Source organism: Hallerella sp. (assembly GCF_022776125.1).
Lineage (GTDB): Bacteria > Fibrobacterota > Fibrobacteria > Fibrobacterales > Fibrobacteraceae > Hallerella > Hallerella succinigenes.
Window position 1 is genome coordinate 1 of sequence record NZ_JALFIA010000052.1, and the last position, 43072, is coordinate 43072.

At 50.5% G+C, this 43072-nt stretch carries 34 protein-coding genes and 1 pseudogene; 7 read left to right on the plus strand and 28 right to left on the minus strand.

All coding sequences use genetic code 11. From position 1 onward, the window contains the following. The 11 genes and pseudogenes from tnpA to mnmG form a co-directional block, all read right to left on the minus strand. The coding region (tnpA, locus tag MR847_RS06150; protein ID WP_287723237.1) for an IS200/IS605 family transposase at positions 1-375 on the minus strand (375 nt) is incomplete at its 3' end. A gap of 250 nt (positions 376-625) precedes the next feature. Beyond that, positions 626-3988: a transcription-repair coupling factor gene (mfd, locus tag MR847_RS06155; protein ID WP_287723238.1), complete on the minus strand. Its 3363-nt coding sequence runs from the start codon at positions 3986-3988 to the stop codon at positions 626-628. Further along, the gene (locus MR847_RS06160) at positions 3985-4614 is read right to left on the minus strand and encodes an endonuclease (RefSeq protein WP_287723239.1); all 630 of its coding nucleotides are present in this window, start codon (positions 4612-4614) and stop codon (positions 3985-3987) included. Before MR847_RS06160 ends, mfd begins: the two co-directional genes overlap by 4 nt. Before the next feature lie 148 nt (positions 4615-4762). Next, positions 4763-6904 carry a polysaccharide biosynthesis tyrosine autokinase gene (locus MR847_RS06165; RefSeq protein ID WP_287723240.1) on the minus strand — a complete coding sequence of 714 codons (2142 nt, stop codon included), beginning with the start codon at positions 6902-6904 and terminating at the stop codon, positions 4763-4765. Positions 6905-7034: 130 nt separating this feature from the next. Further along, positions 7035-8318, minus strand: coding sequence for a serine hydroxymethyltransferase (glyA, locus tag MR847_RS06170; RefSeq protein ID WP_106519924.1), 1284 nt, complete (start codon positions 8316-8318; stop codon positions 7035-7037). Positions 8319-8401: 83 nt separating this feature from the next. After that, complete coding sequence (locus MR847_RS06175) at positions 8402-10297, minus strand: GDSL-type esterase/lipase family protein (RefSeq protein ID WP_287723241.1); 1896 nt, start codon at positions 10295-10297, stop codon at positions 8402-8404. 17 nt (positions 10298-10314) lie between these two features. Beyond that, complete coding sequence (locus MR847_RS06180) at positions 10315-12207, minus strand: InlB B-repeat-containing protein (RefSeq protein ID WP_287723242.1); 1893 nt, start codon at positions 12205-12207, stop codon at positions 10315-10317. Between the two features lie 72 nt (positions 12208-12279). Next, positions 12280-12975, minus strand: coding sequence for a T9SS type A sorting domain-containing protein (locus MR847_RS11085; protein ID WP_502798508.1), 696 nt, complete (start codon positions 12973-12975; stop codon positions 12280-12282). A 75-nt stretch (positions 12976-13050) separates the two neighbouring features. Further along, positions 13051-14899: pseudogene (locus MR847_RS11090) on the minus strand (rhamnogalacturonan lyase); the annotation flags it as partial. 138 nt (positions 14900-15037) lie between these two features. Next, on the minus strand, positions 15038-16693 hold the full coding sequence (locus MR847_RS06195) for a LamG domain-containing protein (protein ID WP_287723245.1): 1656 nt from the start codon (positions 16691-16693) through the stop codon (positions 15038-15040). Between the two features lie 147 nt (positions 16694-16840). Further along, on the minus strand, positions 16841-18703 hold the full coding sequence (mnmG, locus tag MR847_RS06200) for a tRNA uridine-5-carboxymethylaminomethyl(34) synthesis enzyme MnmG (protein ID WP_287723246.1): 1863 nt from the start codon (positions 18701-18703) through the stop codon (positions 16841-16843). Between the two features lie 217 nt (positions 18704-18920). Between mnmG and trpB the strand changes: the two genes are divergently transcribed. Beyond that, positions 18921-20192, plus strand: a complete 1272-nt coding sequence (gene trpB / locus MR847_RS06205; RefSeq protein WP_287723247.1) for a tryptophan synthase subunit beta — start codon at positions 18921-18923, stop codon at positions 20190-20192. Continuing rightward, positions 20192-20944 carry a tryptophan synthase subunit alpha gene (trpA, locus tag MR847_RS06210; protein ID WP_287723248.1) on the plus strand — a complete coding sequence of 251 codons (753 nt, stop codon included), beginning with the start codon at positions 20192-20194 and terminating at the stop codon, positions 20942-20944. The genes trpB and trpA overlap by 1 nt, the downstream gene beginning before the upstream one ends. Positions 20945-21057: 113 nt before the next feature. Here trpA and MR847_RS06215 read toward each other — a convergent pair whose 3' ends face one another. The 5 genes from MR847_RS06215 to MR847_RS06235 all read right to left on the minus strand — a co-directional run bounded on the left by MR847_RS06215 (position 21058) and on the right by MR847_RS06235 (position 24861). Then, entirely contained in the window at positions 21058-21933 is an 876-nt protein-coding gene (locus MR847_RS06215) for a Fic family protein (RefSeq protein WP_287723249.1), read from the minus strand. A gap of 176 nt (positions 21934-22109) precedes the next feature. Further along, positions 22110-22349 carry a hypothetical protein gene (locus MR847_RS06220; protein WP_277000419.1) on the minus strand — a complete coding sequence of 80 codons (240 nt, stop codon included), beginning with the start codon at positions 22347-22349 and terminating at the stop codon, positions 22110-22112. Between the two features lie 25 nt (positions 22350-22374). Further along, positions 22375-23139, minus strand: coding sequence for a redoxin domain-containing protein (locus MR847_RS06225; protein WP_287723250.1), 765 nt, complete (start codon positions 23137-23139; stop codon positions 22375-22377). A 6-nt stretch (positions 23140-23145) separates the two neighbouring features. Beyond that, positions 23146-23685: a hypothetical protein gene (locus MR847_RS06230; RefSeq protein ID WP_100424324.1), complete on the minus strand. Its 540-nt coding sequence runs from the start codon at positions 23683-23685 to the stop codon at positions 23146-23148. Positions 23686-23697: 12 nt separating this feature from the next. After that, complete coding sequence (locus MR847_RS06235) at positions 23698-24861, minus strand: dihydroorotate dehydrogenase (protein ID WP_106519931.1); 1164 nt, start codon at positions 24859-24861, stop codon at positions 23698-23700. Positions 24862-24909: 48 nt separating this feature from the next. Here MR847_RS06235 and MR847_RS06240 point away from each other — a divergent pair, with 48 nt between their 5' ends. Genes MR847_RS06240 through ybaK form a run of 3 tightly spaced genes read left to right on the plus strand, consistent with a single transcriptional unit; the run spans position 24910 to position 27479 of the window. After that, complete coding sequence (locus MR847_RS06240) at positions 24910-26286, plus strand: M20/M25/M40 family metallo-hydrolase (protein ID WP_100424326.1); 1377 nt, start codon at positions 24910-24912, stop codon at positions 26284-26286. After that, positions 26283-26981: an NAD-dependent deacylase gene (locus MR847_RS06245; RefSeq protein WP_100424327.1), complete on the plus strand. Its 699-nt coding sequence runs from the start codon at positions 26283-26285 to the stop codon at positions 26979-26981. The genes MR847_RS06240 and MR847_RS06245 overlap by 4 nt, the downstream gene beginning before the upstream one ends. Before the next feature lie 3 nt (positions 26982-26984). After that, on the plus strand, positions 26985-27479 hold the full coding sequence (gene ybaK / locus MR847_RS06250; protein ID WP_106519932.1) for a Cys-tRNA(Pro) deacylase: 495 nt from the start codon (positions 26985-26987) through the stop codon (positions 27477-27479). Here ybaK and bioB read toward each other — a convergent pair. The 7 genes from bioB to MR847_RS06285 form a co-directional block, all read right to left on the minus strand. Then, the gene (gene bioB / locus MR847_RS06255) at positions 27463-28425 is read right to left on the minus strand and encodes a biotin synthase BioB (protein WP_100426691.1); all 963 of its coding nucleotides are present in this window, start codon (positions 28423-28425) and stop codon (positions 27463-27465) included. The genes ybaK and bioB overlap by 17 nt on opposite strands. A 23-nt stretch (positions 28426-28448) precedes the next feature. After that, a complete protein-coding gene (locus MR847_RS06260) occupies positions 28449-30938 on the minus strand; it encodes an ATP-dependent Clp protease ATP-binding subunit (RefSeq protein ID WP_287723251.1) in 2490 nt (829 codons plus the stop codon). Between the two features lie 3 nt (positions 30939-30941). Beyond that, the gene (locus tag MR847_RS06265) at positions 30942-31652 is read right to left on the minus strand and encodes an ABC transporter ATP-binding protein (RefSeq protein WP_287723252.1); all 711 of its coding nucleotides are present in this window, start codon (positions 31650-31652) and stop codon (positions 30942-30944) included. After that, positions 31645-32895 carry an FtsX-like permease family protein gene (locus tag MR847_RS06270; protein ID WP_100424331.1) on the minus strand — a complete coding sequence of 417 codons (1251 nt, stop codon included), beginning with the start codon at positions 32893-32895 and terminating at the stop codon, positions 31645-31647. The genes MR847_RS06265 and MR847_RS06270 overlap by 8 nt, the downstream gene beginning before the upstream one ends. Positions 32896-32923: 28 nt before the next feature. Next, on the minus strand, positions 32924-34414 hold the full coding sequence (gene lysS, locus MR847_RS06275) for a lysine--tRNA ligase (RefSeq protein WP_277000443.1): 1491 nt from the start codon (positions 34412-34414) through the stop codon (positions 32924-32926). A gap of 133 nt (positions 34415-34547) precedes the next feature. Continuing rightward, the gene (locus MR847_RS06280) at positions 34548-35465 is read right to left on the minus strand and encodes a hypothetical protein (RefSeq protein WP_287723253.1); all 918 of its coding nucleotides are present in this window, start codon (positions 35463-35465) and stop codon (positions 34548-34550) included. A 22-nt stretch (positions 35466-35487) separates the two neighbouring features. After that, positions 35488-37104 (minus strand): phosphohexomutase domain-containing protein, encoded by a 1617-nt coding sequence (locus MR847_RS06285; RefSeq protein WP_106519936.1) that lies wholly within the window; start codon positions 37102-37104, stop codon positions 35488-35490. Between the two features lie 60 nt (positions 37105-37164). Here MR847_RS06285 and MR847_RS06290 point away from each other — a divergent pair, with 60 nt between their 5' ends. Beyond that, positions 37165-38625, plus strand: coding sequence for a leucyl aminopeptidase family protein (locus MR847_RS06290; RefSeq protein WP_287723254.1), 1461 nt, complete (start codon positions 37165-37167; stop codon positions 38623-38625). Beyond that, positions 38622-40457: a glutamine-hydrolyzing GMP synthase gene (gene guaA, locus MR847_RS06295; RefSeq protein ID WP_287723255.1), complete on the plus strand. Its 1836-nt coding sequence runs from the start codon at positions 38622-38624 to the stop codon at positions 40455-40457. The genes MR847_RS06290 and guaA overlap by 4 nt, the downstream gene beginning before the upstream one ends. Positions 40458-40652: 195 nt before the next feature. On the opposite strand, the gene MR847_RS06300 is transcribed toward guaA, so the two are convergent. The 5 genes from MR847_RS06300 to MR847_RS06320 form a co-directional block, all read right to left on the minus strand. After that, positions 40653-41405 (minus strand): HNH endonuclease, encoded by a 753-nt coding sequence (locus MR847_RS06300; RefSeq protein WP_287723256.1) that lies wholly within the window; start codon positions 41403-41405, stop codon positions 40653-40655. 34 nt (positions 41406-41439) lie between these two features. After that, on the minus strand, positions 41440-42054 hold the full coding sequence (locus MR847_RS06305) for a hypothetical protein (RefSeq protein WP_106519939.1): 615 nt from the start codon (positions 42052-42054) through the stop codon (positions 41440-41442). After that, entirely contained in the window at positions 42054-42479 is a 426-nt protein-coding gene (locus MR847_RS06310) for a hypothetical protein (RefSeq protein WP_106519940.1), read from the minus strand. The genes MR847_RS06305 and MR847_RS06310 overlap by 1 nt, the downstream gene beginning before the upstream one ends. Next, positions 42479-42805, minus strand: a complete 327-nt coding sequence (locus tag MR847_RS06315; protein ID WP_146139510.1) for a hypothetical protein — start codon at positions 42803-42805, stop codon at positions 42479-42481. Before MR847_RS06315 ends, MR847_RS06310 begins: the two co-directional genes overlap by 1 nt. 57 nt (positions 42806-42862) lie before the next feature. Continuing rightward, positions 42863-43072 (minus strand): hypothetical protein (locus MR847_RS06320; protein WP_287723257.1); only part of this gene is annotated, 210 nt, incomplete at its 5' end.

The window sequence follows — 43072 nt, forward strand, 5'->3', positions numbered from 1 at the left end:
GGCAATCTTGCTCGCACTCTTGCCGGCCGTGTCTACGTAATACCCTCGGCACCAAAATTCCCTATTCCTGTATTTGAACTGAAGCGACGGATACCGTTCGTAGATCATCAAGCTACTCTTCCCCTTCAGGAATCCCATGAATCCCGAAACCGAATATTTCGGCGGTATCTCGAGAAGCATGTGTACATGATCTGGACAAACTTCCGCCTCGACGATATTCACCTGTTTCCAGTTGCAAAGCGTACGTAGGATTTCACCTATCTCGCGGCGCTTTTCTCCATAGAACACCTTCCTGCGAAATTTGGGGGCAAACACGATATGATACTTGCAATTCCACGTCGTGTGGGCCAAGGTATGATTATTGCTATTTTTCATTTGAATCCTTTGGTTCTTTTGTTCGCAGCTGACAGACCGCATTTCAAAAGCTACCAAAGGATTTCTTGTTTGTCGAGGAAGGAACGCCAGAAGGCTAAACGGGACCGCCGGCCTAGCCGGCGGTTTTGAATACATACAAAAAACGCTCGGTTTTACCGAGCGTTTTTTTTGCTCTAACCATTCCGAGCGAAACTTTTGTTCAAAGCGAGACGGGTCTTCCTTGGGAGCGATGTTTAATGCTGGGCACCGCTTAGCCTTTTTTTTTCGGAATGACCGTGGCAAAGGCGCGGAAAAGCCTGAGAGCCTCTTCGGCAGCTGCTTCATTTGAAAGGGCGGGCCCGAGTTCCACGGCTCCCTGCAGCGGAGAGCTTCCCACGTAGCGCATGCCAAAAGGAGAAACCGCGATCAGTTCGGCAAGCAGTTTCGGATCGGGCGGAGGGAATTCCACGAAGGTGAAGACGAGCATTCCACGACGTGCTTCGATACCCTGAATGCGGAGCTTCGCCGCGATCATCGAGACTTCCGTCACAAGGAAGAGCTTCTTTACCGCATCCGGCACTGGGCCAAAGCGGTCCTCAAGTTCCGACAGGAGTGGTGGCAAATCTTCGGGCTTTGTCGTTCTTGCCAAACGTTGGTAAATCGAAATGCGGGAAAGTCCATCGGTGATGTACGTTTCGGGCAAGAAGGCGTCAATCGAAAGTTCCACACGAGGCTGCACCTTGGAAGATTCTTCCCCACCGCCTCGGAGCTCTTCGACAGCTTCGCGGACAAGGCGCACATACGTTTCAAAACCGACTTCGGCAATAAAGCCGTGCTGTTCCGAACCGAGCAGGTTTCCAGCGCCACGGATTTCCAAATCGCGCATGGCGAGCTGATAACCGCTGCCGAGATCCGTGAACTGTTCCAAGGCCTGCAAACGCTTTGTCGATTCCGCAGAAATCGCTTCGTTCTTCGGAATGACTAGGTATGCATAAGCAAGCACGTCCGAACGCCCCACGCGTCCGCGCATCTGGTACAATTGACTGATGCCAAAATGGTGCGCATTCATAATGAGAATCGTATTTGCATTCGGAACGTCCAGACCGCTTTCAATGATGCTCGTACTCACAAGCACATCGAAGTCTCCCTTGATAAAGGCGTCCATGACGCGTTCCAAATCGCGATCTTCCATTTGGCCGTGAGCGACTGCCACACGGGCATTCGGAGCCATCGCTTCGATATCTTCCGCCAACTGTTCAATCGACTGCACACGATCGTTCACCACAAAAACCTGACCGCCACGGGAAAGTTCATCGTGGATCGCTTCAGCAAGAACCGTATCGTCCCGCTGGATGATTTTTGTTTCAACCGGCAAGCGGTTCATCGGAGGCGTATTGATGAGCGAAATATCGCGAACGCCGGTGAGCGAAAGATGCAGGGAGCGCGGAATCGGCGTCGCACTCATGCTGAGCGTATCGACTGTCAAACGCAACTCGCGCAGATGTTCCTTCTGCTTCACCCCGAACTTTTGTTCCTCATCAATAATCAATAGACCCAGATCCTTAAAATCGCTTTGATTCGAAAGGAGCGCATGCGTTCCCACGACTATGTCGATTTTTCCTTCGGAAACGTCCTTAAAAATCTTCTTCTTTTCTGCGGATGTCTTATAACGGTTCACCAGGGCGATGTTGAACGGGGAAGCGGCGAAACGTTCCTTGAAGGTTTCGTAATGCTGGGCGGCAAGAATCGTCGTCGGCACGAGCACCGCAACCTGCTTTTGAGAAGAAGCGCATTTGAAAGCGGCACGCATCGCCACTTCCGTTTTACCGAACCCGACGTCGCCACAAACCAGGCGATCCATCGGACGGGTATTTTCCATATCTTCCTTGATTTCTTTCGTCGCGCGCACCTGGTCCGGAGTCGGCTCGTATTCGAACGCGTCTTCGAATTCCTTTTGCATGCGGCTATCGGGCGGGAACGGAAAACCTTCGATGAGCTCGCGCTTGGCGTAAAGCTGCACGAGTTCGCGAGCGATTTTAATCACTCGCTTTTTGACGCGTTCCTTGAGCTTTTCCCAGCTTTTGCTGCCGAGATGTGCAAGTTCCGGAACGGTTTCTTCTTCTGTACTCGGAAGCTTTTCGATTTTTCGCAAATCCGAAACCGGGAACTTTAAGCGGTCGCCATCTGCATAGTCGAGCTGAATACAGTCCACGAGACCACCGTTGATCTTTTCACGGACAAGCCCCATGTAGCGGCCAATACCGTGATCTTCATGGACCACAAAATCGCCACGCGTCAAACTTTCAACGAGGAGAGCATCCGAAATCGATCCGGAAACAGAACATTTACGGCGCACCTTACCCGTGCGGTTAAAGATTCCCGCTTCCGTGAGAAAGGCGATATTTTCTGATTCAATCCAGAAGCCGTCCGAAAGATCGCCGATTAAAATGCCCGAGATTGGAGCGTCGTCAAACAGATGTTTAGCGCGCTGGGCGCTACCTTCGGAATGCGCGACGAGGTAAACCAAACCGCCCTGCGCGTGAAAGCCTTCGATTTCCTTGACAAGGCCGTTTGTTCCTGCAACGCCCTTGGTCTGCTGCCGCGCCTCGATCGATATCCAGTCCGGAGATTCCATGCGGGCGCGGGTTAAATCCAAAGCGACCCGTTTTGCGATTTCGTCCTGGAAAGTTTCCATGCGCCACCACAGATCGATCGGCGGAAAAACCTTCTGGTTAAAGGAAATCGTCTTTTCATAGGCCTTCACATGAGCGGCACCGAGCTTCGCGGCAGACTCTTCCAAAACGGAAAGCTTGTCAAAGACAATCGATGCGTCGGGCATATAATCGAAGACGCTCGATTTTAAGCTCTCGTATTCCGGGCGACGCCACCAGACAAGCTCTTCTTCTTCGAGCGGGATCTTGGACCTTTCTTGCACAGAAAGGGTGAATTCCCCGTGCGGATAGACTTCAACCTTTCCCAGTTCTTCTATCGAACGCTGGGAAAAAATATCGAACGAACGGATACTTTCGATTTCGTCGCCAAAGAATTCAAAGCGCACCGGGTGATCTTGCATGAACAGGTTCATGTCCACAATGCAGCCGCGAATCGAAAATTCACCGACCGTGCTCACCACAGGCTGTTCCGTATAGCCCATATCGCCAAGCGTTTTACGGAGCGACAGCGGATCAACCACATCGCCCTTGCGGAACACAAGCTTTTTCTTTTCCAAGGCATTCGGTTCCGGCAAACGGAGAAGCAAAGAATCCAACGGGCAAACGGCAATAAAGGGAAGCCTTCCCCGGGAAGCCCTAAAGAACTTTAAACGTTCTTCCAAAATGCCTGCAAACGGCAACTTGAGCTCATAAGGCTTTACCCCGAGCGATGGAAAAAAGAACACGTTCTTTTCGCCACAAAGACTCTGCAAATTCTGCATCCAGACTTCGCCCGAACGGTAATCGTCCACCACCACCAAAATGCTCTGCGGATACTTGTGAAAACGATCCGCGACCATCAACGCAGAAGCCGCAGGAGTTAAACCTTCGACGTGCAGCATCCCGGAACGAAGTTCCGCGAAGGACGAAAGCCGTCCAAAATTTTGGGAAGCTAAAAACTCGGGAAATTCAAGAGTCGTCATATCAGACCTGCTTCTCGGCACTTGGCGTATACAAACGGATTGTGATCCCCTTGCACCTTGTAAATACGTGCGTCGCGTTCGCATTCGTATGCGTTTACCGGAGATTCCTTATCCCAAATTTCAAACAGGCGACGTCTTTCCTTGGAAAGTTGAATGCCATAAGTCTTTTCCATATAAAAGGAAATGCGGGCGAGCATGCCACGTACTTCTTTTCGCGGCTGAAACTTGCGATTCTTAAAATCGACAATCGATTCGCAGGAACCATACATCGGTTCCGGGGAATTTGTCCACTGCGAAAACATGAAATTGCTGCGGTCCCCGTTCACTTCGCCGATACTTGGCAATAGATTGTGCAAGTCCCCTTCCATGATCGCAAATTCCGGGTCAGTCGCTTCACAGTTTTTACGGGCGCTGCGGCCTTCTTCCTGATGCCAACACTGACGGAAAAGTCCTATGTTGTGAGCGGTCACGACATGTTCCCATTCGATCCGGGAAGCGCGATTCGCATTCTTGCGCGGAGCAAAGCCACAACCTGCAAAATCGATTTTGTTCGGTTTGGAATTGCTTTCGTAGGCGCAACCGCAATAAACCGTTACCCGCAAATCGCCGTAGTAGATGCGATCCATCTGCTTTTTTGCATGAAAAAAATCATAATGTCGTGCAGGTGTTTCTGCCGGATTACGGGCAAATAAAAAAGTCACCACCAGCAGTAAAAACAAAACCGCAAGGAGGTGACGTTTATGCATGTAAGACGTTTTTTTCACGTCTTACAATTTAGGATTTTTTCTTCTTCTTATTTTTCCCGTAGCCGTAACCATAACCGTAACCGTAGCCATAGCTGCTACGACCGCCTTCGTAAACGCAGCGGTTAAAGACCATCGCCTTATGTTCGACATTGGCCTTTTCGAACTGACCCAGGCCTTCACGCAAAGCTTCCATCGAATCGTGACCGTAATGAATCACGAGTAACACGAAGTCCGCATAACGGCTAGCGACCAGCGCATCCGCCACCGCCAAGACCGGAGCCGAGTCCACAATGATCAAATCGTACTTCGGTTTCATTTCGTTCAAGAGATTTTCAAAAGCCTTGCTCGAAATCATTTCAGTTGAAGATGAAGAATAAGAACCTGCACCAAGAAGATCCACTTGTGCGCCATCCAAATGTTCGACGGCTTCATCCAAGGCGATCTGACCGAGCAAATAATCCGAAAGACCGCGCTTACGTCCACGGGACGACATGTAACTAGCGCGGAAGTCCGTATCGATCAACAATACCTTCTTCCCGTTCATTGCAATCAAAGCAGCGAGGTTCTTAGAAATAAAAGATTTACCGCTGCCCGGAGAAAGACCCGTTACAAGCAAAACCTTGGAATCCATCATCGAAAATTCAAGCGAAGTTCTCAATGTACGCAGCGCTTCACAGGCAACGTCTTCGCTGTCTACTTCCACCAAGGAGAACGTTTTCATCTTTTTCATTTTTTTCATCTGATCCGTTTCCGGAACCTTAGCGTAAACGCTTACGCCAGTTTCGCGTTCCACATCGCTAGACGAACGGATACCACGGCTCGAAAGCAAACGCAGCACAAAGATCAAACAGGCACCGAAAATAAATCCACCCGCGATGAATCCGAGAAGAATCACCAGCTTACGCGGCTTCACCGGCTTGATTTCAATACGGGCATAGTCCACAACACGCACATTACCGACTTCGCCGGCCTGCACCACGCGGAGCTGCTGAATGTTGTTCAACATATTCGTGTAAATGGCGTTGTTTACATTCACATCACCCTGCAAACGGAGGATTTCCTGCTGCTTTGTCGGAAGGTCCTTCGTCTCTTCGCTAAGCTTTGCCATTTCACGGCGGAGCTGGTTCTGCTGTTTCTTCAAAGAGAGAACCGTCGGGTGATCTTCCTTAAACAGCCGGGTGGTTTCTTCATACTTCTGCTGCAATTCGAGAAGGCTCTTTTCGAGCTGCATTCGCTTTTCAAGAACTCCACGAGCTTCTCCGCTCAAATCAATTGAGCCTTCTTCCTGACGGTAAGAAGAGAGGATCTGTTCCGCAGAATCGAGTTTCGCTTTCACACCCGGAAGTTGCTTTTCAAGGAATTCGAGAGTCTTAGTCGCTTCTTCACTGCGAGATTCTACGTTCTGACGCACATAAGTATCTGCAATAGAATTCAAAATATGGGCGGCACGATCCGCATAGCGGTGATGGATCTGCATCTGGATGATACCCGTCTTTTTTCCCTGTTCCGTAACACTCAACTGATTGCGCAAAGCATCCAAAGCCTGACGGGGATCGCTTTCAAAAAGCCTGAACTTTTCCGACGGCGAAGCCATCATGTTCAAGATTTGAATGGCAAACGTATCTCCAGCAACAGGAACACGGTAAGTGTCTCCCACAATGCCTTCTAAAATCACCTTCTGCATCGGATCCACAATCTGATAATGGGAATTCGACAAAGACGAATCCGACGAAGCGACAAGGAACCAATTGGCATCCGGTTCATATACTTCCGGAAAATGCAAAAGCCCCACATCGACACGGCCTTCCTTGTGCAACAGACGCGGAAGCAGCGCCACCGGAGTCGCCCCATAAGAAAGATGCTCCTTATCGACAACCACGCTCAGAACACGGCGGCTTCGAATCAACTGAATTTCAGCATCCGCCGGGGATGCCGCATCCAAGAGAGCGCCCATTTCACCCATAGCAAGGCTTGCCGAATTTCCATTCAGATCGACCTGCAAAAGCGCATCGCTAGAAAACACCGGTCGAATATAGTTCGAAACAATAAAACCGGAAACAGTCCCTAGCACCAAAAAAACAGCCAAAATAGGCCATTTGGCGAGAAGAACCCCTACGAGTTCAAGAATATCAATTTCATCGTCCGCATTTTTCTGCTGAGCGTAATCCATATTCACATTGTTTTGTTGCATAAGAGAAATATAAAAAAAAGCTCATTCTCCAAGATTTGTAAATAAAAACTCCCCAAGAAAATCTTGGAGAGTTTCAAATCCAAAAATAGACTCGTGTAAGGAGTAGCGCTTACTTATACAGCGGATGCTTCTTACAGAGTGCCACGATTTCTTCGCGAATCTTAGCGAGAGCCGCTCCGTCGTCCTTGGCCTTGATGCAGCGGTCGATGATGCGGGTCACTTCGCGGGTATCTTCTTCGTCGAAGCCACGGGTCGTGATAGCGGCAGTGCCGAGACGCACGCCCGACGGATCCATCGGCTTGCGCGGATCAAACGGAATCGTGGAACGGCTGCAGGAGATGCCGACCTTTTCCATGGCCACTTCGGCTTCCTTACCGGAAACGCCTTGAGAAGTCATGTCGACCACAATCAGGTGGTTGTCGGTACCGTCGCTGATAACCTTGTAGCCCAGCTTCATCATTTCGTCGGCCATGGCCTGAGCGTTCTTGATGACGTTCTTCGCGTAGACCTGGAATTCCGGCTGGAGAGCTTCGAGGAATGCGACAGCCTTACCTGCGTTGATGTGGTCATGCGGACCACCCTGCATGCCCGGGAAAACGCCCTTGTCGATTTCCTTGGCCAAAGAAACTTCCTTCATTTCGCCCTTGACCATCTTCTGGATGGTGCGGTCCTTGCACATGATGATAGCAGAACGCGGGCCACGGAGAGTCTTGTGGGTGGTGGTCGTCACGATGTCGAAGTACGGCACCGGAGATTCGATTGCCTTACCGGCGATAAGACCTGCAACGTGAGAAATATCGGCCATGGTGAGAGCGCCGACTTCGTCAGCGATTTCCTTGAAGCGCTTCCAGTCAAGGTTACGGCTGTAAGCAGAGAAACCGGCGAGAATCAGCTTCGGTTTTTCGCGCAGAGCGATTTCGCGGACCTTTTCCATGTCGATGCGGCCCGTTTCCTTATCGACTTCGTACTGCACGAAGTTGTAAAGCATACCGGAGAAGTTCACCGGATGGCCGTGAGAAAGGTGTCCACCGTGGTCGAGCTTCAGGCCAAGAACCTTGTCGCCCGGTTTGAGGACGGCGAAGTACACAGCGGCGTTGGCCGGAGAACCGGAAAGCGGCTGAATATTCACATGCTCGCAACCAAAGAGCTTCTTGCAACGATCGATAGCGAGGGTTTCCATTTCGTCGATGACTTCGTTACCACCGTAGTAACGCTTGCCCACATAACCTTCACTGTACTTGTTCGTAAGGACCGAACCCATGGCTTCCATGACGGCCTTCGAGGTATAGTTTTCGGAAGCGATGAGTTCAATGCCATATTCCTGGCGTTCAGCTTCCTTCTGAATGATATTATAGATTTCCGGATCAGTCTGTTGCAGTGTTGATTTGAGCATTTAGTGACTCCTTGGATTGGTATGCGCAAATATAGAAAACTCGGGAAAAATTTTCCCGAGTTTTCTTGAAGAGCTTGCGTTTTTTAGCGGGATTTCACATAGAACGGTACCATCGCGACCGTTTTTCCGTGAAGGGACACCTTAGCAAAGTAACGGCCCTTTGAAAGCGTCTTTTCGGCAGGAATCAGGTCCACTTCCCCGGCAGCAACCGCATTTTCCGATGAAAATACGCTGTGACCGAGGGCATCCACGACGGAAACCTTCAGAATTCCGCCCGGAGTCGAAATTTTCAGGTTCTGCATGTCGAGGGAAACTCCCATCGTCTTCGAAACCGTCAAAATGCCATCCGTTTCGCTCGAAGAGGAGAACTCTGCCGATTCGGACGCCGAAGAAGAAGGCGTCAAATATTCACACGGGGTACAGCCTTCACGGTACACACCGCTGATGTCGAAAGCGATCATGTCGATATTCGGGCCACCATCCGAAGTCAAGGATTCCATCTTGAAGTTGAACGGAACCGCATCGAGCCAAAGGCTGTCCACGTAAACGGTATCCCAAGTATCCCAGTCGGCGGTCGGCGGGAAGTCCAGTTCGAAGACGCCGTAGTCCACAGTCACCTTCATCGGTCTCGATGTGGATCCTCCGTTGGAATAGCGGATCATGAGCTTTGCATCCGATGCGGACTGGTCGGATTGCAGTTTGAACGTGGCGACGCTCGAAAGTTCATTGCTGATGTTGTAGAATCCAAGACCCTTGTAGTCGAGATGGTTCGTATCGGTCGTGCCCACGCCTTCTTCCGGATAGACCATGTCAATCGGAGATTTCCAAGCCTCTGTCGCGATTAGCTTGGAACAGACGGCGGAACTCGAAGATTCTGCGCTGCTGCTTGAGCTTTCTGCAAAAGAGGAGCTAGAAGTTGTTTCTTCGCTGTGAGGTGTCGTGGAACAGGCGCTGCCCCCTTCAAAGATTGCGGTATAGGTCGCTGCGCGGTAGAGGGTCGTTTGGCCGTAATAGTTCGAATCTGTCGAAAGCAGATTGCAGTCGTCATCGTACCAGCCTTGGAAGGTTTTACCGAAGCTTCCCGGGCTCACGTGCAAAGTCAGCGGAGCGCCTCCCGGAAGTTCCTGGTTGTGCGTAATCAGACCGTTGCTATTCGAAACATTCGCCTTGACCGTGAAGCTGTAACGCGGTTTAATCGCCGAGACAAGCTTTGCGAGCTGAGTCTTGGAATCGGTCGAAAGATAAGCTTCACTCAAAGCATTTTCAAGTTCTTCCACAATCCATTGGCAATGAGCGATCGAACCCGATTCCTGAAAGTGCGTCGTTCCATCGTTCGTGACGCCGTTTGGATAGTTTGGATATTCCCCGACGAGGAAGTACTTGAACTGGTAACGGGAAACGTATGAGGCGTTCCAGGTTTTGCTGTAAGCGTTATAGGATTTTGTGTTCAAGTCCACATAGGGAACACCATTGGACTTGGCAAGTTCAAGCATTTTGGCAACGACATTGTACTCGGTAAAAATATTACGGCCGTTCGTTCCCATATTCATGTTCATCGGCGTTACAAAGATCGGCGTTACGCCGACTTCTTTAGCCGCATCCACATACTGTTGCAGCCAATAACCGAGGGAATCAAACGGAACCTGTCGCGCATTCGTTCCAAAGTAGCGGTCGTTATGTCCGAACTGGATCAACATAAAGTCGCCTGCCTGCATACTCGACTTAAGACTATTCAATCGACCTTCCTGGACGAAAGTCTTAGAACTGCGACCACCGATTGCCACATTATTGATCTTCACCCGGGAGCCGTCAAAGAAACTGCCAATGACCTGGCCCCAACCGGTCTGCGGGTAAGCCGAAGCCTTGTAATTACAGACCGTGGAATCGCCCACAATGTGAATGGTAAAAGACGTCGTGTCACTCACCGAGATCGCAGACATGGCTGCGACAAATAAAAGAGAAGCCGCTAATTTTTTCATTTTGAAAGTCCTCAATGTTAGCGAACAAGCGCCCAGTTTCCGCTCTGCATTTGAGCTCCTTTTTTTACGACGATGCGGTACACGCCCAAACGAGATATCCATGCTTCGATTGGCAGTTCCGAAGTTCCTTTCGAAAGGGAAAGCGTCTTGTTCGCCATCATGCGGCCGCTCATGTCAAAAATTTTGACGTTCACATTTGCTGCCGAAGCGAGAGTCAGCTTATTGCCGTTCAACTGGAAAACCTTCGCAATTTGCGGTATGGAAATTCCCGTCGAATCGTTGACACCTGTCGAATCCGTCGAATCGGTCGAAGAAGTATCAACTTCACCTTCCCCGTAAACGGTATCGCCCGGAGCGAGAATTCGCTGGACTCCGGCAATGCTAAAGCCGAACGCATCGATATTCGGGCCGCCGTCATACGTCGTCGAAATCAACTTTAACGTTTCTTCCCCATTTGCCAGGTCCACATTCACCCAAGCGGTATCCCAAACATCCCAGCTACCCGTTGACTTGAAAGTCACATAGTAATCGTGATCGAGGTAAACGTTCACTTCACGGTCCGCAGAACCGGAGAAGGAATAGCGAATGCCCATGGTCACATAACCCGCAGCCGGAAAGAGCATCTGGTAATTGGCAGTAGAGCCCAAAGAATTGTCAAAGTTGAAGAAGCCTTCTCCGCTGAAATCCAGATGATTGTTTTCCGAGAAGCCGTTTCCGGAATCCGGAGCGTAGGCGTCGAACCAGCTCTTGATATCCTTGTTATAGGTCACCGAGGTATCTACGCTCACCACGTCTGACGGCTTTGCTTCTTCCAAGGTTTTCGGAGTGCCTGTGGGGAACGTAGCAAGAGCGGCACCGTCGCCCGTGTAATGTTCTGCAGAGCCTCCGCTGTAAACCGCCGTGTATTGCGTCGAAGCATTTCCCATGGTAATCGTGCAGATGTACTTGGACTGGACTGCGCTGGAAGTATTGCCGCACTTGTTTCCATTTCCATCGAACCAGCCTTCAAAGGTCTTGCCCGCCTTCGGAATCGTCTTGAGCGTGACGGGCATTCCAGCCGGATAGTAGCTGCTGATGGTCGTCGTAGAGTCGGAGCCTTTCGGGCTCACCTTCACTGTCAACTGGTACATCGGGGCGAGATACTTGGAAAGAGCCCTCACTTTGGCGTCGGAATGGACGCGCATCTGCTCCGTCACAATACGGCCAAAAACCGTCGCCCCGTTCTGCTGCAAGTGCAAATTATCGCTGTTGCCATTCGCATACGTTGAATATTCACCAGCATCCAAATACATGTTCACATAATGCAAAGCATAATACTGCCCCACCGAAAGCAGATAGTTACGGGAAAGCGTATCCATATCGATCAGCGGAACGCCAAGGGAAGCTGCAATTTCGCGAGCACGGATCGGATAACCGTGATAAGATTCATAAATAGAATCTGGCACCATACTTCCATCGCAGACCGAATACCTTTCGCTTGTTACAGAGCAGCGATAATCGCTACGGCGCACCGGATTGATGATGATCGGAGTGGCTCCCGCATCGAGAGCTTCTTGCGCCATCGCCGTCGTCGCTGTCACAAAATCCGCTTCGTTGCTGTAAGTGCGGTCATTGATACCGAACTGGATAACCACAAAATCGCCGGACTTGAGGTTCGACTTGATCGAAGGCCAAAAGTTCTGATAGTAACCCATTGCGTATGTTCCGCCCTTGCCCATGTTCACTACGTTTACAAAGTCCGCATTCCAGAAAGCGCTGAAATCCTGACCGATACCGCGCTTCGGGTAATAACCATCATTCCAGTCCTGCATGGTGGAATCGCCACACATGTAAATGGTGATCTTCGCCCATACAGCAACAGAGAACAACATGGTCGCTATCACGACTGCTTGCCAGATTCTGCTAAACATACTCAAAACCAACTCCAACCTAATTTTTGATGAAAAGGCCTCGCAAAGCCTTGCAAACAAGGCCTGACACTTCTACGGATTGACTGTAAACTTCTTCACGGTTACCGGTTTTGAATTCACGGAAACCTTTACCATGTAGATGCCTGCAGGCAGCAGTTCCTTATGCAAGGAAACCTTATTTTCGCCGACATGCACATTCGCCGAAATCGAACGAATCGACTTACCCTGCATATTGAAGATTTCAAGCTTCGCCATGCCGGAGGCGTTCGTATTCAAAATTTCAAAAGTCGGATTGTAAGCGCTCGAATGCAACACAACCGTTTTCTGAATGGCAGTCGTATCATCCTCTCCCGAGAGATCTTCGCCCTGCTTTCCGACCGTAGAAATATCAAAAGCAAAGACGCAAATGTTCGGGCCGCCGTCCGTTGTAGCAGAAGAAAGCGTCAGGGTAAAATCGCCCTGCGGAACCGCGACCGTGACCAGTGACGTGTCCCAAGTATCCCAGCCCGTCGGCGGGAAACTGACCGTGTAACTGTTTTCGCCCATGGTCACTACCATTTTACGGTCAGAAGTTCCCCCGTTCGCATAAACAAAGGCCAAAGTCGCTGTCATATCGGATTTAGACGTAAGATAATACGAAGTAAACGAGCCTGCGACGTTTTCAAAGTTCCAATAAGCTTCGCCCAAGTATCCGGCGTGATCCGTTTCCACGAAACCAACGCTTGCGGTATCCGGCGTAGAAGCTTCGAAAACTTTCGCAAATTCCATCGATGCCGGAGCTTCTTCGAGATTCGCCGCATAAGAAATGTCCGGTTTCTTCAAATTTTTACCGACATGATCCGGCAGGTAATAACTCAGATGCGGCGGTTGGTTATAGGCCACATTCTGCCAGACAATGCTTTCGCGGTACTGAAGATCGTGCATCAACGTATACACGCGATACGGAGTCGTGTAGTTAGAAACAATAATATTCACCACGCTCGGATCCGTGCTGCTACGGGTGATGATTTCTTCGCGCCAGTCGCCAAAGATATCCGCAGAAAGGCAAGGATTCGCCTTGGTGTAATTATTCAAAGTACTATTGTTGATGCCGTAAAGGTTCAAGAAACGATCCACACTTTTAGTCGTCGAATTCCACTTTTCGATCTTACCGCCACTTCCGCCACTTCCCGTAGCGTCCAAAAGTTCATCCTGCAAGTCTCCGCTAAAATACACGCGGAAGTTTACCGAAGGCTTGTTTGTCGAAAGAAGTTCTCCCTTCACCGTGCGAACGCCACCACTCGTTCCGGACCACATTTCAAAACCACGGTTCGTAGAATCGATGTCTGCGGCAAGACCACGACCATTATCAACACCCTTGCCGTCGCCATAAGTCGCCTGCAACGTTCCCCAAATGACTTTTCCATCCTTATCGCGGAGTTCTTCCGTATAAATTGCAGCAAGGAATTCTTCGTGAACGTCATAAGTTTCAAGCCCTTCACGATCCGGATCCATATCCGAAACGTGCATAGCGTCACCATGACCGAACCCCGTTCGATAAAGGAGCGTTCCGTCATGCTTCAGGGCGGCAGAACCGTAAATAATTTCGTCAAAGCCATCGCCATTGATATCAGCAACGGTCAAGTTGTGGTTCCCCTGGCCATAAAGGCCCTGCCCCGCTGTCGGATTTTCACTGTACCAGCGACGGGTCAGATTCTTGCCGTCGAAATCGAATGCGGCAATAAAGGCTTCCGTGTAATAGCCACGGCAAAAGATCATGCTCGGATGAACGCCGTCGAGATAGGCGACCGCAGCGAGCATACGGTTGTCACGGTTCCCATAGGTATCGCCCGAAATCAGACCTCGTCCCGGCAGATAATCGATTGTCGTAATCGCCGCTCCCGTCTTGCCGTTAAATACAGTCAAGAATTCATTCCCGCTCATGATGGTACCGCTTGTGGTACGGTAATCCGCATTCGCGTCCCCCAATTACTTTTCCCGTTCCGTCTACGGTTCCATCACTTGTCTTCATTGCGATTTCCGCAATGCCGTCACCGTCAAAATCGTACACGAGGAACTGCGTATAATGCGCACCGGCACGGATATTTCTTCCCAGGTCGATTCTCCAAATTTTTGTTCCATCCAATTTATATGCGTCGATATACACATTGCCCGTATATCCGGACTGCGCGTTATCCTTCGAATTGGACGGATCCCATTTCACAATCAGCTCGTATTCGCCGTCGCCGTCCAAATCGCCCACGCTCATATCGTTCGGCGTATAGGAATAGCTTTCATTCGCCGGAGTCACCCCATCCGCAGGCGGATCGAGCTGCACCTGTTTCCAGGCCGCATGTCCATAATTATCCTTATAATATTCAGGTAGGGTGATAAAGGTCGAAGAGACATTTCCCTTTTCATCTTTTAACGTATAGACGTCTGTAATGGAGCCGGATGCGTCCACATAGGACGTTGGATCGCTGCCCGAAATTTTGGCGATTTCATTTCCATTGCGTAAAAGCGTAAACGTCGCCGTCGGTTCATCGGTTCCTAGCAAACGCCAGGAAACAAAAGTTCCCGTTCCGTTATTCGCAACGGACAGACCGCGACCGAGTTTTTCCATCTGCGCTGTTGCCGCAAAAGAATCCACAGCTAAACCACCCAGCAGTACGCTTCCGCATACACCAAGGGTTACTTTTTTCATCCAATCCATCCGCATAAAAAATCTCCTATATATGTAAAATTATTCCTCTTTTTAATTTATGCAAAAAATGGAAAAATTAACCGAAGTCTATGGACAACGGTTAGGGACAATCTTCAATGGTGTTGACAAAAGTTTACAACAAGCTTTTTAGCGAATCGCTTGGGGAATCGGCCAACGCACCGCCGGGTTTTGGTTTGCATAAGAAGCCTTGATCCATGTTTCCGAACGCGAAACACGGCTCACATGCAATTCATCGATGACGCCGTTAAAGAAATGCGTCACGCTATTCGTTTCCGAATCTCGCGGATAAATCAACTTTCCAATGATGAATAAGCTATCCGTTTCACGCACATCCGAACTCGTCCCTATGGCAGGAGTCGAAGAAACTAGAGAATCGTTCACGTACATCTTCGCACCCGAAGAATCCTGGACAACGGTCAAGAACGTCCAAACATCTGACAACGCCGAAGAATCCCTATACCAATAACGCGCCGATTGCGTCGTAGAATCCGTACCGAAGATTTCATCCGTATAAGCTTCGTAGAGCCAACTTTTTTGGTCCGAACCGGCAAGATACATCAGATGATACTGTGTTGCACCCTTGCCAAAAATCACACGGGAAAGTTCATTCCCTTCCATCTTAACCCAGACGGAGAACGTCATCGAATCCTTCACAGAAACGTCAAATTCACCACTAGCAGTCCCCGGAATAGTGACCGAACCGAAAGTTCCGCCGTAATGCAAAGCGCTGCCCGCTATCGCTTCGTCCGCGACCGTCAAAGATTCCGGAATGCCGTTGTACAAATTTCCCGACGCATCGTTTACCGTTTCTGCGCCTTCATCAAAATGCCAGACTGCAATAAATTCATTTTTAAAAACAGCCTTTGCCGAATCCGCAAAAGAACTTTCCGCGCCTTCCGCAAACGAAAGGTACAAAGTATCTTTGGAATTCACCCGGAGCTTGGGAATGCGAGCCCAAAACGTAAACTTCCCCGCCGCAGGATCTGCAAACGAAACGTCAAGCGGAATCGTATCACCGCAAAGCATAGCGGACCAAGTTCCCTCTAAACGATCCATCCCGTTAAAATCATAATCCGCAGAATCCAGGTAGAATGTGAGCGGAAAGTGCAAAAGATCTTCCGAAAGGCCGATTTGCGCCGTATTCAGCGGCACCTTGAAGCCAAACGAAACCTTTTTCGCATCCACTTGGACAGTCGAATCGGAAACCACTTCAACGCCTTTTTCCAAGGAAAGCGCATAGCCATCATCCGAAATAAACACAAATGGGTAAAGGGAATCCGCCGGGAGAGAATCCACAAAGATATTCCCCATTTTGACCGTCACCGGGCGTAAAATCGTCGTTCCCGGAACATAGACGTAACCCGTCGTTCCATCTTCAAAGCCATGCGCACCTAGGCGAACACCGCCAAGATCTTCCAAGACAGCGTCCACATCGAGAGTCGTCGTATCCGGAGTCGCAAAAAGGCCGAGCTTCAAGAACTGGCGACCCGTAGATTCATCCATTGCTTCTAAAGAAAATCCCCCCTCCGGAACTGAATCAAAGGAATAATGGCCCAGGGAATCGGAAACGCCGACAAAAACGGAATCGAGTTCATCGCCTCCCACAGCCGAAAAAGAGGCCGGGACCACTGCCACACGGGCATAGGCCGCAAGCGAGCCGTCTTCAAACCGAATCGTACCGGCGATTTCCGGATTTCCTGATTCTGCGCTATTTCCAAGGGATGTTCTGCCGTCTGAACACGCCAAAACGAATAAAGAAGCGAGAGCAATCCACGCGATCACTCCATATTTTGTTAAATTTTTGGCGTTTTTACACATATATCCCATACAACCTTGTAGACAATATATATTCTACCGGCAAAAGTACGGACAAAAAAGAATTTGCAGTGTTGTCCACAGACAATCCCACCCCCGCTTTTTTTCAAAAAATTAATGATTTTCAACCCAATGGGTGAGCACCATAATGTCTGAAGGGCGAATTCCCGGAATGCGGGAGGCGCTGCCCACGGTCAAGGGGCGAGCTTCAGCCAAACGCTCCCGACTTTCGATTGAAAGTGCCGAAATTTGGCTAAAATCGGTATCCGGGGCAAGCTTGATGCGGTCCATCTTCTTTTCGTGTTCGATTTCCTTCGCTTGGCGGGCAAAGAATCCGGCATAAGCCTCTTCGGCAAAAAGATTCCACATGTCACGACGGATAAGCTTTGAATTCGGGACGAACTTATGGAAGAACGCTTCGGGGTCGATGCCCGGGCGGCGGAGAACCGTATTCAAACGGATCGATTCACGGGTCGGAGCTTGTCCTGCCGCTTCGAGGAACGGGTTAATTTCTGCAGCGGTCACCGGAGTTTCGGCGAGGTACTTCTGTACGCGAGCCATTTCTGCCTTGCGAGCTTCCCAAGCCGCATACTGGGCGTCGTCGATCATGCCGATTTTGTGGGCGCGGTCCTTTAAGCGGGAATCCGCATTGTCCGAGCGCAAAAAGAGACGGTACTCGGCGCGGCTCGTGAACATGCGGTATGGTTCGTCGAGCAAAAAGTGCGAAAGATCGTCTGCCATGACGCCGATGTAACTTTCGGAGCGTCCGAGCATAAAAGGCTCCGCATTCTGGGTCTTGAGAGCCGCGTTGATTCCCGCGATCATTCCCTGACCCGCGGCTTCTTCGTAACCGCTCGTGCCGCAGACCTGGCCTGCAAAGTAAAGTCCCGGGATCGTCTTGCATTCAAAAGTCGGGTAAAGCTGCGTCGCATCGATGCTGTCGTATTCGACCGCGTAACCGATTTGCATCACGCGCACCTTTTCAAGCCCCTGAATCGTGTGCAAAGCGTCGAGTTGGATTTCTGCCGGAAGGCTCGAACTGAAGCCGTTCAAGTAAACGCGTTCCACATCCTTCGTTTCCGGTTCCAAAAAGAGCTGATGACCGTCCTTGTCGCCAAAGCGGTTGATTTTGTCTTCAATGCTCGGGCAGTAGCGCGGGCCTTTGCCCTTAATGCGGCCAGAGAACATCGGGCTGTCTTTAAAGCCCGAACGCAGAATGTCATGCGTTTTAATGTTCGTGCGGGTAATCCAGCAGCAGTTGCCGTTGTCGATAGGTCCTGCGGAGCGGTCGCTCATCGGCCAAGGATTTTCGTCGCCCGGCTGTTCCTGTAAAATGTTAAAGTTAATCGTCGATGGATCGAGACGGCTCGGGGTGCCGGTTTTTAAGCGGCGAAGGCGCAGCCCGTTCGAAAGAATGGACTTCGAGAGCGCATCTGCGCTCGGTTCGCCGACACGCCCACCGATGCTCGTTTCGAGACCGGTAAACATTTTGGACGCGAGAAACGTTCCGCTCGTGATGACAAGCGTTTTGGTTTCAAAACGTTCGCCCGAAAGCAGCGTGAGTTCCATTTTGCCGTTCGGCATGCGGTCAAAAGCGGCGAGTTCACCCTGGATCAGGTGCAAGCCTTTGCAATTTTCAAGCGTTTCACGGGCGATTCGGCTGTAAGCTTTCAAATCGCACTGCGCACGCGGTCCCCAAACGGCGGGTCCCTTGCTCAAATTCAGCATGCGGAACTGAATTCCCGCTTTGTCCGTCAAAAGTCCCATAAGGCCGCCCATCGCATCGATATCGCGAACGATCTGGCCCTTGCTCACTCCACCCACCGCCGGGTTACAAGACATTCTGCCGATTGCATCCAATTCCATCGTAATCATCGCCGTTTTCACGCCGATTTTCCACGCCGCATGGGCCGCTTCAATACCCGCATGACCGCCGCCGATCACCACTACGTCAAAAGAATTTTGGATTGCACTCATAGACAGCCTTCTTTTTTGCAACGCAAATTTAGAAAATCCCTTGCCAATGAAAAGAGCATTGTCTATTTTTACGGCGATGAAAAACGTAAAGAACAACAATCGCTGGTGGCGTCGGGCTTAACATAAAGTCCGGGTTTTTGCGTTATTATTAGGAGTTTTAGATAACCTTCCGGACAATTCCGGAAGGTTTTTTGTTTTTAATCAGAAGGAAAACACCATGTACAGTGACAACGGTTTCTTTGACAACTTCGGCGGCAAATATGTTGCAGAAGTTCTCCGTCGCCCGCTCGATGAACTCGAAACGGCTTTTCACCATTATATGAAGGATCCGCAGTTCCTCGCGGAACTCGCCGAAATCCAGCGCGATTACATCGGTCGTGAAACGCCTCTGCTTTTCGCCCCGCGTGCAACGGAACTTCTCGGCGGTGCCAAGATCTACATCAAGCTCGAAGGCCTTGCCAATACAGGCGCCCACAAGATCAACAACGCCATCGGTCAGGTTCTCCTTGCCAAGCACATGGGTAAAAAGCGCATTATCGCCGAAACGGGCGCGGGCCAGCACGGCGTCGCTACGGCAGCCGCCTGTGCAAAGCTCGGCTTGGATTGCACGGTTTACATGGGAGAAGTCGATGTGCGCCGTCAGCAGCCGAACGTCGCCTCCATGGAACTTTACGGAGCAAAAGTCGTCGCAGTCACGAGCGGCGCTCGCACCTTGAAAGACGCCGTGAACGAAGCGATGCGCGACTGGGCGGCACACCCGGATACAACGCACTATGTGCTCGGTTCCGCTTTAGGTCCTGCCCCGTTCCCGGACATTGTACACCGTTTCCAATCCGTCATCGGTGACGAAGTCAAGCGGCAGTGCGCAGAACGCGGCATCGATATCGGTGCGATGGTCGCCTGTGTCGGCGGGGGTTCGAATTCGATCGGTTTCTTTAGTCCGTTCATCGATGAAGATTCTCCGCGTTTGATCGGCGCAGAAGCGGGTGGCGTTGGCCCGAACATCGGCGAAAACGCAAGCCGCATGACCGGCAACGCAAGCCGCGAAGGCATTGTGCAGGGTTACAAGAGCCGTTTTCTTTTGGATGACGACGGGCAGTCCCTGCCGACGCGTTCGATTTCCGCAGGTCTTGACTACATGGGAATCGGCCCGCAGCTCGCCGCCCTCGGCATGAAGGGACGTATTGAATTCACGAGCATCCTTGACAAGGAAGTTCTCGAAGCTCTGAACTTCTTTGCAAAGAACGAAGGCGTTCTCTTTGCCCTCGAAAGTGCTCACGCCGGTGCAGCCGCCATGAAGATTGCGAAAGAAATCCCGAAGGACAAGGCGATCATCATCAATATGAGCGGCCGTGGCGACAAGGACGTCTTTATTTCGAGCCCGGTATTCCGCCCGAACGAATGGAAAAAATTCCTCGAATGCGAACTCGAACGCTTGAACGAAAACAAGGATATTCACAACGCGAAGATTATGGGAGAAAGCAAGTAATGTCTAAGATCAAATTGATGAGCCATCTCGTCGCAGGCTACCCGACAGAAGAGCTTTCCTTTGCGGCAGCCTCTGCCATGGTCCGCGGCGGTGCAAGCATTCTCGAAATCCAGCTCGCCTTTAGCGATCCTTCTGCAGACGGCCCCGCCATTCAGGGCGCTTGCACCGAAGTGCTATCCCACAATTACAAGGTCAAGGACGGACTCGCCTTTATCGAACGCGTTCACAAGGCTTTCCCGGAAGTTTCGATCTACATCATGAGTTACGGCTCCCTGATTTACACTCCGGGCGTCGATAACTTCTGCAAGCGCGCAAGCGAAGCGGGCGTTACCGGCATGATCATTCCGGATCTACCTTTTGACCACGACGAAGGCCTGACCGCCGCTTGTAAAAAGTACGGCATGGACAACATCCCGGTCGCAAGCCCGAGCATGAGCGAAGAACGCCTTTCGAAACTCGCCCACGCCGGCTTCAAGTACATCTACGCGGCCCTCCGCGTCGGCATTACCGGTACGCAGACCGTAATTGACCAGGCGACTCTCGATTTTCTTTCGAAGGTCGGTGCTGGAGGCTCCAAGGTGTACGGCGGTTTCGGCATTTCGAACGGCGAACAGTCCAAGGCGATTTCAAGCTCCGTAGATGCGGTCATCGCAGGTTCTGTCTTTGTGCGCATTATCAAGGAAAACGCAAGCGACAAGGAAGCCCTTTCGAAAGCTGTCGAAGCAAAGGCCCGCGAACTCTGCGGACTGTAAGCTTTTACTTCTAGCTAGAAAACATTGAAAAAACGCTCGGGTAAAATGATGTGAACCCCGAAAGTTGGACACAACTTTCGGGGTTCACATCACTACGCAGGTGAGTTCCTTTTTTATATCTTAAAATATTCAATCAAAGCTTTGTAGTTGTCTTGTGCTGTTAAGCATGTGTCTCTTAAAAATTCGTTGACATGTCCCCAGTTCTGTAATCCCCTGTAATAGAAAAATCTCAGTTCTTCGCTGATGATAAAAGGAGTGATTCCCTTTTGTAGGCATTGCCAAAATAGCAGTAATCGACCGACACAGCCATTCCCGTCTTGAAATGGATGAATCCTTTCGAATTGTACATGAAAATCCAAAATATCGTAGAAGGATACTTTTTTGATGGAATTGAAAGATGAAAGAAGTTTTGCTATTAGTTTGTGGACATCTTTTGGGCTTGCAGTTTTTTCGTCACCAATTTCATTAGGCAATTTTTTGTAATCGCCTACAGCAAACCAACTTTTCTGACTGTCCGAGGTATTGGTTTTTAAAATTTGGTGAAGTTGCTTGATGTGCGGTTCCGTGATTTTATCTGTGACATGGTCAATGACGTAATCTATACAACGGAAATGATTGATCGTCTCCATGATGTCGTCTATGCGAGTGTTTTCAGATGTGATTCCAAGTGTATTTGTTTCGAAAATGAATCGGGTCTGCTCTTTGGTGAGACGGTTGCCTTCAATATGGTTGGAATGATAGGTTAGGTCGATTTGCGTGCGATGGTAGATGCCGCCTTTAAGCTTGCTTTCTTTTTCTTCTCTTAAGCGTAAAAGAAGTGGCGAAAGCTTTGCTTTGCCTTTGGTTGGCTTTTTGGCGTCTACAGGAATGTTCCATGTCTTTCCTGTTAAAAAAACACCTTCGATTTTGCCTGTTTCACAGTAATTTCGGACTGTGCGTTCGCTAATCCCATGTTTTTCTGCGAATTGGGTGACTGAAATAAAATCCATAGTTGTCGGCAAGTTTAACGGTTTATCCGTTGGATAAAATATCATTTTTTGCCGATATCGGCAAGTTTTGAAAATGTCTGAATCTTCAACCATCTGAATCCGAAGACACAAACAAAATAAGCTCCACATTCAAGATTTCTATTGTTTGCATCGTTGTTCTAATTTTCCAGACGATTTTAAATTCTTTTATCGTTACCGCTTTTGATGATAATCAGAATGACACCGGGGAACATGCCATCGGTATGGCATTTGTAGCCTTGATTCTTATCGTCGGAAAATTCATTCTTTCTTTTCCAACGATACTTCTGTCTACAATCGGAATCGTAAAAGGATCCCAAAAAAAGAACAAGGGAAAGAGGCTCAATCAAAACGGTTTCATTATAAACATCGCCTGCCTCGTCATTAGCGAATTGCAAGTGTTTTTCTGGTGGTGAAACGCCTCTACTCCTTCATCGCTTCAAGAATCGCCTTTTCCAAAGCCTTTTCGCTCGGGACTCCGGGCCAAACTTTTTGAATGTAGCCGTTTTCGTCCAACAGCATGAGCGTCGGAATTGCAGAAATTCCATAGCGGCGGTTCATCTCCTGGGTCGCATCGCGGTAAAGCGGATACGGCGAAGGATGCTCCTTGTAAAACTGTTCGAGTACGGAAAGCTGTTCCGTTGAAACGCCTATCACTTCAAAGCCTCGACTGGAAAGCTTTTCGTACAAACGTCCCACGATTGGAAGCGTTTGTCGGCACGGTCCGCACCAGGTTGCCCAAAAGTCTAAAAGGGTCACCTTCGGCTTGGATTTTCTCTTTTCGCCGTTGCGGTAAAAGTTCTGCTGGAACGCAAGAGCCTTGCTTCCAATCGATGAACCTGTCAGGCTCGAAATGTCGTCGGGGCGTTCGGTGAGCTTTACATTCACCTTTTTCGTTTTTCCTTCCCGCACGATTTCAAGCGCGACCTTTTGACCGGTCTTTGCCGCCGCAAGTTCAGACTTTACCACATTCAAGCCCGTAATTTTCTTTCCGTTGATTCCCACGATCAAATCGCCGTTCTGGATATTCGCCTGCACCGCACCGGAACTCGGATGCACCCCTGCAACCTTCAACGCAATCTGCTTTTTGTAAGGCTCTTGCTTAAACACAAGACCGAGCCAAGGAGAAGCAAACGAATAACCGCCAAGGCTCACGAGTAAAAGACAAAAGAAGAAAAAACGCATCATGGATTCCTAAAAGAAGACCAAGGCGACCTGCCCCGAAATTGTGGTATAAACGGTCTTTGTCGTGTAAACCGCTTCGCGGCCTAAAGTTTCGCCGACCAAATACGAAAGGCGAATCTTTGCCTGCAACGCAAAATGGGCATGAGGCCAAGGCTTCATGTTTCGCCCGTAATCTACAAAAATCCGAGGGGCTTTTTTCCACTCGGAATTTTTCTTGAAATAGACCCCGCTCAAGCCGAGATCAAAAAAATCACTTTCCGAAAAATAATAGCGACCTGCCAATGCTGCTTCATGTACCGCTTCCGAAATTCCAAGCGAAAGATCCAAGGAAATTCCCAAGTCGTTTTCAAAGCGGTATGCGGCAAGCCCTTCAAGCCCTAAATCAAAAGCGCCCAAGTAGTACGTTGCCGAGAGGCCCGGTCCAAAAGAAAATCCGCGGTTGATGTCCAACGCCTTTTGCTCTTCTATTGCCGCGTCCTTTTCCAAAAAGAAGCCCGCATGTGCCGAAGCCACCAAAAAGATCCACAACAGAAGAAGCAGGCGTTTCATCGTCCACCTTCTTTACTTTGTACGCAATTCCGAAATATCTTTCAGATTTGCAGCACGCAAGCCATCCAAAATTTCACGGCGCATCGCATGTGCAGGCATCCAACGGAAGGCGCATACGCTGTAGCACTGAACTGCATCCGCGCCGGCGCGTATCAAGTCCAAGACCTTCATGCCGTGGTCAATACCGCCGCAAGCAATCACGCTCAACTGCGGGAACCGAGACTTTACTAGCTGCGTCATCCAGAATGTGTTCAAGTACAGTGGACGTCCACTGATACCGCCCTTGTCGCCGTCGGCACGCAAAACCTTCAAGTTTTCGTACTTCGCAAACATCGGCAGTTCCCCGATTTTTTTCGTCGGGAATGTATTGCCCACAATGACACCGTTCACGCCGTAGCGCACAAGCACATCGAGAGTCGAAATCAGCTGATGTTCCGAGAGGTCCGGGCTGAGCTTTGCGTACACAGCCTTGCGAATCGCTTGGGACTTGCGGTAATTCATGATTTCCGAGAAGAGCATTTCCACAAAACGCGTATCGAGGTCCAAACGATTTTCGCCAGTGTTCGGGCAGCTTACGTTAATTTCTATGTAATCCGCGGCCTTGTAGGCGATGGCGAAACTTTCGAGAACGTCCTTGAGCTTTTCCGCTTCGGTCATAAGCCCCGGAGTTTCCGCAACCGATATGCCGACGCTCATGCCGCTCCGGTGAATGCGCCCAAGCTGTTCATCGACGCGCTTCGAAATCACTTCAACGCCGTCGTTGTTTAAGCCCATGCTGTTATAAATCGAACGGTCTTCTTCCAAAAAACCCACACGTGGACGGTGCGGATTGCCTTCGCGATAATTGCGAGTGGCCGTTCCCACCGAGACACCGCCAAAACCGAGGTTCGCATAGTCCGCGACACGTTTTGCCGTTTTATTTGCACCGGCGGCGAGAATGATCGGAGCGCTAAGGGTAATCGGATTGCTGCGGTCCGGAAATTCGATGACCGTCTTCAGCCCCGGAGTATAATCCGGCTTGCCACCGATAAACGGAATCCAGGGAGCAAAGCGGGCAACATGCTTCAAAGAATCATGTCGGAACTCTGGAGAATTCTTAAAAATTCGACGGATCAAGGCAAGAAGTTTATCGCCTTTTAACAAATAATAATCGTGATTTTCGCACTCAACTGTCATATTTGACTAAATTAACAAAAAAACATAAAAGAATACCAGGTTACCGAAATGAATGAAACTCTACCGACTCGTATTCACGAGATGTTCCCGCGCTACGTCAAGACCTTGGAAGATTTGATCCGAATTCCGTCCATCAGTTTTGACAATTTTGACCAGAACGAAGTTTTGCGTTCCGCGAACGCGGTAAAGGAACTGTTTGAAAACCACGGTTTTGAAAACGCCCAGTTCTTGACGCCGCCTAGCGGACGTCCATCGGTCTTTGCCGAACTCAAGACGAATCCGAAGAATCCGACGATTCTCCTGTATGCGCATCACGATGTGCAGCCGACCATGCGCGAAGCTCTGTGGATCAGTTCCCCGTTCGTTCCGGAAATCCGCGACAACCGTCTTTACGGTCGTGGCGCAGCCGACGACAAGTCGGGTATCGTTCTGCATTTGGCGGCCGTCACGCAGGCTCTTGCTGTTTGCGGAAACCGCATGCCGAACATCAAGTTCTTGATTGAAGGCGAAGAAGAATGTGGAAGTTCGGGCTTCGAATCGATCCTGACGAAGAACAAGGAGCTTCTCAAGTGCGATGCTGTAATTATTGCGGACCTTTCGAACTTTGACGAAGGCGTGCCTTCGCTCACCACGAGTCTGCGCGGCATGTCTGCAGTCTCGGTCGTTCTCAAGTCGATCAAAACACCGCTCCATTCCGGATCTTGGTCCGGCCCGATTCCGGACCCGGTACAGGCTCTCTGCAAAATAATCGCTTCGCTCACCGATAGCGAAGGCAACATCCTGGTGGAACATTTTAACGACGGCATTACCCCGCCGACCCAGGAAGAGCTCGACAGCTACAATGCTTTGAACTATACCGAAGAAAAGCTTCGCAAGGAAGCGGGCATTCTTCCGAACACCGAACTGCTCTGCGACAAAGATGAAATTCTCACGACCCTTTGGAGAAAGCCATCGATCGTCGTCACCGCCTTTGAAGCCGGTTCCCGCACCCATGCGGGCAACGTGCTGCAAGATTCCGCCTACGCCCGCATCGGCATTCGCCTTGCACCAGGCATGCAGGCAGACCGCTGCACGCTCCGTTTGATCGATCATTTGAAAAAGAACTGCCCGAACGGTCTTGAAATTTCCATTTTCCCGGAAGACGGCGCAAATCCGTTCACCACGGACGTTTCGCATCCCTATTATTCGCTCATGCGAGATTCCATGACCAAGGCTTACGGAACCGAAGCCAAGTACATCGGCTGCGGCGCATCGATTCCGGGTGCACAGCTCTTCCGCAACACGTTCGGTGACATCCCCATTCTCATGACCGGACTCGAAGATCCAAAATGCAATGCCCACGGTGAAAACGAAAGCCTGGGACTCAAGGATTTTGAAAGCGGCATTATCGCCGAAGCACTCTTCTTTGAAGGACTTTCCAAATGAAACTCGTCGTTTTGACCGGTGCAGGCATTAGCGCAGAATCCGGGCTGCGCACGTTCCGCGGCAATGATGGCCTTTGGGAAAACGAACCCATCGAAGCCGTGGCGACTCCCGAAGGATATTTCCACGACAAAAAGCGCGTGAAAAATTTTTACAACGGACTCCGCGTCGGGCTCTCCAAGTTCAAACCGAATGCCGCCCACATCGCCCTAGCGAAGCTCGAAGAAAAACTCGGCGATGACTTTTTGCTCATCACCCAAAACGTCGACGATCTGCACGAACGCGCCGGTTCTAAACGCGTGCTGCACATGCACGGCTACTTGAAGAAGCTCCGCTGCGAAAAGAACGAAGGCCACGTTTTTGACTTTACCGGTGAAGAAACGATGGAAACCCAATGCCCGATCTGCGGCGCCATGAGCCGTCCGCACATCGTCTGGTTCGGCGAAATTCCCCTGTACATGGAAAGAATCGAACGCGCTTTGCAGAATACCGATGAATTTGTCTACATCGGCACGAGCAGTGTTGTTTACCCGGCGGCAGGATTCAAGCAGATCGCCAAACATTTCGGCGCACACGTCACCTGCCTGAATTTGGAAATCGACACGAGCGATCCGAATACCGACACGAACATCCAGGGCAAAGCGACCGAAGTCGTTCCCCGTTGGTGCGAAGAATTTTTGCAAAAGATCAAGAAGTAAAAAATGGAAAAGATTAAAAAGACGAACGCAGCACGCAGCCTCGACCAAAAGCACATTGCGTACGAATTAATTCCGTATCCTGTTGACGAAAACGATCTCGGCGCAGAACATGTCGCCGCAACGTTAAACGAACCTGTCGAACGCGTGTTCAAAACGATTCTCGTCCGCGGCGACAAAACAGGTCCAATCATCGGTGTTGTACCGGGCCACTTGGAAATCTTTTTGAAGGGCCTCGCCAAGGTTTCCCAAAACAAGAGTGTCGAAACCGTTCCGCTCAAGGAGCTTTTACCGCTCACCGGTTATATCCGTGGCGGCTGCTCCCCCATTGGACTTAAAAAACCGTTCCCGGTGTTTATCCATGAAACGGCTTTGAACTTTGACTATATCTATGTGAGCGCCGGGCAGCGCGGTTTACAGCTCAAGCTCGACCCCAAGGATCTGGTGAAAGCGGTAAACGCAACCGTTGCCGCAATCGCAGAACCTAAACCGCATTTGTAAGCCCGAGCTTTTGCACCATTTCGATATCGCCACGGATCGTGGTGCCGCTCGTGGTGAGCATATCGCCGGTGATGCAAGCGCTTACGCCCGAAACAAAAGCTCTTTCGCCAAAGTCGCTCAAAATCTTTCGGCCCGCAGCCATGCGAATGTTTGCCGTCGGATTGATGTAGCGGAAGAACGCCAAAGTCCGCAGAAGATCTTCTGCGGAAATTTGTTTTAAATGTTCGAGCGGAGAACCCGGAATCGGCATTAACGCATTGATCGGAATCGAATCGATTTCGAGTTCCGCAAGACTCATCGCCATATCCAAGCGGTCTTCCCAGGTTTCACCCATGCCGATGATACCGCCCGAGCAAACAGCAAGGCCGACTTCCTTGACCATGCGAATTTCTCGCATTTTGTCTTCGTAAGTATGCGTTGTGCAAATGTTCGGGAAGTTGCGACGGCTGGTTTCGATGTTGTGATGGTAGCGGGTTACACCCGCCGCCTTCAAACGTTCGATCTGTTCCCGCGAAAGGAATCCCATGCTCGCGCAAAGTCCAAGCTTTAACGTACGATGCATTTCTTCGTAGGCTTCGATCGCCATATCGAATTCTTTGCCCGTCAAAGCGCGGCCCGCGGTTACCAGCGCGTAACGGTTCACGCCTAGGCTTGCATTGCGCGCTCCTTCAGCCACAATCTTTTCCGGAGGAAGAAACGGATACTCTTCGCATTGCGTGTGGTGATGGGCGGACTGAGCACAGTACTTGCAGTTTTCCGGACAACGGCCGCTTCGTGCGTTAATGATCGTGCAAAGATCGACACGGTTACCGCAGAAGTGCTTCTGAATCCAGCCAGCACCCTTTAAAAGTTCATCGAGGTCACAAGTGAGGAAAAAGGACAGATCGTCACCGCGCACAATGCGATGTCCGTCGATAATCCTCTGGGCCAACTCCAAGAGATCCACTTTTGCCATTGACTGATCCAACCTTAGGCATGATTGCCGGGCAAATCTTCCTTCGTAAATGTCAATTTTTTACCGTCTGCATCCGCGTCGATTTTTACCGTCGAGAAGTCTGTGAAGGTTCCCATCAACAGACCTTCCGAAAGTTCGTCTTCCACGAGCTGCTGAATGCTTCTGCGGAGCGGTCTTGCGCCAAGAGCCGGATCGTAACCATGATCCACGATCGCTTCCTTCGCCTTCTCCGAAAATTCAAGCAGCACGCCGCGTTCCGAAAGGTTATTCTGCACGTTGCCAAGCAGAATGTCCACAATCTGAATCAAGTCCTTCTTGTTCAGGCTGCGGAAAACAATCTGGTCATCGATACGGTTCAAGAATTCTGGCGAGAATACGTTCTTCGCTTCTTCATGAATCGTCGCTTCCATGCGTTCGTAATCATCCGATTCCGAAAGCTTTGTAAAGCCCATACCGGTGCTGTGCTTTACTTCACGGGCGCCGACGTTCGAAGTCATGATGATGATCGTATTCTTAAAGTTAATTTTACGACCGAAGCTATCGGTGAGCTGACCATCGTCCAAAATCTGCAGCAGCAAATTGTAGACGTCCGGGTGCGCCTTTTCGATTTCATCGAGAAGCACGACCGAGTACGGGTGCTTGCGCACCTTTTCCGTGAGCTGTCCACCGCCTTCTTCGTAACCGACGTATCCCGGAGGCGCACCGATCAAACGGGAAATGCTGTGCTTTTCCATGTATTCGCTCATATCGATCCGGATCATGGAATCTTCAGCGCCAAAGAGCGAAAGCGAAAGAACCTTCGCAAGTTCCGTCTTACCGACACCGGTCGGGCCGAGGAACAGGAAGCTTCCCATCGGACGGCGCGCATCGCGAATGCCCGCACGGGAACGGCGAATCGAACGGACGACCGATTCCACGGCGCGGTCCTGTCCAATGATGCGCAGCTTGATTTCCTTGTCCAGATTGATCAGCTTCTTCGTTTCTTCATCGGCCAAGCGGGAAATAGGAATCCCCGTCATCTTGCTGATGACATCGCGGATCATATCTTCATCCACGATCAAGCATTCCGTTTTGCGCTTTTCGAGCCACTGTTCCTTGACTTCCGCGATCTTCTTCTGAAGTTCATCGGATTCGTCACGGTACTTGGCAGCGTCTTCAAACTTTTCCGTGCGCAAGGCCTCTTCCTTGTTCGAAGTCGCTTCGGCAAGGCGTGTTTCCATGTCGCGGAGTTCCGGCGGAACCGCCATGCTTGCAAGGCGCATGCGAGCGCCCGCTTCGTCAATCACGTCAATCGCCTTATCCGGCAAGAAGCGTTCCGAAAGATAGCGATCGCCCAAAGTAACAGCCGCTCGGATCGCTTCCGACGTGTACTTCACCTTGTGATGGCGTTCGTAACGGTCCACAAGACCGTTCAAAATTCTGATCGATTCTTCGACTGTCGGCGGATTCACCAAGATTTTCTGAAAACGACGTTCGAGAGCCGCATCCTTTTCGATGTACTTGCGGTATTCATCCACCGTCGTTGCGCCGATACACTGGAGTTCCCCACGGGCAAGAGCCGGCTTAAAGATATTCGAAGCGTCCAGGCTTCCTTCCGAGCCGCCTGCGCCGACGATCGTGTGCAATTCATCGATAAAGAGAATCACCGCGTTTTCGTTCTTCTGAAGCTCCATGATCAGAGCCTTCAAGCGTTCTTCGAACTGGCCGCGATACTTGGTACCGGCGACCATCGCGGCGACGTCCAACGTAATCACACGCTTGTTTTCGAGCAGTTCCGGAATCTTCTTATTGACAATCTTCTGAGCGAGACCTTCGACGATAGCCGTTTTACCGACGCCCGGTTCGCCGATGAGAACCGGATTGTTCTTTTTGCGGCGGCAAAGCACCTGAATCAAGCGTTCAATTTCTTCAGCACGTCCAATGATCGGATCGAGCTTTCCCTGGCGAGCGAGAGCCGTCAAGTCACGACCGAAATGATCAAGAATCGGAGTCTTGGACTTTTGTTCCTTATCGCGGCGCGGTGCAAAATTGCGGGCAAGGTCTGGATCCATTCTCTGCGGACGAGATTCGTCCTTCACTCTTTCAATCGCCTGACGCAGAGCGTTATATTCGACACCGGCAGCTGTCAAAGCGGCGGCAGCATGCGATTCGGAAACCTTTAAAAGCGAAATCAGAACGTGTTCTGTCCCAATGTAATTGTCATCGAGCATCCTAGCTTCCACAGCGGCAGCCTGCAAAACGTCCTTCGCATGTTCGGTGAACGGCAACTGGGAACCTATCGTCATCATGCCGCCGGCTTCCGAAATCGAGCGTTCCACATCCTGAGCGAGATTTTCAAGATTCACTCCGAGCGTCTTGAGCGCGGCAGCGGCAAAGCCAGCACCTTCGCGCGCAATGCCCAAAAGCAAGTGTTCCGTTCCGACATGTTCGGAATTCAAACGTCTCGCTTCATCTCTTGCGTACTGCAAGACTTTTCTCACACGATCTGTAAAGCGACCTGACATTGTTTAAATCTCCTTCGCATTAAAATCTTGATATGGAACCAAGATGCCTCCCTGCATGTGAACACGTTTCGTGGCAAATTCCGCCATCCGTTCGTCGTGCGTTACCACGAGCAGGGTTTGCTTGTAATCTTCGTTAATTTGTTTAAAAAGCTCATTCAGCATCCGGGCATTCTTTTCGTCCAAGTTGCCGCTCGGTTCGTCGGCCAGGAGAACATCCGGATTGTTCATCAAGGCGCGGGCCACGGCAACACGCTGACGTTCACCGCCCGAAAGTTCGCGCGGCAAATGCTTTAAGCGGTCCTTCAGGCCCACCTTCTGCAAAAGTTCTTCCGCATGTTCCTGAACCGTTTTCAAGTTCACATGCGGATTCAAAATGCGAGCCGGAACGCAGACGTTTTCAAGCGCCGTAAATTCCGCAAGCAGATGGTGGAACTGGAAAACGAATCCGACCTTCTTCGAATGGTATTCATCCTTTTCCGCGGAATTCATCTTTCCAAGGCTCTTGCCGTTGAAGATAATTTCGCCCGAAGTCGGCGTATCCAAGGCGCCCACTAGATTCAAAAAGGTGGACTTGCCCGAGCCCGAAGCTCCAGTCAGCACGCAAAATTCGTTTTTCGAAAGTTCAAAATCGACGCCCTTCAAAATTTCAAGGCGTTCCCCCGTTTCGCAAAAGACTCGGGTCAAGGCTTTGGTTTCAAGCAAGATATCACTCATGGCGTATTGCCCCCACCGGATCGAGCTTTGAAGCCTTCCAAGCCGGAAGGAGCGTCGAAAGCGTGCAAAGAAGAATACCGACCACGAACACGACAATTACATCGAGCGGATTGATCAGGACCGGGAAATACGGCAACACGTAAACATCGCCCGGCAGCGTAATGAAATGGTAGGACTGCTGTAAACCGCAGAGCGCAAGTCCCACCGTACCACCGAGAATCGTACCGCCGACACCGATGAAAGAACCCATCAGCATGAACACGCGCATCACACCGGCCTTCGAAAGTCCCATGCTGCGCAGAATGCCGATTTCCTTCGTCTTGTCCGTCACCACCATGATGAGCGAACTGATAATGTTGAACGCCGCCACGAGAATGATCAAACAGATAATCGCCGCCACGATGAACTTTTCGTAATTCATCCACTTGAGCAACGTAATGTTCTTGGTTTTCCAGTCGATAAAGTAATACGGATATCCGATGACTTCGCCCGCACGGTCTGCGCTTTCGCTCGCCTTCCACTGGTCCTTCACACGGAACTGCAGGCCGGAAACCTGGTTTGAATCCATGCCCAAAAGTTTCTGTGCTTCCGGGATTCCAATGTAGGCGATGTTTCCATCGTATTCGTACATGCCCGTTTCAAAAATTCCAGAGACGACACAAGAAAGAATCTTGGGACCGCCCGAAGACATCGTCGCCTCGGTACTCTGAAAGGTCTGCAAAATGATCTTGTCGCCGACGAGCACCTTCAGACGGTTCGCAAGCGAAATGCCAAGGATCACCGCCGGACGACGGTCAAAATTCGAATCGGGAAGACTGTCGAGCGAATAGTTTCCGCTCACGATCTTTTCCGAAAGGTCCACCACTTTTTTCGAACGTTCTGGATCGATGCCGTACAGCACAATGCCGTCGTTCACCTTTTTGGAACTGATGCCGACTTTGTAAATGACAAAAGGCGCCGACGCTACGACATCGGAGTCGTTCGCCATCACCTTATCCGCAATCGTATTGAAGTCTTCTACAGGATCGCTGCGGTACGCGTACATTTCAAAATGCGCGTCCTTGCCAATCATCTGTGCGGTGACTTCTTCTTCAAAGCCGTTCACAGCCGAAAGCGCAACGATCAAAGCGAACACGCCGATACTCACCCCCAGCATACTGAAGATGCCTATCAGCGAAACAAAAAGGCTTTTACGTTGCGCACCGAGGTAACGCCATGCAATCAGAAGTTCGAGTTTATTCATGGATCTCGCGAACCACCTCCAGCTAAGCTTAAGTTTCCGGCTTCATCAACGGGAAGAGGATCACATCACGGATCGTCTGCTGGTTGGTGAGGAGCATGATCATACGGTCAATGCCAAAGCCAACACCACCGGTCGGCGGAAGTCCGGATTCCACAGCGTCGAGGAAGTTTTCATCCATCGGGTGCGTTTCACCTTCACCACCGCGACCACGGCGAACCTGATCTTCCAAAAGTTCGCGCTGACGGATGGGATCGTTAAGTTCGGTATAAGCGTTACCGAGTTCCCAGCCATTTGCATACGGTTCAAACTGTTCGATCAAATCCGGGTTCACACGGTGGCTCTTGCAGAGCGGCGTGCTTTCCTTCGGCATGTCGATGATAAACGTCGGCTGAATGAGCTGTTTTTCCACGGTGAGTTCAAAGAGTTCAATAATCGCACGGCCACGAATCCATTCGCCGTCCATCGAGCCGCCGAGCTTCTGGATGACAGCCTTCAGGTCATCGTCCGACATCGTGGTGACATCATAGCCGCCGAACTTCTGGATGGCATCGTACATCGTATAACGCGGCCACGGAGCCTTGAAGTCGATTTCCGTGCCCTGATAATTCACCTTCGTCGAACCCGTTGCAGCAATCGCTGCACGTTCGTAAATGTTTTCGAAGTGAATCATCATGTCGTTGTAGTCTGCATAAGCCTGGTAGAATTCTAGACCGGTGAATTCCGGGCTATGCGTACGGTCCATGCCTTCGTTGCGGAAGTTCTTCGAGAATTCGAAAACGCGTTCCATACCGCCGACAATGCAGCGCTTCAAATAAAGTTCCGGTGCGACGCGCAAGTAGAGCGTCATGTCCGCCGCGTTGTGGTGCGTGGTAAACGGACGCGCATTGGCACCGCCGTAAATCGGCTGTAGCGTCGGGGTTTCTACTTCGATAAACTTGTTTTCGAGGAGATATTCACGAATGGACTGAAGCACACGGCTGCGCTTGATAAAAACATCACGCACGTCATCGTTCAAAGCCATGTCGATGTAACGTTCGCGATAGCGGGTGTCCACATCCTTGAATTCGTTGAAAATCTTCTTATTGCCGTTTTCGTCGATGATTTCCTTAGGAACCGGGAGCGGACGCACGGCCTTCGAAAGCATCGTAATCTTTTCCGCCTTGACGGAATATTCCCCTGTCTTGGTTTCCATCATGGTGCCATCGACACCGACGAAGTCGCCGAAGTCGATCATCTTGACGATTTCATAATCCGCTTCGCCAACGATGTCCTTGGCGCAAACGATCTGAAGACGACCGTAGCGGTCTTTCAAATGCATAAAGCAGAGTTTACCCTTGCGATTGAAACGAATGACGCGACCGGCGAAAGCGATTTTCTGTTCCGATTTCAGAAGTTCATCTTTCTGGTTGCGAAGATCTTCCGAAGTGTGAGTACGGTTGAACTTGTGCGGATACGGGTTGACGCCCATTTCCTTGAACTTTGTGAGCTTGTCGAGACGAGCCTTAACTTGGTCATTCATTTCTTGCATGGTATGAATCCTATAAAAAGATTTTTGCGCTTCCAAAGATAGAAATTCTAGGCTTTTCCGAACTGCAAGAACGCAAAAAAGGCTGCCCGATAGGGCAACCTTTTCTAAGCTTTTCAAGAATGTCTTACTTGTTCATGCGGCAGCGCTTTTTTTGAAGCGGAGACATGCCCGGCTGATCGCAAGGATCCGAAGAAGTTGCCCTCTCTGCAGAGGCGGCCGGCTTTGCCGTTGCAGTAGAAGTCGTTGCCTTCTGCCGCTTTGCAGCCTGTTCCGCCTGCATCTGCTGAAGCTTGCGCTGACGCGGAGAAAGGTTCTCGTTGGAAGCGGCTGCTGCAGCACGGGCCTTTTGGGCCTGGACTTTCTGAGCCTGTTCCGCCTTCTGCTTTCTTGCGGCCTCTTCCGCTGCGGCTTCTTCGCGAGCCGCCTGTTCAGCAGCTGCAATCGAATCGCGGCGAGCCTTTATCGCATTCTTCTGGCGTTCAGCAGCGGCCTTACGAGAAGCCTGTGCCTGAGCCTTGGAAAGCGGATGGGCAGAAGCCTTGAAAATCGCGTTCGCGTTTTCCGGATTTCTGAACACATCACCCGGATTGCCGCGCTTGCCCTGGGCATCTTCAAGGGCTCCCTTAGCCCAAGCATCGCTTGCAATCGGCGGAAGGAGCGACAACTTCAAGTTCTGGATTTTTGTAGGGAATTCATCGACACCATCCGAATAGTACATCATCACGTCATAAATACCTGCCTGGTATTCAAGACCGTCAGATGCGCCAATCGGAGCTTCCGAATAGGCGACGACAATATAAAGCTGGTCATCGTCCATGCTGTAAAAAAGCATGTCCGGATCCCCCTGAGGCGCTTTGACGTCACCTTCGGCAACAAAAGCCCAAGGTGCGTAGTCAACGCGAATCGAGAAATGGTGATAACCCTTAGAAGCTTCCGAAAGCGAAAGATAGTCCGCGTCAAAAGCCTGGAACGAAGGTTTCACCTGCGCAAAGGAGAGAATTGCGCAGCCAAGAACCAAGAACATAGCCAATTTCTTAAGCATTTTATTCTCCTAAACAAAAGCCTTACTTGTTGAAGAAGAGCGCCTTGGCCGCTTCAAACATAGCGTCCTTTTCTGCTTCTTCACGGCATTCCGTATAAATGCGCACCTTCGGTTCCGTACCAGACGGACGGATGAGCATCCAGGAATCGTCTTCGAAAATAATCTTCACGCCGTCCAAAGTCAAGACTTCGCGAACCTTCTTTTCCTTGTCGCCGATCTTGACCACAGTGCCGACCTTAGCCTTGCAAGCCACAGCGTTCACCTGAGCGACGAGCGGATCGCCAACGAGGGACTTGTCCACTTCGAAGCCTGCGCGGTTCGGGTAGAATTCGCCGAATTCCTTATAAAGTTCTTCGAGGTATTCGCCGAGGTTCTTGCCGGTCGTTGCCATGATTTCGAGAGCGAGAAGAAGGCCGAACTGAGCGTCCTTTTCGAGCGTGTTGTTCAAGCCCGAAATACCGTCGGATTCTTCGAAAGCGATGAGAGCCTTCGGATTCGCCTTGCGGGCAAGCCACGGGCGGAAATTCTTGAAGCCGACCGGAGTTTCCATCACCGGAGCGCCGAGCTTGTTCGCAATGACGTTCACAAAATTGGAAGTAGCGACGGACTTTGCGACAACGCCCTGTTCCTTGCGCCAGGTCACCATATAGTGGTAAGCGATTGCGCCGAAACGGTTCATGTCGATTTCACGGGTGCCGTCGTAAAAGCGAACGCGGTCACCATCCGGGTCGAAAATGCAGCCGAGACGGAACCAGCTCTTGCTCTGGTCGAGAATCTTCTTCACGCCTTCGAGGTTCTTGGAACTCGGTTCCGGAGCGATTCCGCCGAACAGAGGATCGTCTTCGGTACGCAGGCACATGAGGCACTGTGGATTGCCGAGAATCACGTTCGGACGCTTGCGGGTTGCGCCGTGGACGTGGTCGCAGACGAGGGTCAAGCGGCCTTCGTCGAGAAGCTTCTGGATGCGGGCGAACTGGATCGTGCCCTGCTTGTGGAGGAATTCGTTGTAAACTTCAATGGAATCAAAAGCCTTCATTTCGACTTCTTCGAGGTCTTCACGCTTGAAGTCCTTCATGAGTTCGTTCGAAATGCGGGTAATGTGGCAAGTGATTTCCGGACCCGCAGGACCGCCATCAGCCGGGTTGAACTTGATACCGGCATAGTTGGACGGGTTGTGGCTCGGGGTCATGTTGATCGAGCAAGCGGCCTTGAGAAGTTCAACGGCGGCGGAGAATTCCGGCGTAGCCATTTCGCCACCGTAGTAGATTTTCTTCACGCCAGCCTTGGCAAAGACCTGAGCGACTGCCTTGCAGAATTCATCACCGAGAAGACGGTTGTCGTGACCGAGTACGATACCGCGTTCCTGAAGTTCTTCGAAGTTAGCAACGCCAAGAGCTTCAAGGAGTTCCGCATCCGCTTCTTTGTACATGCGAATGATAGCAGTAGCGATCACTTCGACTGTGCGGAGGGTGAATTCCGTACCGATTTCACCGCGGAAGCCGGACGTACCAAAGCTTACCTTGCACGGTTCGACACTTGCGAGGGCGATCTTCTTGACGTCTTCGACAAGATGCATGTCGGTGGCGGGGTTGAATTCAGAGGACTGGATCTTTTTCCAAAGTTGAGCAGCTGTTTCCATCAGTATTCCTATTAGGTGAATTTGACGCCCATAATCTAATAAATTTCTATTTTTGGGAGCATGATTAAACTTAAAATTGCAAAGCATGTCGCAGACAACACTGAAGCCCATGCATTATTCTATGTAAAAAAAGCCGTTCAATTCTCCTCGGTTCTGTCCGAAAATGGAGAAATTCGAGTTGCGAACGTCCTCTCCGAAATGGAAAAAGGCATCTGCCAAGATCTTGAAATCGTCGAAATCGACGGTCACAAGACCATTTTTGTAAACGCCGCCATGGAACGCGGACTGTCCTCCCTGGATCATCTTCGTATGGCGGGCTACCGTTTGGGCAAGCGCGCCCGCCAAAAACAGTTCAAGACTGTCAAACTTCTGCTCGCAGACGCCGCAGACGAACAGGCGAAGGCGATTTTCCACGGTCTGTATTACAGCGCCTACAAGTTCGACAAGTACAAGTCGAAAACGACCAAGGACTTCACCGTCACGTTCGACATCGAAGCGGACGAACGCACCAAGGACTTTGAACGCATTGCGGCAGAAGTCGCCGTAGAACAGCACTATACAAACCTCGCCAAGGACTTGATCAACACGGTCGGTTCCGAGCTTTACCCAGAGGCTTTTGCCCACATCGCCATCCGCGAAGCCCACAAGGTTCCAGGTGTCGCCATCTCGATTCTGAATTCAAAGCTCCTCGCCAACGAAGGCTTCAACGGACTCTTGACCGTCGGTGGCGGAAGCCGTTTTGAACCGTGCATGGTCAAGCTCACCTACAGCCCAAAGAACGCTCCCAAGGACAAGCACCTTGCAATTGTCGGCAAGGGCATTACCTTTGACACCGGCGGAATTTCCTTGAAGCCTGCCAAGAACATGAAGGAAATGCAAAGCGACATGTCGGGCGCGGCAGCAACCCTTGCCGCCATCTGCGCCGCAGCAGAGCTCAAAATTCCGCTCAAAATTTCCGCCTACCTTTGCCTTGCCGAAAACCGAATCGGTTCCGGAGCCGTGCTCCCGGGCGATATCTTCAAGGCGAAGAACGGCAAGACCGTGATGGTCGATAACACTGACGCCGAAGGACGCCTGGTGCTTTCGGACGGCATCTGTGCCGCTGCCGAAAACGGTGCGACGCACATCGTGGACCTTGCCACGCTGACCGGCGCCATGGTCCGTGCACTAGGCCCGGCAATCACCGGTTACTTCACAAACGATGAAGAACTTTCCCAAAAGATCAAGGCCGCGGGCGACGCAACCTGCGAAAAGTTTTGGCAAATGCCGCTCGAAGACGAATACGCAAACGAGCTCGACGATCACTATGCCGATCTTTCAAACATCGGCAAAAGCGCCGGTGCAATCCTTGCGGCACTTTTCCTCCGCGAATTCGTTCCGGAAGGAATCAAGTGGTCTCACTGGGATATCGCCGGTACCGCCTATGTGGAACGTCCTTGGAAGTATACGACTTACGGAGCCACGGGCATCGGTGTCCAATCCCTTATTGAACTCTCACGTGAACTTGGAGACAAAGCGTGAAAAACGTAGATACGATCGCCGTTCTTGACTTCGGCGGACAATATGCGCATCTGATTGCAAATCGCGTGCGTCGGCTTGGTGTCTTTACCGAAATACACTCCCCTAGCGCTCCGGTGAGCGAACTCGAAGGAGTGAAGGGTATCATTTACAGCGGCGGACCTTCGAGCGTGTATGCCGCAGATGCTCCCGAATACAATCCGGAAATCCTTTCGCTCCCGGTGCCAAAGCTCGGCATCTGCTACGGTCACCAGCTGATCGCGCAGCAGCTCGGCGGACACGTGGAACCGGGCAAGATCAAGGAATACGGCATTGCAGACCTGATCGTCGGCGATGAAAAATGCCCGCTGCTGAAGGGACTTCCGAAAGAAAGCCCGATGTGGATGAGCCACGGCGACCAGGTGACAAAGCTCCCGGAAGGCTACAAGATCGTGGCAAGCACGAAGGACTGTGCCGTTGCCGCCGTCGCTTTCGACAGCGAGAGTCCCGACCGCCAGATTTACGGTATCCAGTTCCACCCGGAAGTCACGCACAGCAAGTTCGGCATGAAGCTTCTCGAAAACTTCGTCGACATCACCGGCGCACAAAAGACCTGGAACATGAAGAGCTACCTGCCGCTCATCACGGAGCGCATCCAGGAACAGGTCAAGGACCGCAAGGTGTTCTTGCTCGTTTCGGGCGGCGTCGACTCCACCGTTGCCTTTGTACTTTTGAACCGCGTTCTCGGACCGGAAAAGGTTCTCGGTCTGCACGTGGATAACGGCATGATGCGCCTTGGCGAATCCCAGAAGATCATGGACTTCCTCACGAAGGAAGGCATGAACAATTTGAAGGTGTGCGATGCAAGCGAACACTTCCTCGAAAAGCTCAAGGGCGTGACCGCTCCGGAAACGAAACGCGGCATCATCGGCAAGGAATTCCTCACCGTGAAGGACGAGGAAATGGCAAAGCTCAACCTGGATCCGAACCAGTGGATGATGGCACAAGGCACCATCTACCCCGACACGATCGAAAGTGGCGGAACGAAGAACGCCGACAAAATCAAGACGCACCACAACCGTGTGCAAGAAGTCCTGGATCTCATGGAAAAGGGTCTTGTTCTTGAACCGCTCGCGGATCTGTACAAGGACGAAGTCCGTGCCCTCGGTGAAGAACTCGGCATTCCGCACAACCTCGTGTGGCGTCACCCATTCCCGGGCCCGGGCCTTGGCGTGCGTCTGCTCTGCAGCGATGGCGTTCTCACGAATGATATGGTGCAGTTCGATAACGTAAAAGATAACGACGGAAAGTCCCTCGCCGAATACCTCCAGGAAAACCACATCGACGGCTATCTGCTCCCGATCAAGAGCGTGGGCGTCCAGGGTGACGGCAGAACCTATGCGCAGCCGTTCCTCATCACGACTCCGGGCTTAAGCTGGAAGCTGTGCGAAAAGTTCTCCACGGAACTTGCGAACCGATTCAAGGCTATCAACCGCGTGATTTACCAAATCGGCAGCGTCGCAAAAGAAGCTCCGGTACTCGTTCCGCAGTACGCCACCCGCGAAAACTTCGATACGCTTCGCAAGTTCGACAACATTTGTACGGAATTCTTGCAGGAAAACGACCTGTACGAAAAAATCTGGCAGATGCCGGTGGTTTCCGTCCCGCTCCACGTTCAGGGCAAGCCCTGCATTGTGATGCGCCCGGTGAACAGTACCGAAGCCATGACCGCAAACTTTGCCGAAATCGACCAGGGCCTTCTCGCAGGGCTCTGGCGCAAGTTCGAAGCGGACGACGCGGGCAGCCTCTGGTACGATGTGACCCACAAGCCACCTGGCACTATCGAATGGGAATAATTGCAGCTGTAAGGTTCCAACCCCTTTAGCAAAGGCCTCTGAGAGTTGAGAGTTAACTCAGAGGCTTTTTCGTATGTGCAACAAGGTTTGAAACTGGGTTCTTGCCTTTGCGTCAACCCACTAATACTTATCTGAACAGCATTTTCAACAGCTGCAATTTGGCTTAATCTTTTCTTTTGAAATGGCGTCGTAACTTTATTTCTTCCATACATTTTCGCGATGATACTTCAGATACGGCAAGTGATGGGCGTCTATCCAGCGAAGGCGCATGTCAGGATAGATACCAACCCTTCTCAGATTCGATTCATTCAGCTGAGACGATAGCATTATATTACCGGCATCGTCGAAGGAAACTAAACCTTTGTCAAAGAGTGCATCCAGGTTGGCGCTTAGAAGGAATCCATTGTACACGTCGAGGCGTTCTTCAGCGGAGCTACAATCCTTCCACGGCTTCGCGTGACTGGCACGAAGAATTTCTGGAATTGTGCAGTTAGTGACGGCACAGGCTCCTTTCCAGTAGTTCATTAAGGCTTCACGGTACACATCTTGGCCAACACGCTGCTTGACGGTTTCCTCGGTTTCTGTTGCCGGTAGGCCTCCGGCGACAATCTGACGCCAACGAGTATTATATATATCAATCGGTGTCGGCGGCAAGGCAATGAACAGTTCTTGCATACGGCGCAGTACACGACGAAGCGACTCGTATTCACGCTCTTGAACAATAAATTCTTGATCGTTGACATAGAAGGCGCCGTTGATGCGGAGTTCGGCTTCATTGAAGGTCGCGGTAAAGGTCACGTCCATTTCGTGGGCACAGCACTTGACCGTAACACGTTCATTATGCGAAGCGCTGCCCAGAGTGACGGAATCCGGACCGTCGGACTCCACGATGCTCCAGCCGCTATCGGCTCCGGCCTTTTTTATCAGTTCCCGTTCAGTAAAGGTCATACTAAGCAGCCCTTTCTAAAGAGTTGCACGCTATTCAGACATATTGAATGTCTTCTGAAATACAATTTTCTGGAAATATTTTTCTTATTCTGTCGAAACACCCGTTTCGTTGCCAGAAGCAAACCTGAATTTGGCGTTTTATATGATAAACAGCAGCATTTGCTTTATCAAAATGCAGTATTGGGTCTCCTCCTAAATCCATTCCGCCTTCAGCTAATGTGCGAATAGAATCAAATTTTTTCGATGACGGATTACTTTTCATCGAAGCTCGAAAAAAATAAATTACCTCGCTTAACAATTCTGGCTTACGGCTTTTACTCTTAACAAAAACTCCAATTATACGCTCAATCAACTCAATATGGTCAGGATTATCAACCAAATTAAGGCAACCTGCATTATCACCATAGATATATTCAAGTGTGTAAATTGCGTAGGCTCCCCCGCAATGAGTTTTACCCCAATGGTGAGCATGACTTTTAAAACCTTCCCAAAAATAATAACCATCCCCTAACCATGGTCGATAACCGATATGCCTTTTTTCATAATCAGTTATGGCGTTGGCTTGAGTAATCTGCTTGCTAAAAATAGGAACGCACGATGTTACGTTCTGTGGAGGAGGCTCAGAGACGGTTTGATACAAGAGTGCCATCAATCAATCTCTGTTGTATTCTTCTTTACAAAATCCTTGATGCCAGAAAGGTTGGACAAAGGCAAAATAATGGCGCAACCAAAATTAGCCTGTTGAGAAATAAGACTTACGTAAGCGCGTAAATAAGGGTAAATGATGGCGATTCCATTTGCATAAAAGAAGTCTGGAATGTCAGAAACTGTTTTTACAGATTCACCAAAAACATATTCACCACAACATTTGACTCTAAAAAATGGTTTTTCGACACTTCCCGTAGATGCAGTAAATGTCACTTCCAATATTGCAGAATGCGAACTCTTGCTAAAAATACACTTCGGCCCAAAGTCCACCCTTATATTTTCGTTCGGAACAAATCCCTTTGATGTAAGGACAATATCATCGAACCAATAGCGTTTTAATGAAAAGGCAGGAGCTTGAGCTTCCATTAGGCAACCATCACATAGCAAGGAGCGTTGTAATCAGATTCAACAGATAAAGATACATTGGAATAAGCATTTGCCGCTAAAGACGACAAAAAACAACCATGCATTGTATCAAGAGATAAATCAAAACCAAACGATTCGCCATTATCTCTTTCTTTTGCCATAGAATCAACAATCGAGTCAAACTCGGTTTGGCTCATCGAATCGAGATATCTTTCAAAATTATTCAAGAGTTCTTCGTATTCGGGCTTCATTTTAGCTCCAGTTGTTCCTTTTTTCATGACAAAAATACAAAACATTCGAAAATGCAGACGATTGTTCTTAATCATTATCGCCTAAAAAACTGCTTTTGTCAACACTTTTTTTGTTTTTTCACCTCTTTCTACTTAATTCATCTTGTCCCAGGCTTCGAGGGTGAGGCGTTGAGTGCGGTATTCGCCGTAGGTGGAAATTTCGGCGTCGCGGAGGACGCGGAAGGTTTCGCTGGGGTAATCGTCGCCCATGACGGTTTTGGGGTCGAGGATGTATTCGAGGTCGCGACGGCTGAGGCCGTAGAGTTTTGCGAAGTAGGCGTCGAGTTCAGCGCGGAGCTTGGC

What these genes read in the sequence shown, in the direction of transcription:
- mfd (WP_287723238.1), bottom strand. Translation starts at nt 3,988, where the DNA reads ATGACGACTCTTGAATTTCCCGAGTTTTTAGCTTCCCAAAATTTTGGA.
- MR847_RS06160 (WP_287723239.1), bottom strand. Translation starts at nt 4,614, where the DNA reads ATGGATCGCATCTACTACGGCGATTTGCGGGTAACGGTTTATTGCGGT.
- MR847_RS06165 (WP_287723240.1), bottom strand. Translation starts at nt 6,904, where the DNA reads ATGGATTACGCTCAGCAGAAAAATGCGGACGATGAAATTGATATTCTT.
- glyA (WP_106519924.1), bottom strand. Translation starts at nt 8,318, where the DNA reads ATGCTCAAATCAACACTGCAACAGACTGATCCGGAAATCTATAATATC.
- MR847_RS06175 (WP_287723241.1), bottom strand. Translation starts at nt 10,297, where the DNA reads ATGAAAAAATTAGCGGCTTCTCTTTTATTTGTCGCAGCCATGTCTGCG.
- MR847_RS06180 (WP_287723242.1), bottom strand. Translation starts at nt 12,207, where the DNA reads ATGTTTAGCAGAATCTGGCAAGCAGTCGTGATAGCGACCATGTTGTTC.
- MR847_RS11085 (WP_502798508.1), bottom strand. Translation starts at nt 12,975, where the DNA reads ATGGAATTTGCGAAAGTTTTCGAAGCTTCTACGCCGGATACCGCAAGC.
- mnmG (WP_287723246.1), bottom strand. Translation starts at nt 18,703, where the DNA reads ATGAGTGCAATCCAAAATTCTTTTGACGTAGTGGTGATCGGCGGCGGT.
- trpB (WP_287723247.1), top strand. Translation starts at nt 18,921, where the DNA reads ATGTACAGTGACAACGGTTTCTTTGACAACTTCGGCGGCAAATATGTT.
- trpA (WP_287723248.1), top strand. Translation starts at nt 20,192, where the DNA reads ATGTCTAAGATCAAATTGATGAGCCATCTCGTCGCAGGCTACCCGACA.
- MR847_RS06215 (WP_287723249.1), bottom strand. Translation starts at nt 21,933, where the DNA reads ATGGATTTTATTTCAGTCACCCAATTCGCAGAAAAACATGGGATTAGC.
- MR847_RS06225 (WP_287723250.1), bottom strand. Translation starts at nt 23,139, where the DNA reads ATGATGCGTTTTTTCTTCTTTTGTCTTTTACTCGTGAGCCTTGGCGGT.
- MR847_RS06230 (WP_100424324.1), bottom strand. Translation starts at nt 23,685, where the DNA reads ATGAAACGCCTGCTTCTTCTGTTGTGGATCTTTTTGGTGGCTTCGGCA.
- MR847_RS06235 (WP_106519931.1), bottom strand. Translation starts at nt 24,861, where the DNA reads ATGACAGTTGAGTGCGAAAATCACGATTATTATTTGTTAAAAGGCGAT.
- MR847_RS06240 (WP_100424326.1), top strand. Translation starts at nt 24,910, where the DNA reads ATGAATGAAACTCTACCGACTCGTATTCACGAGATGTTCCCGCGCTAC.
- MR847_RS06245 (WP_100424327.1), top strand. Translation starts at nt 26,283, where the DNA reads ATGAAACTCGTCGTTTTGACCGGTGCAGGCATTAGCGCAGAATCCGGG.
- ybaK (WP_106519932.1), top strand. Translation starts at nt 26,985, where the DNA reads ATGGAAAAGATTAAAAAGACGAACGCAGCACGCAGCCTCGACCAAAAG.
- MR847_RS06260 (WP_287723251.1), bottom strand. Translation starts at nt 30,938, where the DNA reads ATGTCAGGTCGCTTTACAGATCGTGTGAGAAAAGTCTTGCAGTACGCA.
- MR847_RS06265 (WP_287723252.1), bottom strand. Translation starts at nt 31,652, where the DNA reads ATGAGTGATATCTTGCTTGAAACCAAAGCCTTGACCCGAGTCTTTTGC.
- MR847_RS06270 (WP_100424331.1), bottom strand. Translation starts at nt 32,895, where the DNA reads ATGAATAAACTCGAACTTCTGATTGCATGGCGTTACCTCGGTGCGCAA.
- lysS (WP_277000443.1), bottom strand. Translation starts at nt 34,414, where the DNA reads ATGAATGACCAAGTTAAGGCTCGTCTCGACAAGCTCACAAAGTTCAAG.
- MR847_RS06280 (WP_287723253.1), bottom strand. Translation starts at nt 35,465, where the DNA reads ATGCTTAAGAAATTGGCTATGTTCTTGGTTCTTGGCTGCGCAATTCTC.
- MR847_RS06285 (WP_106519936.1), bottom strand. Translation starts at nt 37,104, where the DNA reads ATGGAAACAGCTGCTCAACTTTGGAAAAAGATCCAGTCCTCTGAATTC.
- MR847_RS06290 (WP_287723254.1), top strand. Translation starts at nt 37,165, where the DNA reads ATGATTAAACTTAAAATTGCAAAGCATGTCGCAGACAACACTGAAGCC.
- MR847_RS06300 (WP_287723256.1), bottom strand. Translation starts at nt 41,405, where the DNA reads ATGACCTTTACTGAACGGGAACTGATAAAAAAGGCCGGAGCCGATAGC.
- MR847_RS06305 (WP_106519939.1), bottom strand. Translation starts at nt 42,054, where the DNA reads ATGGCACTCTTGTATCAAACCGTCTCTGAGCCTCCTCCACAGAACGTA.
- MR847_RS06310 (WP_106519940.1), bottom strand. Translation starts at nt 42,479, where the DNA reads ATGGAAGCTCAAGCTCCTGCCTTTTCATTAAAACGCTATTGGTTCGAT.
- MR847_RS06315 (WP_146139510.1), bottom strand. Translation starts at nt 42,805, where the DNA reads ATGATTAAGAACAATCGTCTGCATTTTCGAATGTTTTGTATTTTTGTC.